The organism is Lysobacter soli, from assembly GCF_003382285.1.
GTDB classification, from domain to species: Bacteria; Pseudomonadota; Gammaproteobacteria; order Xanthomonadales; family Xanthomonadaceae; genus Lysobacter_J; species Lysobacter_J soli.
In genome coordinates this window covers 171,162-228,832 of the sequence record NZ_QTJR01000007.1, presented here as the reverse complement: position 1 = coordinate 228,832, position 57,671 = coordinate 171,162, and the positions used below count along the sequence as shown (strand labels likewise).

General features: G+C 67.9%; 47 protein-coding genes (2 of these 47 cut by a window edge). 22 read left to right on the top strand and 25 right to left on the bottom strand.

Annotated elements, in window-relative coordinates; all coding sequences use genetic code 11:
• The 3 genes from DX912_RS12215 to DX912_RS12205 form a co-directional block, all read right to left on the bottom strand.
• Positions 1-873, bottom strand: partial view of a family 20 glycosylhydrolase gene (locus DX912_RS12215; RefSeq protein WP_115842789.1) — the 5' portion only. The gene continues 1,515 nt to the left of window position 1, outside the view; only the first 873 of its 2,388 coding nucleotides appear in the window; the start codon lies at positions 871-873; its stop codon lies off the left edge, out of view.
• A 104-nt stretch (positions 874-977) separates the two neighbouring features.
• Entirely contained in the window at positions 978-3,653 is a 2,676-nt protein-coding gene (locus DX912_RS12210; protein ID WP_115842788.1) for a TonB-dependent receptor, read from the bottom strand.
• A gap of 160 nt (positions 3,654-3,813) precedes the next feature.
• Complete coding sequence (locus DX912_RS12205) at positions 3,814-4,872, bottom strand: glucokinase (protein ID WP_233433579.1); 1,059 nt, start codon at positions 4,870-4,872, stop codon at positions 3,814-3,816.
• Between the two features lie 323 nt (positions 4,873-5,195).
• Between DX912_RS12205 and DX912_RS12200 the strand changes: the two genes are divergently transcribed.
• The 4 genes from DX912_RS12200 (at position 5,196) to DX912_RS12185 (ending at position 9,686) form a co-directional block, all read left to right on the top strand.
• The gene (locus DX912_RS12200; protein WP_115842786.1) at positions 5,196-6,506 is read left to right on the top strand and encodes a sugar MFS transporter; all 1,311 of its coding nucleotides are present in this window, start codon (positions 5,196-5,198) and stop codon (positions 6,504-6,506) included.
• 125 nt (positions 6,507-6,631) lie between these two features.
• A complete protein-coding gene (locus DX912_RS12195) occupies positions 6,632-7,663 on the top strand; it encodes a LacI family DNA-binding transcriptional regulator (protein ID WP_115842785.1) in 1,032 nt (343 codons plus the stop codon).
• Between the two features lie 147 nt (positions 7,664-7,810).
• Positions 7,811-9,124, top strand: a complete 1,314-nt coding sequence (locus DX912_RS12190) for a peptidase MATCAP family protein (protein WP_115842784.1) — start codon at positions 7,811-7,813, stop codon at positions 9,122-9,124.
• Between the two features lie 196 nt (positions 9,125-9,320).
• Complete coding sequence (locus DX912_RS12185) at positions 9,321-9,686, top strand: cupin domain-containing protein (protein WP_115842783.1); 366 nt, start codon at positions 9,321-9,323, stop codon at positions 9,684-9,686.
• 191 nt (positions 9,687-9,877) lie between these two features.
• Here DX912_RS12185 and eda read toward each other — a convergent pair whose 3' ends face one another.
• Genes eda through zwf form a run of 4 tightly spaced genes read right to left on the bottom strand, consistent with a single transcriptional unit; the run spans position 9,878 to position 14,601 of the window.
• On the bottom strand, positions 9,878-10,504 hold the full coding sequence (gene eda / locus DX912_RS12180; RefSeq protein ID WP_115842782.1) for a bifunctional 4-hydroxy-2-oxoglutarate aldolase/2-dehydro-3-deoxy-phosphogluconate aldolase: 627 nt from the start codon (positions 10,502-10,504) through the stop codon (positions 9,878-9,880).
• Positions 10,505-10,542: 38 nt separating this feature from the next.
• The gene (gene edd / locus DX912_RS12175) at positions 10,543-12,369 is read right to left on the bottom strand and encodes a phosphogluconate dehydratase (RefSeq protein WP_115842781.1); all 1,827 of its coding nucleotides are present in this window, start codon (positions 12,367-12,369) and stop codon (positions 10,543-10,545) included.
• An 8-nt stretch (positions 12,370-12,377) separates the two neighbouring features.
• On the bottom strand, positions 12,378-13,127 hold the full coding sequence (pgl, locus tag DX912_RS12170) for a 6-phosphogluconolactonase (protein WP_115842780.1): 750 nt from the start codon (positions 13,125-13,127) through the stop codon (positions 12,378-12,380).
• A 4-nt stretch (positions 13,128-13,131) separates the two neighbouring features.
• On the bottom strand, positions 13,132-14,601 hold the full coding sequence (gene zwf / locus DX912_RS12165) for a glucose-6-phosphate dehydrogenase (protein ID WP_425477945.1): 1,470 nt from the start codon (positions 14,599-14,601) through the stop codon (positions 13,132-13,134).
• Between the two features lie 297 nt (positions 14,602-14,898).
• Here zwf and DX912_RS12160 point away from each other — a divergent pair, with 297 nt between their 5' ends.
• The 5 genes from DX912_RS12160 (at position 14,899) to DX912_RS12140 (ending at position 22,216) form a co-directional block, all read left to right on the top strand.
• The gene (locus DX912_RS12160) at positions 14,899-15,642 is read left to right on the top strand and encodes a GntR family transcriptional regulator (protein ID WP_115842778.1); all 744 of its coding nucleotides are present in this window, start codon (positions 14,899-14,901) and stop codon (positions 15,640-15,642) included.
• A 49-nt stretch (positions 15,643-15,691) separates the two neighbouring features.
• On the top strand, positions 15,692-16,702 hold the full coding sequence (locus DX912_RS12155; protein ID WP_115842842.1) for an SIS domain-containing protein: 1,011 nt from the start codon (positions 15,692-15,694) through the stop codon (positions 16,700-16,702).
• An 8-nt stretch (positions 16,703-16,710) separates the two neighbouring features.
• Positions 16,711-17,844: an N-acetylglucosamine-6-phosphate deacetylase gene (nagA, locus tag DX912_RS12150; RefSeq protein WP_115842777.1), complete on the top strand. Its 1,134-nt coding sequence runs from the start codon at positions 16,711-16,713 to the stop codon at positions 17,842-17,844.
• Between the two features lie 206 nt (positions 17,845-18,050).
• Entirely contained in the window at positions 18,051-21,737 is a 3,687-nt protein-coding gene (locus DX912_RS12145) for an indolepyruvate ferredoxin oxidoreductase family protein (RefSeq protein WP_115842776.1), read from the top strand.
• 119 nt (positions 21,738-21,856) lie between these two features.
• Positions 21,857-22,216 (top strand): MmcQ/YjbR family DNA-binding protein, encoded by a 360-nt coding sequence (locus tag DX912_RS12140; protein WP_115842775.1) that lies wholly within the window; start codon positions 21,857-21,859, stop codon positions 22,214-22,216.
• 230 nt (positions 22,217-22,446) lie between these two features.
• Here the strand turns inward: DX912_RS12140 and DX912_RS12135 are convergent, their stop codons facing one another.
• Together DX912_RS12135 and DX912_RS12130 are read right to left on the bottom strand one after the other, a co-directional pair.
• Positions 22,447-24,111: an MFS transporter gene (locus DX912_RS12135; RefSeq protein ID WP_425477944.1), complete on the bottom strand. Its 1,665-nt coding sequence runs from the start codon at positions 24,109-24,111 to the stop codon at positions 22,447-22,449.
• Between the two features lie 11 nt (positions 24,112-24,122).
• Entirely contained in the window at positions 24,123-25,592 is a 1,470-nt protein-coding gene (locus tag DX912_RS12130) for a DcaP family trimeric outer membrane transporter (RefSeq protein ID WP_115842773.1), read from the bottom strand.
• Positions 25,593-25,812: 220 nt separating this feature from the next.
• Between DX912_RS12130 and acs the strand changes: the two genes are divergently transcribed.
• The 3 genes from acs (at position 25,813) to DX912_RS12115 (ending at position 30,041) form a co-directional block, all read left to right on the top strand.
• Positions 25,813-27,765 (top strand): acetate--CoA ligase, encoded by a 1,953-nt coding sequence (acs, locus tag DX912_RS12125; RefSeq protein WP_115842772.1) that lies wholly within the window; start codon positions 25,813-25,815, stop codon positions 27,763-27,765.
• Positions 27,766-27,931: 166 nt separating this feature from the next.
• A complete protein-coding gene (locus tag DX912_RS12120; protein WP_115842771.1) occupies positions 27,932-28,600 on the top strand; it encodes a response regulator transcription factor in 669 nt (222 codons plus the stop codon).
• A 112-nt stretch (positions 28,601-28,712) separates the two neighbouring features.
• Positions 28,713-30,041, top strand: a complete 1,329-nt coding sequence (locus DX912_RS12115) for a PQQ-dependent sugar dehydrogenase (protein ID WP_115842770.1) — start codon at positions 28,713-28,715, stop codon at positions 30,039-30,041.
• A gap of 3 nt (positions 30,042-30,044) precedes the next feature.
• On the opposite strand, the gene DX912_RS12110 is transcribed toward DX912_RS12115, so the two are convergent.
• Together DX912_RS12110 and cls are read right to left on the bottom strand one after the other, a co-directional pair.
• Complete coding sequence (locus tag DX912_RS12110; RefSeq protein WP_115842769.1) at positions 30,045-33,515, bottom strand: PAS domain-containing hybrid sensor histidine kinase/response regulator; 3,471 nt, start codon at positions 33,513-33,515, stop codon at positions 30,045-30,047.
• 94 nt (positions 33,516-33,609) lie between these two features.
• Positions 33,610-35,028 carry a cardiolipin synthase gene (gene cls, locus DX912_RS12105; RefSeq protein ID WP_115842768.1) on the bottom strand — a complete coding sequence of 473 codons (1,419 nt, stop codon included), beginning with the start codon at positions 35,026-35,028 and terminating at the stop codon, positions 33,610-33,612.
• A gap of 134 nt (positions 35,029-35,162) precedes the next feature.
• Between cls and DX912_RS12100 the strand changes: the two genes are divergently transcribed.
• Complete coding sequence (locus DX912_RS12100; RefSeq protein ID WP_115842767.1) at positions 35,163-36,146, top strand: AraC family transcriptional regulator; 984 nt, start codon at positions 35,163-35,165, stop codon at positions 36,144-36,146.
• A 30-nt stretch (positions 36,147-36,176) separates the two neighbouring features.
• Positions 36,177-39,074: a TonB-dependent receptor plug domain-containing protein gene (locus DX912_RS12095; protein ID WP_233433578.1), complete on the top strand. Its 2,898-nt coding sequence runs from the start codon at positions 36,177-36,179 to the stop codon at positions 39,072-39,074.
• A 255-nt stretch (positions 39,075-39,329) separates the two neighbouring features.
• Here the strand turns inward: DX912_RS12095 and rpmG are convergent, their stop codons facing one another.
• The 12 genes from rpmG to DX912_RS12035 all read right to left on the bottom strand — a co-directional run bounded on the left by rpmG (position 39,330) and on the right by DX912_RS12035 (position 48,196).
• Positions 39,330-39,494 (bottom strand): 50S ribosomal protein L33, encoded by a 165-nt coding sequence (gene rpmG, locus DX912_RS12090; RefSeq protein WP_115842766.1) that lies wholly within the window; start codon positions 39,492-39,494, stop codon positions 39,330-39,332.
• 13 nt (positions 39,495-39,507) lie between these two features.
• The gene (gene rpmB, locus DX912_RS12085; protein ID WP_115842765.1) at positions 39,508-39,744 is read right to left on the bottom strand and encodes a 50S ribosomal protein L28; all 237 of its coding nucleotides are present in this window, start codon (positions 39,742-39,744) and stop codon (positions 39,508-39,510) included.
• A 274-nt stretch (positions 39,745-40,018) separates the two neighbouring features.
• Positions 40,019-40,294 carry a DUF2845 domain-containing protein gene (locus tag DX912_RS12080; RefSeq protein ID WP_233433577.1) on the bottom strand — a complete coding sequence of 92 codons (276 nt, stop codon included), beginning with the start codon at positions 40,292-40,294 and terminating at the stop codon, positions 40,019-40,021.
• A 47-nt stretch (positions 40,295-40,341) separates the two neighbouring features.
• Positions 40,342-42,108, bottom strand: coding sequence for a DUF885 domain-containing protein (locus tag DX912_RS12075; protein WP_233433584.1), 1,767 nt, complete (start codon positions 42,106-42,108; stop codon positions 40,342-40,344).
• Positions 42,109-42,381: 273 nt separating this feature from the next.
• Positions 42,382-42,708: a lipid-A-disaccharide synthase N-terminal domain-containing protein gene (locus DX912_RS12070; protein ID WP_386839253.1), complete on the bottom strand. Its 327-nt coding sequence runs from the start codon at positions 42,706-42,708 to the stop codon at positions 42,382-42,384.
• 27 nt (positions 42,709-42,735) lie between these two features.
• Positions 42,736-43,476: a glycosyltransferase family 2 protein gene (locus DX912_RS12065; protein ID WP_115842762.1), complete on the bottom strand. Its 741-nt coding sequence runs from the start codon at positions 43,474-43,476 to the stop codon at positions 42,736-42,738.
• 4 nt (positions 43,477-43,480) lie between these two features.
• Positions 43,481-44,464 carry an NAD-dependent epimerase/dehydratase family protein gene (locus DX912_RS12060; protein ID WP_115842761.1) on the bottom strand — a complete coding sequence of 328 codons (984 nt, stop codon included), beginning with the start codon at positions 44,462-44,464 and terminating at the stop codon, positions 43,481-43,483.
• Positions 44,465-44,488: 24 nt separating this feature from the next.
• A complete protein-coding gene (locus tag DX912_RS12055) occupies positions 44,489-44,914 on the bottom strand; it encodes a hypothetical protein (protein ID WP_115842760.1) in 426 nt (141 codons plus the stop codon).
• Between the two features lie 17 nt (positions 44,915-44,931).
• Positions 44,932-45,840 (bottom strand): ParB/RepB/Spo0J family partition protein, encoded by a 909-nt coding sequence (locus DX912_RS12050; protein WP_115842759.1) that lies wholly within the window; start codon positions 45,838-45,840, stop codon positions 44,932-44,934.
• Positions 45,837-46,649: a ParA family protein gene (locus tag DX912_RS12045; RefSeq protein ID WP_115842758.1), complete on the bottom strand. Its 813-nt coding sequence runs from the start codon at positions 46,647-46,649 to the stop codon at positions 45,837-45,839. Before DX912_RS12045 ends, DX912_RS12050 begins: the two co-directional genes overlap by 4 nt.
• A gap of 249 nt (positions 46,650-46,898) precedes the next feature.
• Positions 46,899-47,558: a 16S rRNA (guanine(527)-N(7))-methyltransferase RsmG gene (gene rsmG / locus DX912_RS12040; protein WP_115842839.1), complete on the bottom strand. Its 660-nt coding sequence runs from the start codon at positions 47,556-47,558 to the stop codon at positions 46,899-46,901.
• 47 nt (positions 47,559-47,605) lie between these two features.
• Entirely contained in the window at positions 47,606-48,196 is a 591-nt protein-coding gene (locus DX912_RS12035) for a 4'-phosphopantetheinyl transferase family protein (RefSeq protein ID WP_115842757.1), read from the bottom strand.
• Between the two features lie 85 nt (positions 48,197-48,281).
• Here DX912_RS12035 and DX912_RS12030 point away from each other — a divergent pair, with 85 nt between their 5' ends.
• A complete protein-coding gene (locus tag DX912_RS12030) occupies positions 48,282-49,658 on the top strand; it encodes an AMP-binding protein (protein WP_115842756.1) in 1,377 nt (458 codons plus the stop codon).
• 213 nt (positions 49,659-49,871) lie between these two features.
• Here DX912_RS12030 and xth read toward each other — a convergent pair whose 3' ends face one another.
• Entirely contained in the window at positions 49,872-50,639 is a 768-nt protein-coding gene (gene xth, locus DX912_RS12025; RefSeq protein ID WP_115842755.1) for an exodeoxyribonuclease III, read from the bottom strand.
• Between the two features lie 117 nt (positions 50,640-50,756).
• On the opposite strand from xth, the gene ltaE reads away from it, so the two are divergent.
• Complete coding sequence (gene ltaE / locus DX912_RS12020; RefSeq protein WP_115842754.1) at positions 50,757-51,773, top strand: low-specificity L-threonine aldolase; 1,017 nt, start codon at positions 50,757-50,759, stop codon at positions 51,771-51,773.
• A 4-nt stretch (positions 51,774-51,777) separates the two neighbouring features.
• Here ltaE and DX912_RS12015 read toward each other — a convergent pair whose 3' ends face one another.
• Positions 51,778-53,214 carry a coniferyl aldehyde dehydrogenase gene (locus tag DX912_RS12015; RefSeq protein ID WP_115842753.1) on the bottom strand — a complete coding sequence of 479 codons (1,437 nt, stop codon included), beginning with the start codon at positions 53,212-53,214 and terminating at the stop codon, positions 51,778-51,780.
• A gap of 116 nt (positions 53,215-53,330) precedes the next feature.
• On the opposite strand from DX912_RS12015, the gene DX912_RS12010 reads away from it, so the two are divergent.
• From DX912_RS12010 to DX912_RS11985, 6 genes are all read left to right on the top strand, one after another.
• Positions 53,331-53,870 (top strand): gamma carbonic anhydrase family protein, encoded by a 540-nt coding sequence (locus tag DX912_RS12010; RefSeq protein WP_115842752.1) that lies wholly within the window; start codon positions 53,331-53,333, stop codon positions 53,868-53,870.
• 82 nt (positions 53,871-53,952) lie between these two features.
• Positions 53,953-54,468 carry an RDD family protein gene (locus DX912_RS12005; RefSeq protein ID WP_115842751.1) on the top strand — a complete coding sequence of 172 codons (516 nt, stop codon included), beginning with the start codon at positions 53,953-53,955 and terminating at the stop codon, positions 54,466-54,468.
• Between the two features lie 140 nt (positions 54,469-54,608).
• A complete protein-coding gene (locus DX912_RS12000) occupies positions 54,609-55,115 on the top strand; it encodes an RDD family protein (RefSeq protein WP_181902812.1) in 507 nt (168 codons plus the stop codon).
• Positions 55,115-55,795 (top strand): RDD family protein, encoded by a 681-nt coding sequence (locus DX912_RS11995; RefSeq protein WP_115842749.1) that lies wholly within the window; start codon positions 55,115-55,117, stop codon positions 55,793-55,795. Before DX912_RS12000 ends, DX912_RS11995 begins: the two co-directional genes overlap by 1 nt.
• A gap of 3 nt (positions 55,796-55,798) precedes the next feature.
• Complete coding sequence (locus tag DX912_RS11990) at positions 55,799-56,809, top strand: stage II sporulation protein M (protein ID WP_115842748.1); 1,011 nt, start codon at positions 55,799-55,801, stop codon at positions 56,807-56,809.
• A protein-coding gene (locus DX912_RS11985; protein ID WP_115842747.1) for a DUF4129 domain-containing protein crosses the window boundary here: on the top strand, positions 56,806-57,671 show its 5' end (the start). The gene runs 871 nt beyond the window's last position; only the first 866 of its 1,737 coding nucleotides appear in the window; its start codon is at positions 56,806-56,808; the stop codon falls past the right edge of the window. Before DX912_RS11990 ends, DX912_RS11985 begins: the two co-directional genes overlap by 4 nt.

Genomic DNA, 57,671 nt, shown 5'->3' with positions numbered 1-57,671 from the left:
GAACTCGGGCACGACCGTGATGTAACGCTCTGCGGCGTACTTCACGATGTCGCGGATTTCGTCCTGCGTGTAGAAGCCGCAATACGGCTTCGGCTTGCCCTTCGCATCGCGACCGGCCGCGCCGGCGGGAATGCGGCAGCCGCCCACCTCGGTCAGCCTCGGGTACTGCTTGATCTCCACGCGCCAACCCTGGTCGTCGGTGAGATGCCAGTGGAAGGTGTTGAGCTTGTGCAGCGCCATCTGGTCCAGCAGCGCCTTCACTTCGTCGGGCGTGCGGAAGTGGCGCGCGACGTCGAGCATCAACCCGCGCCAGCCGAAACGCGGCGCGTCCTCGATGCGCTGGTTCGCGATCGACGCCTCGCCCTGCGCGCCGTCGGCCAGCAATTGCCACAGCGTCACCGCGCCGTAGAACAGGCCGGCCGGCTTGCGCGCGCTGATCTTCGCGCCCTGCGGCGTGATGTCGACGACGTAGGCCTCGTCGCCGGCGGGCGCGATGTTCGCGTCGATCGCGAACACGACCGCTGCACCGTCGGCAGCGCCGCCGACCTCAGGCGCGAAACCGCGCGCCTTCTGCACGCGCGAGGCGAAATCCTGCGCGATCCGCGTGGCTTCGGCGTCGATGCCGATCACGGCAACGCGCGACTGCGGGCCGAAGGCGAAGCGGCCATCGCGCAACTCCACCTTCGCCGGGCGCGGAATCACCGGCGTCGCGGCGGCGCTGGCGGAAATGAGCGTGGTCGCGTTTGTCTTTTCCGCCGGCTTTGCGGCGGTGGCGCCTGCTGCGTCCGCCTTGGGCGCGTCCTCGCGCTGGCAGGCCGACAATCCCATCGCCAGCGCCACGGCGGCGATGCTCGTTACGAAATGCCGTTTCATCGTTCCCTCACTCTCCTGTCGCGTGCGCCACCCGGGCGCCGGAAACAAGCGGGCCCGGCATGACCGGGCCCGCTGTCTTGCTTACACCCTGGACCAGCGGCGTATCAGTACTTGAAGCGGAAGTTCAGATAGTACTGGCGACCGTTGTTGTAGAACGCCTGCGGGTGGCCGTCGGCCACGTAGTAGCTGAGCGTCGGGTCGTTGAGGTTGAGCGCGTCGAGCGTGATCGACATCCAGTCCGTCGCCTTCCAGCCGAACGACGCCGACAGCGTGCCGAAGTCGTCCTGGAAGTACTCGTTCGCACGCAGCATGCCGTGGTAGAACGAGGAGCGGTACGTGTAGGCCACGCGCGCGTTGAAGCGGTCGTTCTCGAAGAACGCCGACAGGTTCCAGGTGTCCTTCGACGTGCCCACCAGTGCGTCGGTGGCATCGTTGCCCGCCGGGACGTCGGCCTCGCCATCGGCGTAGGTGTAATTCGCCGAGATGCCGAAGTAGTCGCCGATCGGCTGCTCGTACGTCAGCTCGATGCCGCGCACCTTGCCGTCACTGTTGATCGGCAGCGTGACCTCGTACGGTTCGACCTGGCCGTTCTGGTCGTTCACGTAGTTGCGGGTCTCGGTGGCGTAGCGGACGTAGTTGTCCAGGTCCATCGAGAACAGGCTCGCGGCCAGCAGGCCACGTTCGGTGAAGTACCACTCCAGCGACGCGTCGAAGTTGGTCGAGATGATCGGCTCGAGGTCCGGGTTGCCCGCCGTACCGGTGTGCGTCAGGTTCGACAGCGACACGGCGCCGGCCAGCGCCGAGTAATCCGGCAGCGTCATCGTCTGCGACGCGGCCAGGCGCAGGATCAGGTCGTCGGCGAAGTTGTAGCGGAAGTTGACGCTCGGCAGGACGCGGTCGTGCTTGTTGTTCTGGCGTACGTTGACGAAGTTGCCGAACAGGCTCGACACGTCCGGCGTGATCGTCGCGTCGCTGCCCAGTCCGCGCCAGAACTGGATGTCCTGCTGGATGTCGACGTAACGCAGGCCCGCGTTGCCGCTCCACTTGTCGCCCGAGAAGTTCGCCTGCACGTAGAGCGCGGTGTTCTCCTCGTTGATGTTGAACTCGCTGCCGTAGTTGTGGCGGGCGCCGTCCTTGCGGACGGTGGAGTTGTTCTTGACCGCCTGCTCGAGCGCGCTCTGCGTGAAGTACCACACGCCCGGGCCCGGGAACGAGCCGCCGAGGCCGCTGCCGAAGTCGCCCGGATAGAACCCCGGCGAGGTGCCCTCCAGCGCGCCGGCGATGTCGCCCGGATCGGAACCGTACGGGCTGTTCACTTCGCGGGTGTGGTCGGCGTAGCGCACGCCGAAGTCCACCGACGACAGCACGCCGTTGTTGCTGAACCAGGTCGCGTCGGAGGTGATCCAGGTTTCCTTGTCGATCACGTCGTAGTACTGGATGCCCCACGTGCCGAAGCCGTCGGTGGTCGGGCCGGACGGATTGTTGAGGTACCAGTTGACGGTGTTGTCGGTGCCGCGAACCTGCCAGCCGCCGCCGCTGCGGCCGGTGACGACCTCGGCGATGTTCTGCGTCGGCGTCTCGCCCTGGCCCTTCGTGTAGCCGATCTGGGTCTTCAGCGAAAACGACTCGTTGATGTCCCACGCGGCGTCGAAGGTGGTGTAGCCGGTCTTAGCGGCCGATTCCGGACGCGAGATCATGTCGTAGATGCCGTAGCCCGGCGCCGACGGATCGGCGGCGTAATCGGCCTTCACCAGCGTGCCGTTCTCGATGACATAGCCCGGCAGCGGTGCCTGGTTCGGCACGAAGTTGCCGGTCCACAGCATGTAGTTGCGGTTGTAGTTCTTCGCGTCCATGTCGGAGTAGAACGCGCTCAGGCCCAGCGTCAGATCGTCGCTCGGCTTGGCCTGCAGTTCGATCAGGCCGCCCATGCGCTCGCGCGTCTGGGTGAAGTAGGCCGAACCCGGGAGGTTCGGGTACATCACGCCGGCGAGGTCCGGGTTGGTCGCCACGACCGGCGCGTCCGGCGCGATCGTCGAGAAGCCGCCGACGATTTCCTGGCCGTCGCGACGCAGCTCGCGTTCCTGGTAGAACGCCTGCGCCATGAAGCCGAAGGTGTTGGCGTCGTTCTTGTAGTTGAACAGGCCGCTGACCTGCGGCTTGGTGCTGCTCGGCAGGTCGGAGTAGACGGCGCCGATCGAGCCTTCGGCCGAGATCTGGTTCGCGAAGTCCAGCGGCTTGCGGGTGATCACGTTCACCGAGCCGGCGGCGCCGCCTTCGACGAACTTGGCCTGCGAGGTCTTGTTCACCACCGCCTGGCTGACGATTTCCGACGGCAGCAGCGAATAGCTGACGCTGCGGCCCACGGTTTCGGTCTGGCTGAGGATGAACCAGTCGGCGCTGCCGATGGTGTGGCCGTTGACCAGCGTCTGGGTCAGGCTCGGGCTGGTGCCGCGCAGGCTGACGCGGTCGTTCTCGTCGAAGCCGCCTTCGTTCGCGCTGGAGGAGCTGATGCTCACGCCCGGCAGGCGCTGCAGGGTGTCGGCGACGTTGTGCGCCGGCAGCTTGCCGACGTCTTCGGCCGTGACCACTTCGATGTGCGACTGCGCGTCGCGCTTGGTGTCCAGCGACTTTTCCTGGGCGCCGCGGATGCCGGTGACGATCACCGTGTCCAGGTCGGTCGCTTCCTGGCTGGAAGCCGGCGCGGTCTGCGCGGCCACGTTGCCGCCGATGCTCAGCGCGAAGACGATGCTGGCCGATAGTGCTGTTTTGCGAAGCTTCATTGCTCTCCCTCCCACGGGTTGATGTACGACCCCGCAGTGCCGGTTCTTGCTTGCCGACGTCTGCGGAGCCCGTTTCCTGACCGACGCGCACGGACGCGTGGCCGTATTCCTGCGTGCTTCGCGGTGGCGCTCGCGCGCCGCCGCACATGGACGAATCGCGTTACGACTGGCTGCTTTGAGACAGATGTTCCAGGTACCAGCTGGCGGCGCCGATGACGCCCAGCCGGTCGTTCTCGATCAATCGCACCGGCACGCGTTCCAGCGCGGCGTGCATCACGCCCTTGTCCAGCAAGCGCGCATGGAACTGGCTGTGCGGCAGGAAATCCTTCAGCTGCGGCAGGATGCCGCCGGCGATGAACACCGACTTGGCGCTGCTGACGGTGATGAGGTCGCCGATCGTGCTGCCCAGCAGTGCGCAGAAGGTCAGCACCGCTTCGCGCGCGGGTGCGTCCAGGCGGCGGGCGGCCTCGGTGATGGCGGCGGGTGCGCGCAGCTCCGGCTCGATGCCGTCGATCGCGCAGATCGCCTCGTACAGGTTCACAAGGCCCGGACCCGAGACGAAGCGCTCGGTCGGCACGTGCGAGAAGCCGCGCTGGCGCGTCCATTCGAGGATCGCCGTCTCGCGCGCGTTGCCCGGCGCGAAGGCGATGTGGCCGGCTTCGGTCGGCAGCACGACGGTGCCGCCGCGATGCGGGATGCGCACCGCCGCGCCCAGGCCGGTGCCGGGGCCCACGACCAGCACGGGACCCATCGCCGCCGCGCTCACGCCGGGCGTAAGCAGCAGCGAATCGGCCGGGTCCATGCACTGCGCGGCATGCGCGGCGGCCTGGAAATCGTTGATGTAGTGCAACTCGCTCAGGCGCAGCTGGCTGCGCAGCTCCGAGAGCGAAATGCGCCAGGGCAGGTTGGCGTTGATGACCACGTCGTCCAGCACGACGCCGGCGGAAGCGATCGTGACGCGGTCGATGCCGGCGCACGCGCTGTGGCTGGAAATGAACTCGGCGAGGATCGCGCCCAGGCTCGGGTAATCGGCGCACACGTACTTGTGGTGTGCCAGGACGACGACGTCGGACTCGTCCGCTCCGCCTGGACGGACCAGGCCGACGCGGGTGTGCGTGCCGCCGACATCGGCGGCGAGGAAGCGGGGTTCGACCTGCGTCAGCGGCGGCACGGCGCTCATCCGCGAACGACGCGCAGGCGCTGCGCGTTCGCGTGGCATGACCGGGCTCGTGCTTCCTTCGTATCCCACCGCATGGTTCCTCCGCTCGCACCGGCTCCCAGCCGGCGCGGCCGAGATTGGCGCGGCCCTGACAACGTTGTCAACCGGAAGTTACGAAATTGTCAGAAACACCGGTGTCAGATCCGACGAACGGCCATTTTTGCTGCGCCGCAGCAGGTCAAAACGCCTTGCGCACCGCACCAGCAGGACTTTGTAGGGGTTCTCTGGCTTGCGGACAAAACTTGTGACAACGTTGCGCCACCGGATGTCGTCCAGGTCAACCGGCGCCGTCCTCGAACGCATTCCTTGGGAGGGGAATCCGCATGTCCACGTCCACGCCCACCGCGTCGCGCAGCCACTACGGGTCCATCGCGATCATCGGCGCGCTGTTCTTCATCTTCGGCTTCGTCACCTGGCTCAACGGCCCGCTGATCACCTTCGCCAAGCTCGCGTTCAACGTGAGCGAGTCGGCGGCGTTCCTGATTCCGTTCGCGTTCTACATCTCGTACTTCGTGCTCGCGTTGCCCTCGTCGGTGATCCTGAAATTCACCGGCATGAAGAAGGGCATGGCGCTCGGCCTGTTCCTGATGGCGATCGGCGCGGCGGTGTTCGGCCAGTACACGACGGAGCGCGTCTACGGCGGCGCGATCACCGGCATCTTCGTGATCGGCGCGGGCCTGGCGATCCTGCAGACGGCGTCGAACCCGTACATCAGCATCCTCGGGCCGATCGAAGGCGCGGCGCAGCGCATCGCCGTGATGGGCATCTGCAACAAGGTGGCCGGCATCCTCGCGCCGCTGGTGATCGGCACGCTGGTGATGCACGGCATGGGCGACCTGTCCGCGCAGGTGGCCAATGCCGATGCCGCGACGAAGGAGCAGCTGCTCAACGAGTTCGCCGCGCGCATCCACGATCCGTACATGGTGATGGCGGGCCTGCTCGCGCTGCTGGCCGTGGGCATCGTGTTTTCGCCGCTGCCGGAGATCAGGGCCGAGGACGTCAACGCCGACGGCGACACCGGCGCCACGCGCAAGACGAGCCTGTTCCAGTTCCCGCACGTGTGGCTGGGCGCGCTGTGCATCTTCGTGTACGTGGGCGTGGAAGTGATGGCGGGCGATGCCATCGGCACCTACGGCCAGGGGTTCGGCCTGCCGGTGGACGCGACCAAGTTCTTCACCTCCTTCACCCTGTTCGGCATGTTGCTGGGCTACGTGGTGGGTTTGATCGCGATCCCGCGCTTCGTCTCGCAGGAACGGTATCTCACCTTCTCGGCGGTGCTCGGCGCGCTGCTGGCGATCGGCGCGTTCCTGACGAAGGGCTACGTGTCGGTCGGCTTCGTCGCCGCGCTCGGTTTCGCGCACGCGATGATGTGGCCGGCGATCTTCCCTCTGGCGATCCAGGGCCTGGGCCGCTTCACCGAATACGGTTCGGCGCTGCTGATCATGGGCATCGCCGGCGGCGCGGTGATCCCGCAGCTGTTCGTGCACCTCAAGCAGGCCTACGACTTCCAGCTGGTGTTCGTCGTCCTGATGGTGCCGTGCTACCTGTACATCCTGTACTTCGCACTGCGCGGCCACAAAGCCGGCCAGCGGCACGACGTGGTGAACGGCGCGACGGCCTCGCAGCACGGCTGATCGTTCGATCAACGAACGACGCCGCGTACCAGACGCCACCGCACGTGATTCACATCACCGGTCGCGCTGGTTAGGCTAGTCGTTCTCATTGGACCGCCATGAAGACGGGACCACGCGAGGCTACGGTGCGCAGACCCACGATCAAAGACGTTGCAGAGCGCGCCGAGGTGTCGCTCAAGACGGTCTCTCGCGTCATCAACGACGAACCCAGCGTGCAGGCGCGCACGCGCGAACGCGTGCGGCAGGCCATCGCCGAACTCGGCTACCAGCCCGATCCGTCGGCGCGCAGCCTGCGCAGCGCACAGCCGTACGCGCTGGGCCTGGTGTACGACAACCCCAATCCCTATTACGTCATCGCCGTGCAGAACGGCGTGCTGTCGGTGTGCCGCGAAACCGGCTACGGCTTGCAGATCCATCCCTGCGACTCGTCGTCGCCGAACCTGGCGAACGAACTCATTGAACTGGTGCAGCATTCGCGCTTGGCTGGCCTTGTGCTCGCGCCGCCGATGTCCGAGCGCAACGAGCTGGTGACCGAACTGATCGCGCACGGCGTGAACCTGGTGCGCATCGTGTCGGCCGCCGCCGACCCGCAGGACGGCAGCGCGTGCGTCTACGTCGACGACCGTGACGCGGCGTACGACATCACCGAACACCTGATCCAGCTGGGCCACAGCCGCATCGGCTTCCTGTGGGGCGGCAAGTCGCACGGTTCGTCGTGGGAGCGCTACAAGGGCTACGAGGACGCGCTGCGCGAGTACGGCATTCCACTCGATGCGGAACTGGTGGTCGAAGGCGATTACTCCTTCGACGACGGCTTCCGTGGCGCGCGCCGCCTGCTCGCGCTGCCCGACCGCCCGACCGCGATCTTCGGCAGCAACGACGAAATCGCCGCCGGCGTGCTGGCGGCCGCCAAGTCCAGCGGCATGAACGTACCGTACGACCTGTCCATCGCCGGCTTCGAGGACAGCCCGTTCTCCAAGCAGAGCTGGCCGGCGCTGACGACGGCGAAGCAGGCGACGCAGGACATCGCGCGCCATGCCGCGCACCGGCTGCTGCAGGAAATCCGCGAACACGCGCCCAAGGCGTCGCCGAACGAAGGCTTCAGCCCGGAGCTGGTCGTGCGCGGTTCGACGGCGCCGCCGCGGCCGAAGGCGTAAAACGTCCCCGCAATGCTTGAGCCCCTCTCCCATCGGGAGGGGGGTTGGGGTGCCCCAAAGCCCTAGCCGAAAGATGCCCGAATCTCACGGCCGCGAAACGATCCCGGTGCTCTGCTACGCAGCTGGGCGCATCGATCGGGGTCGACCATGAATGCGAGTCTGAAGCCTTCCGTGCTGGACGAGCCGGGGATTGCCCGGTTGCTGGAACAGGACCGTGCGCTGGTCGCGCTGGGGCGCCAGGTCTGCGTGCTCAAGGCGATCGGCTGGCCGGCCTCGCTGGAGACGAAGTTCCTCGAACAATGGCGCCGCGGCCAGCCCGAACTGCCGCAGCCGCCGACGGTGCCCGTCGACCTGTCCTCCACGATCGAGGGCCTGCGTGCGCTGATGCGCGAGATCGACCGCCGCCATCCCGTCGGCCGCTGGCTCTACAAGACCGCCTGGAGCTACAACGTCGCCGCGCAGATGCTCGGCGCGATCGGCTCGCCGGAATTCACGCGCTGCTCGGCGCTGCTCTACGGGCGGCCGGATTTCCGCTATCGCAGCCAGGACATCACCAACGTCGACAGCGCACGCGAGGTGCTGGCGATCACCGACGAACTCATCGCCGACCGCCTGCTGCCTGACGTACCGGCCGACATCCCGGCCGAGGACTTCGCGCGCCTGCTGCGCGGGCACATCGATCCGTTCTTCCACCACGACAAGGTCGAGGTGGTGCTCGATCCGGAACTGCCGTCGAAGGCGACCGCCGGTAGCCGCCGCATCAAGCTGCGCTCGAGCGCGATGTTCTCCGAACGCGACCTGCACCAGCTGGTCGAGCACGAAGCCTTCATCCACACCGCGACACTGCTCAACGGCATCCACCAGCCGTACGTGCATTCGCTCGGCATCGGCGCGCCGCGCACCACGCGCGTGCAGGAAGGCCTGGCGACGTTCTCCGAGATCATCACCGGCGCGCTCGACATCGCGCGCCTGCGCCGCATCGCGCTGCGCGTGGTGATGGTGAAGCAGGCGCTGGACGGCGCGGATTTCATCGAGGTGTTCAAGGGGTTCCTCGACGCCGGGCAGAGCGAGAAGGAGAGCTTCTGCAGTGCGGCACGCGTGTTCCGCGGCGGCGACGTGCGCGGGCGCGTGGCGTTCACGAAGGACGGCGCGTACCTGGAAGGCGTGATGCTGGTGCACGTGTTCGTGCGCAAAGCGTTGCAGGAAGGTCGCGGCGAACTGCTGCCGATGCTGTTTGCCGGCCGGCTCACGACGGCGGACGTGATCGAACTGGCGCCGTACCGCGAGAACGGCCTGATCGCGCCACCGCTGTACGTGCCGGCCTGGGCGCGCGACCCGCAGCGCGTGCTGGCGACGATGGCGTTCTCCACCGCGACGCAGCGCCTGCGCCTGGACCGGCTGGACCTGCAGCGGTTCGTGGCGTTCGAGGACGAGCTGATCGAGGAATCCGGAATCGAATGATCGACGTGGCCGGTTACGCAGGCCACGCGCGTTTGCATCGAGGCCCGTGCGGCCACCCGACCCGCGCGGGGATCCTTTCGTCGGGCCTTCTGGCGAGCGCCCGACGGCCGAGCTTGCGACCCATGCTCCCCGACATGCCCCGCGACATGCCCTGAAGCCGGACGCCCCCGCTCGCCACGAGCAGGGAGGTTCCAACATGAAACGCCTTACCCCGCCGTGCATCGCGCTGTGCGCGCTGCTGTTGCCGGCTTTCGCCCCCGCGCAGGACCTGGTGCAGTCCGCCGGCAAGCACGCCAAGGTCGTGCTGGACAACGCCGACGTCCGCGTCATCGAGTTGAACATGCCGCCGGGTGCGAGCACCGGCATGCATGAGCACACCACCGATCAGCTGGTCGTCTTCCTCACTGGCGGTACCGCCAAGCAGGTGGGTGCCGACGGCGCGACGAAGGAACTCACGCGCAAGGCGGGCGACGTCGCCTGGAGCGCGCCGGTGAAACACGACACGACGAACGAGAGCAAGACGCCGGTGCGGACGCTCGTGATCGAGTTGAAGAAGAAGTAGGGACGATGTTGTGCGTGAAGCATGAAAAGCCCCTCTCCCGACGGGAGAGGGGTTGGGGTGAGGGGTGACGGAGCGATAGTGGAAAACCCGCAGTGCAGTACCGCACTACGGTTCTGCCTTGCCGCTCCGTTGCCCCTCATCCGCCCTTCGGGCACCTTCTCCCGAAGGGAGAAGGAAGCGCAGCAGAGCACTTACGCCCGAAGCAGCGTCGCCGCGCGCGCCAGCGCTTCGATCGCGCCCCATTCCCCTGCCGCGACCAGGCGCGACGGCGTCAGCCACGAGCCGCCGACGCAGGCGACGTTCGGGGTGGCCAGGTAATCGCGCGCGTTGTGCGCGCCGATACCGCCGGTCGCGCAGAAGCGGATTTCCGGCAGCGGGCCGTGCAGCGAGCGCAGCGCGGGCGCGCCGCCGGCGGCTTCGGCCGGGAAGAATTTCTGGAAGATGAAACCGTGCTCGGACAGCGTCATCGCCTCGCTCGCCGTGCCGGCGCCGGGCAGCCACGGCAGCGCGGAATCCTTCGCGGCGGCGATCAGGTCCGGCGTCGAGCCGGGCGAGACCGCGAAGCGTGCGCCGGCCGCCTCGGCGTCCTTCAGGTCCTGCGGCTTGCGCACGGTACCGACGCCGACGATCGCGCCGTCGACTTCATTGGCGATCGCGCGCACCGCGTCGAGTGCGGCGCGGGTGCGCAGCGTGATCTCGATGGCGGGAATGCCGCCGGCCACGAGTGCGCGCGCAAGCGACACCGCGTGCTTGGCATCTTCGATCACCACCACCGGCATCACCGGCGCAACGTGCAGTACGGATTCGAGCAGGCCCATCTTGTTCTCCGAATGAAACTGTTTCTGTAGCCAGGGCGTCAGGCGACCGGGTTGAAGATCCCGCCGCCCATGTGCGCCGGCGCCGCCGCGTTGCGGAACACCGCGAACAGCTCGCGCCCCATGCCGAAGTGGCTGGGCGTGAGGTCCGTCGTCGCGTTCTCGCGCGTATTCCATTCCTCCGCCGGCACGTGCACCTGCAGCGTTCCCGCCACGGCATCCACGCGCACGATGTCGCCATCGCGCACCTTCGCCAGCGGGCCGCCCACCGCCGCTTCCGGACTGACGTGGATCGCAGCCGGCACCTGGCCCGATGCGCCGGACATGCGACCGTCGGTCACCAGCGCGACGCGGTGGCCGCGCTTCTGCAGCACGGTGAGCGTCGGCGTGAGCTGGTGCAGTTCGGGCATGCCGTTCGCGTGCGGGCCCTGGAAGCGCACCACCACGACGACGTCGCGATCGAGTTCGCCGCGATCGAACGCGCCCTTCACCTGCGTCTGGTCGGAGAACACGCGCGCCGGCGCTTCGATGACCCAGCGATCTTCCGGCACCGCGGAGACCTTGATCGCCGCCGTGCCGAGCGGGCCATGCAGCACGCGCAGGCCGCCGTCGGGGCGGAACGGCTCGGCCACCGGACGCAGGACCGTGGGATCGCCACTGCGTCCGGTAGCCGGCACGTATTCGATGCGCTGTTCCGGCGCCAGGCGCGCTTCGACGCGATAACGCGCAAGGCCCGGGCCGGCGATGGTTTCGACGTCGCCATGCAGCAGGCCCGCATCGAGCAGTTCGCCGATCATGAAACCCAGGCCGCCGGCCGCGTGGAAATGGTTCACGTCGGCGCTGCCGTTCGGATACACGCGCGCCAGCAGCGGGACGATCGACGACAGCGCGTCGAAGTCCTCAAGCCGCAGTTCGATGCCCGCGGCTGCGGCGATCGCGATGAGGTGCAGCAGGTGATTCGTCGAACCGCCGGTCGCATGCAGCCCGACGACGCCGTTGACGATCGCGCGCTCGTCGATGATGCGGCCGACGGGGCGGTAATCGTCGCCCAGTGCGGTGATCTCCGCGGCGCGTCGCGCGGCCTCGGCGGTGAGCGCATCGCGCAGCGGGTTGTCGGGATTGACGAAGCTCGAACCCGGCAGGTGCAGGCCCATCAGCTCCATTAGCATCTGGTTGGAATTGGCCGTGCCGTAGAACGTGCACGTGCCCGGGCCGTGGTAGCTCTGCGCCTCGGCTTCCAGCAGTTCCTCGCGCGTGGCTTCTCCGACGGCATAGCGCTGGCGGACGCGCGACTTCTCGTCGTTCGGCAGCCCCGACGTCATCGGCCCGGCCGGCACGAAGATCGCCGGCAGATGCCCGAAGCTCAGTGCGCCGATGAGCAGGCCCGGCACGATCTTGTCGCACACGCCCAGGTAGAGCGCGGCGTCGAACATGTCGTGCGACAGCGAAACGGCGGTGGACAGCGCGATCACCTCGCGCGAGAACAGCGACAGCTCCATGCCCGCGCGGCCCTGCGTCACGCCGTCGCACATCGCCGGCACGCCGCCGGCGACCTGCGCGGTCGCGCCGACGTTGCGCGCGGCGTTCTTGATCAGGAACGGAAAGCGCTCCAGCGGCTGGTGCGCGGACAGCATGTCGTTGTACGCGTTGACGATCGCGATGTTCGGCGACACGCCGCCGCGCAGCGCGGCCTTGTCGGTACCGCACGCGGCGAAACCGTGGGCGAGGTTGCCGCACGACAGCGTCGCGCGGTGCGGGCCGCGACCGCAGGCGGCGTCGATGCGCGCCAGGTACGCGGCGCGTCGGTCGGCGCTGCGCGAGCGGATGCGCTGCGTGACCTCGGCGAGGACGGGATGCAGGTTCGACATGATCGTGTCTACGGACTCCAGTACAGCATCGGTGCGGCCGGCGCGCCGGACAGCACCGAACGGATCGGCAACGTCGAACGCGGATCGCGCGCGGCGTTGTCGAGGACTTCGCGCTTCTTCGCGCCTTCGATATGCAGGTACAGCGACGGCGCGGTGAAGATGGCGCTGAGCGTGAGCGTCATGCGCGGCTCGGGTTGCGACGCCGTGCGGATGGCGAGCACCGGCGCGCGACCGCGGGGTTGCAGGCCGATGTCGCGACGCACCAGGTCGGGGAACAGCGACGCGACGTGGCCGTCGTCGCCCATGCCGAGCACGACGACGTCGAGCGGCAGCGCTTCGTTCGCCACCTGCGTCAGCACCGGCAGCAGCGCGGCTTCCGGCGTCGCGGTAGGACGACGCAGCGGCAGCAGCGTTGCCTGCGCCGCAGCGCCCTGGAAGAGCGTTTCGCGCAGCAGCCGCTCGTTCGAGCGCGGATGGTCCGGCGCCACCCAGCGATCGTCCACCGGCACCACCGTCACGTGTGCCCAGTCGAGCGTCTGCTTCGACAGTTCGGTCAGGAACGCGCGCGGCGTGGTGCCGCCGGACACGGCCAGTCGCGCCGCGCCACGGCGCGCGATCGCGCCGCGCAGATCGGCGGCGACGGCCTTCGCGAGCGCGGTGGCGAGCTGCGCCTTGTCGTCGAACAGATGCTCGCGCACGGGCAACGGATCGGGTGTCAGCACGGTCAATCGCTCCGTAAGTGCGGATTTGAAGGGCATGGTGTTAGACCGCATCCTCATGCCACGTCCTTCCGTCGCGTTCGATCAGGGCCACGGCCGCGCTGGGACCCCAGCTGCCCGCGGTGTATGCCTTGGGTGATTCGTTGCTCGACTGCCACGCCGCCAGGATCGGATCGATCCACGACCACGCGGCTTCCACTTCGTCGCGACGCATGAACAGCATCGGATTGCCGCGCACGACGTCCATCAGCAGGCGCTCGTACGCTTCGGGCTGACGCCCGCCGAAGGTCTCGGCGAAGCTCAGGTCCATCGGCACGCGGCGCAAGCGCAGCCCGCCGGGGCCGGGGATCTTGTTGACGATCCACAGCTTCACGCCCTCGTCGGGCTGCAGGCGGATCACCAGCTGGTTCTGCGCGACCGGCTCATCGCCGAAGATCGAATGCGGCACCTTGCGGAACGTCAGCACGATCTCCGACATGCGATCGGCCAGCCGCTTGCCCGTGCGCAGGTAGAACGGCACGCCGGCCCAGCGCCAGTTGCTGACTTCGGCCTTCAGCGCGACGAAGGTTTCGGTGCGCGAGGTGTTCGTGCCGAGCTCTTCGAGATAACCCGGCACCGGGCGGCCTTCGACCGCACCGGCGCGGTACTGGCCGCGCACCGTGAGGTGCGAAGTCGCGCCGTCGGCGATGGGCTTGAGCGAATGCAGCACCTTGAGCTTCTCGTCGCGGATCGCGTCGGCGGCGAGCGAGGACGGCGGTTCCATCGCAACCAGGCACAGCAGCTGCAACATGTGGTTCTGCACCATGTCGCGCAGCGCGCCGGACTTGTCGTAGTAGCTCGCGCGGCGTTCCAGTCCGACGGTCTCGGCCACGGTGATCTGCACGTGGTCGATGTGCTCGGCGCGCCACAGCGGCTCGAACAGCGCGTTGCCGAAGCGCAGCGCCGTGAGGTTCTGGACCGTTTCCTTGCCCAGGTAATGGTCGATTCGATAGATCTGCGATTCGGCGAACACTTGGCCGAGCGCGTCGTTGATTGCCGCGGCGCTGGCGCGATCGTGGCCGATGGGCTTTTCGACGACGACGCGCGTGTTGGCGCCGGTCAGCCCGTGCGCCTGCAGCTTCGCGCCGACGCTGCCGAAGAGGTCGGGGCCGACGGCGAGGTAGAACACGCGGACGCGAGATTCATCGGCCAGCTCGGCGGCGAGTTCGCCCCAGCCGTCTTCCGCCTGCAGGTCGATGCGGCGGTACGACAGCAACTGGAGGAAAGGCTCCAGCATCGACGGCGCGCGCATGTCGAAGGCGAGATGCTTCTGCAGCGCCTCGCGGACGCGCTCGCGATAGGCCTCGTCGGTCTGGCTGTCGCGCGCCAGGCCGAAGATGCGCGTGCCGGCGACGATCTGGCCGTCGACGTAGCGATGGAACAGGGCCGGCAGCAGTTTGCGCAGGGCCAGGTCGCCCGTGCCGCCGAAGATGATCAGGTCGAAAGGCGCCATCGGCGCGATGGGGGCGGTCACGGAGCGCTCCAGCGGAATGAGGTTTTGAAGACCACAGGCATACCAGTGAAGATACCAGTCAGATACCACTGGTGCAAACCCGCCCGACAAGGCCGGACGCAGGCCCGGGCGGGCGCCGTTTTCCCGCTCCTGTCCAACAATTTCAGCGACTTGGGGTTATGCGAGCGCGAAATCCCGCGCTTGACCCCGGATTCGGACGGGTGATGCGACTTTCGTCGTAGAGGGGGCGGCCATACCGGGCCATCGCCACCCGTCCCGGTTTGCCCGAACTGGTATCTGACTGGTATTCTCCCCCCGATGCAGGACTATCTGGTCAACGAGTTCCGCCGCCAGGCCGACGCGCGACGCGCCCCGGCCTATCAGCACCTGCGCCGGACGCTCCAGCACGCCATCGAGAACGGCGAACTCACGCCGGGCCAGGCGCTGCCCAGCGAGCGCGAGCTGACCAAGCTGCTGGACCTGTCGCGCGTGACGGTCCGCAAGGCCATTTCCGGCCTCGTCGCCGACGGCCTGCTGATGCAGCGCCAGGGCTCGGGCACGTTCGTCTCCGAACGCATCGTCAAGTCGTTTTCGAAGCTCACCAGCTTCACCGACGACCTGCGCGCGCGCGGGCTGGATCCGAAATCGCGCTTCATCGAGCGCGGCGTCGGCGAGGTCACGCCGGACGAGGCGATGGCGTTGAACCTGTCGCCGGGCGCGCAGGTCGTGCGCTATTACCGCCTGCGCATCGCCGACGACATGGCGCTCGCGCTGGAGCGCACCGTGGTGCCGCAGACCGTGCTGGCCGATCCGTCGCTGGTCGAGAATTCGCTGTACGAAACCTTCCAGAAAATGGGCCTGCGCCCGACGCGCGCGCTGCAGCGATTGCGCGCGATCGCATTCGACGCCGAACAGGCACGGCTGATGAACCTGCCCGAAGGCAGCCCCGGCCTGTTCATCGAACGCCGCACCTTCCTCGACGACGGCCGCGTCGTCGAATACACCCGATCCTTCTACCGCGGCGATGCGTACGACTTCGTCGCCGAACTCCAGAGCGAGTAATCCCTTGAGCGATCCGAACCAGAGCGCACTCGTAGCCACCGACACGCGGATGCACGCCGAAGCGGCCGAAACCGCCGACGCCGTCGCGCGGCAGTTCGAAGCCAACGCGCCGATCATCGACGCGCTGGTGCAGCGCCTGAAGGCGCAGCCACCCGCGTTCATCGTCACCTGCGCGCGCGGCAGTTCCGATCACGCCGCCACTTACGGCAAGTATCTGTTCGAAACCACGCTCGGCCTGGTGACCGCGTCCGCGTCGCCATCGGTCGGCTCGGTGTACGCGGTGCGTCCGCACCTGAAGGGCGCGCTGTTCGTGGCGATCTCGCAGTCGGGCAAGAGCCCGGATCTGGTGCGCAACGCGGAAATCGCGCGTGCCGCCGGTGCGCTGGTCGTCGCGCTGGTGAACGTCGAGGATTCGCCGCTGGCGCAGATCGCCGACACCGTGATCCCGCTGCGCGCCGGCCCGGAAAAGAGCGTCGCGGCGACGAAGAGCTACCTGTGCTCGCTGGCCGCGCTGTTGCAGCTGGCCGCGCGCTGGAGCGGCGACGCGAAGCTGCTCGCCGCCGTCGACGCGCTGCCCGCCGCGCTGCGCGAGGCGTGGAAGATGGACTGGTCGCCGGTCGTCGATGGTTTGAAGGACGCACGCAACCTCTTCGTCGTCGGTCGCGGCCTCGGCCTCGGCGCGGCGCAGGAAGCGGCGCTGAAGTTCAAGGAAACCTGCGGCCTGCACGCCGAGGCGTTTTCCTCGGCCGAGGTGAAGCACGGGCCGATGGCGATCGTGGGGCCGGGCTTCCCGGTACTCGCCTTCGCGCAGGACGACGACACGTGCAGCAGCACGATGTCGGTCGCCGAGGAATTCCGCCAGCGCGGCGCGCCAGTGTGGATCGCGCTGCCCGGCGCGCAGGGTCCGGACGTGCTGCCGATGCCGGCCTCGCCGCATCCGGCGTGCACGCCGTTGCTCACCGTGCAGTGTTTCTACAAGGCGGTGAACGCGCTGGCCGTCGCGCGCGGCCACAACCCGGACGTGCCACCGCATCTGAACAAGGTCACCGAGACGGTTTGACGATCACCATGACCACCATCGCCTTCACCAACGGCCGCATCCTCACCGACAACGGGTTCGAGACGAACGTCAGCGTGCTCGTCGAGGACGGCCACATCGTCGCCGTCGTGCCGGGCGAGCCGCCGAAGGGCGCGCAGGTGGTCGACCTCGCCGGACGTTATCTCGTGCCCGGTTTCATCGACACGCAGGTGAACGGTGGCGGCGACGTGCTGTTCAACGACGAGCCCACGGCCGATGGCCTGCGCCGCATCGCCGCCGCGCATCGCAAGTACGGCACGACCGGCATGCTGCCGACGCTGATCAGCGACGACGTCGACGTGATGCGTCGCGCGATCGACGCCACGCGCGAGGCGATCGCGCAGCGCGTGCCGGGCGTGCTCGGCGTGCATCTGGAAGGTCCGTACCTCAACGCCGCGCGCAAGGGCGTGCACGATCCGTCGAAGTTCCACACGCCCGACGCGGCCGAGCTCGACCTCGTCGCCTCGCTGGGCAAGGACGGCGTGACGCTCGTGACGCTCGCGCCGGAGCGTTTCGAAGCAGCCACGTTGCGCGCGCTGGCCGAACGCGGCGTCATCATCGCCGCCGGTCATACCGCCGCGACGTACGAACAACTGCGCGACGGCTTCGCCAACGGCATCACCGGCATCACGCACCTGTTCAACGCGATGACGCCGATGAATTCGCGCGAGCCCGGCGCGGTCGGCGCGGCGCTGGAGAATCCCGACGCGTGGTGCGGACTCATCGTCGACGGCTACCACGTGCACGACGCATCGCTGCGCGTGGCGATCAACGCACGCCCACGCGGGAAGATGATGCTGGTCACCGACGCCATGCCGCCGGTCGGCGGAGAGCGTGAGGCGTTCTCGCTCTACGGCGTGGAGATGATCTGCCGCGACGGGCAATGCACCACGGCCGACGGCACGCTGGCGGGTTCGGCGCTCGACATGGCCTCGGCCGTGCGGAACACCGTGCAGCGCCTCGGCCTGCCGCTCGACGAAGCCTGCCGCATGGCCTCGCAGTACCCGGCGCAGTTCATCGGCCTGGGCGGCGAGCTCGGGCGCATCGCCCCGGGTTATCGCGCCGACCTCGTCATGCTGGACGACGCCCTGGACGTGCAGGGCACCTGGATCTCCGGGGAATAGGCGAAAGCGGAAGCGGCGTAAGCCTGAACGGGGCGCCCCGCGTCACCTCCGGACCCTTCCCGGCACCCGCCGGGCGGTCGAAGCGTGCCCAACTGCTACAATTCCGAGTCTTTGCTCGGGATTCCGACCTCGCGGCCACGTGCCGTGAGGCGTGATGCCGGGCGTCCGCAGCCACCCCCGCGACCCCCATCGCGCCGGAGCCACGCATGACCAGCACCGCCGAACTCAGCTCGCCGTCCTCGGCGAACACCGCGCTCACCAACTCGGTGCTCGACACCGACTACTCGCTGGAGCACAAGTACAGCCGCGAGAAGGGCCGCATCTACCTGTCCGGCGTGCAGGCGCTGGTGCGCCTGCCGCTGATGCAGCGCCTGCGCGACGAAGCCGCGGGCCTCAACACCGGTGGTTTCATCTCCGGCTATCGCGGCTCGCCGCTGGGCGGTTTCGACCTGGAGCTGTGGCGCGCGCGCAAGTTCCTCGAGAACGCGGGCGTGAAGTTCACTCCGGGCCTCAACGAGGACCTCGGCGCGACGATGGTCTGGGGCACGCAGCAGACCAACCTGTTCCCCGGCGCGAAAGTGCAGGGCGTGTACGGCATGTGGTACGGCAAGGGCCCGGGCGTGGATCGCACCGGCGACGTGTTCAAGCACGCCAATGCCGCCGGCACCTCGCAGTACGGCGGCGTGCTCGCGCTCGCGGCCGACGACCATGCCTGCCGTTCCTCGACGCTGCCGCACGGCTCGGAAGACGAATTCGTCAGCGCGATGATGCCGATCCTCAACCCGGCCGGCGTGCAGGACATCCTCGACATGGGCCTGGTCGGCTGGGCGATGTCGCGTTACACGGGCCGCTGGGTGGGCTTCAAGACGATCGCCGAAACGGTGGAATCGTCGGCCTCCGTCGACGTCGATCCGATGGCCACGCGCATCGTGCTGCCGGAAGACTTCGAGATGCCGGAAGGCGGGCTCAACATCCGCTGGCCCGACCCGCCGATGAACCAGGAAATGCGCCTGCACAAGTACGCGGTGAAGGCCGCGCAGGCGTTCGCGCGCGCCAACGGCATCGATCGCGTCGTGATCGATTCGCCGCGTGCGCGACTGGGCATCGTGACCACCGGCAAGTCCTACCTCGACGTGCTGCAGGCGCTGGAATACCTCGGCCTGGACGAGCAGGCCTGCGCCGACCTCGGCATCCGTGTCTACAAGGTCGGCATGACCTGGCCGCTGGAGCCGGTGGGCATCACGCGTTTCGCGCAGGGCCTGGAGGACATCGTCGTCGTCGAGGAAAAGCGCGCCTTCATTGAGCGCCAGATGAAGGAGTACATGTACAACTGGAGCGGCCAGCGCCCCTCCATCGTCGGCAAGTACGACGAGAACGGCGAATGGATCCTGCCCTCGACCGGCGAACTCACGCCGGCCACCATCGCCGGCGTCATCGGCCGCCGCATCCAGCGCTTCCACGATTCCGAGCACATCCGCAACGTCATGGCGTGGATGGCCGAGAAGGAATCCGAACTCGCCCTGCCGCGCGCCGTGTTCCCGCGCGTGCCGCACTACTGCTCGGGCTGCCCGCACAACACCTCGACCGTCGTGCCGGAAGGTTCGCGCGCGCTGGGCGGCATCGGCTGCCACTACATGGTCACGTGGATGGACCGCAGCACCGACACCTTCACGCACATGGGCGGCGAAGGCGTGACGTGGTCGGGGCAGGCGCCGTTCACCGATACGCCGCACGTGTTCCAGAACCTGGGCGACGGCACGTACTTCCACTCCGGTTCGCTGGCGATCCGCCAGTCGGTCGCCACCGGCGTGAACATCACCTACAAGATCCTCTACAACGACGCCGTCGCGATGACCGGCGGCCAGCCCGTCGACGGCACGCTGTCGGTGCCGCAGATCGCGCACCAGGTGCGCAGCGAAGGCGTGCAGACGATCATCCTGGTGTCCGACGACATCGCGAAGTGGAGCAAGCGCGAGATCTTCCCCGGCGACATGGAATTCCATGACCGCAAGGAACTCGATGCCATCCAGAAGCGCCTGCGCGAGACGAAGGGCACCTCGGTCCTCATCTACGACCAGACCTGCGCGACCGAGAAGCGTCGTCGCCGCAAGCGCGGCAAGATGGTCGATCCGCAGAAGCGCGTGATGGTCAATTCGCTCGTGTGCGAAGGCTGCGGCGACTGCGGCAAGAAGTCGTTCTGCGTCTCGGTGCTGCCGAAGGAAACCGAGTTCGGCCGCAAGCGCGAGATCGACCAGAGCAACTGCAACAAGGACTACAGCTGCGTCAACGGCTTCTGCCCGAGCTTCGTGACGGTGGAAGGCGGCGGCCTGCGCAAGAAGAAGGGCTCATCCGCGAAGGATCGCCTCGCCGATCTTCCGATGCCGAAGATCGCCAGCGACCTCTCGCAGCCCTGGAACATCCTCATCACCGGCGTCGGCGGCACAGGCGTGGTGACGATCGGCGCGCTGCTCGGCATGGCCGGCCACCTGGAAGGCAAGGGCGCGACGGTACTCGACCAGACGGGCCTGGCGCAGAAGGGCGGCGCGGTGACCACGCACATCCGCATCGCTCGCACGCCGGACGACATCCACGCCGTGCGCATCGCCGCGGGCGAAGCCGACCTCGTGCTCGGCTGCGACATGGTGGTCGTCAACGATTACTGGGCGCTGTCGAAGGTGCGCGCGGGCCGCTCGAACGTCGTGCTGAACAGCTACGAAGCGATGCCCGGCACGTTCACCACGCGTCCGGACATGCAGTTCCCGGCGGCCGACATCATCTCGGCGGTGAAGGTCGCGCTCGGCGGCCACGATCCGCATGTCGTCGATGCGACGCAGCTCGCCACCGCGCTGATGGGCGACGCGATCGCGACGAACCTCTTCATCCTCGGCTACGCGTGGCAGCACGGCCTGGTGCCGCTGTCGATGGAGTCGCTGATGCGCGCCATCGAGCTCAATGGCGCGGCCATCGAGATGAACAAGACCGCGTTTGCGTGGGGCCGCCTGGCGGTGATCGATCCGAACGCCGTGATGGAAGCGGCGGGCCTGATCCGCAACGCGCCGACGCTCGCCGAAGCGACGCCGGGCGCGCTGCCGATGCTGTCGCCGGGTGCGTGGGAAGGCAACGAGTGGGGCGCCACCTCGGCACCGCGCACGACGCGTCGCGAGGACGAACTGCGCCACGTGCCGGCCCATGGCGGCGACAACGTGGCCTTCATGCCGCTGGACGACGAGCGCCTGTCGCGTTCGCTGGACGAAATCGTCGAGCGTCGCGTGAAGTTCCTCACCGACTACCAGGACGCGGCCTACGCCAAGCGCTACAACGACCTCGTCGCGCGAGTGCACGCCGCCGAGCGCAACGTCGCTGGCACGACCGACCTGACCGAAGCCGTCGCGCGTTATGCGTTCAAGCTGATGGCCTACAAGGACGAGTACGAAGTCGCGCGCCTGTACACCAGCGGCGAATTCCAGCGCCGCCTGGAGCAGCAGTTCGATGGCGACTACAAGCTGAAGTTCCATCTTGCTCCGCCGCTGCTGGCGAAGAAGGACGCGCAGGGCCGCCTGATCAAGCAGGAATTCGGCCCGTGGGTGTTCACCGCGTTCAAGTGGCTCGCGAAGCTGCGCTTCCTGCGCGGCGGTGCGTTCGACATCTTCGGCAAGACCGAGGAGCGCAGGATGGAGCGCCAGCTGATCGAGGACTACTTCCGCACGGTGGAAGGCCTGCTCGGCAAGCTGGCTCGTTCGAACGTGGACCTCGCGGCGGAAATCGCGAGCATTCCGGAGCACATCCGCGGCTACGGCCACGTCAAGGAAGCGCACCTGCACAAGGCCAAGGAGCGCGAGGCGGAGCTGCTGAAGGAATGGAGCAACCCGTTGCGCATCGTGAAGGTGGCTTGATCGCCCGGCGCGTTCGCGCAATCGCGGTGAATGTGAAGAACCCCGCTCCGGCGGGGTTTTTTCGTGAGTGCGTGCTCTGCTGACAACGCGCTGTCAGCAGCACGCGCGACAATGCGCGGATGGATACCGCGCGCCTCAAACGCTACTGCGCTTCCTTCCCCGCGGCGAAGGAAGTGCTGCATGGCGAACCGTCGAACATCCTCGTCTATTCGGTCGGCGGAAAGACCTTCGCGTACTTCAAGACGAGCGAGCCGGAGCGCTGGCGTTTCAGTATCCGGGTCACGCCCGAACGCTTCGTCGAACTCACCGACCAGCCCGGCATCAAGCCAGCGCGCTGGATGGGCCGCTGGTACTGGGTGACGGTCGTCGACGTACGCCGCATGCCGGAGGATTACCTGCGTGAACTGGTGACGTGGTCGTACGAGCGCGCGCTGGGTTCGTTGAGCGGGAAGCGGCGGCGGGAACTGGTTGGCGAGTGACGCGTGCGGTGCTCAGCGAGTGCAGCGCGTTGTTCCTGCTGTCATTCCCGCGAACGCGGGAATCCAACTGTCCGATGTATCACGCCTTCCGGAAGTTGATGCTTCTGCAAGATGGATTCCCGCCTTCGCGGGAATGACAGCAACAAGCGAAGCATAATCAAGCTGCAATCACCAAAAACAACAACGCCGGCACAAGGCCGGCGTTGTCGCATCACCAGATCACACCTGCATCAGTCGTACTGCGTGATGTCCACGTCCTTCGTCTCGCGCAGGAACAGCGAGCCGATCACGAAGGTCATCAGCGCGATGATGATCGGATACCACAGGCCGTAGTACATGTTGCCCGTGGCCGCAACCAGCGCGAAGGCGATCGTCGGCAGGAAGCCGCCGAACCAGCCGTTGCCGATGTGGTACGGCAGCGACATCGAGGTGTAGCGGATGCGCGTGGGGAACAGCTCGACCAGCCATGCGGCGATCGGGCCGTAGACCATCGTCACGTAGAGCACCAGGATCACCAGGATCAACAGCACCATCGGCTTGTTGATGCGCTCCGGGTCGGCCTTCTCGGGATAGCCGCCAGCCGTCAGCGCCTTCTTCAACTCACCCGTGAATGCCTCGCCCTTGGCCTTGCTGTCGTCCTTCGACAGCCCCGCGCCTTCGAAGCTCTGCACTTCGACGTCGCCCACCGTCACGCGCGCCAGGCTGCCCGCGGGCGCCGCCTGGATCGTGTACGGAATGCCCGCCTTGGCCAGCGCGGCGGTGGCGATGTCGCACGAGTTGGTGAAGACCTTCTTGCCCACCGGGTCGAACTGGAACGAACACGTGCGCGGATCGGCGTGCACAACGGCCGGCGCGTTGGCGCTGGCTTCGGTGATGGCCGGGTTGGCGTAGTGCGTGAGCGCCTTGAACAGCGGGAAGTAGGTGAGCGCCGCGATGAGGCAGCCGGCCATGATGATCTTCTTGCGGCCGATCCTGTCGCTGAGCCAGCCGAACACGATAAAGAACGGCGTGCCGATCGCCAGTGCCGCGGCGATGAGCAGCCAGGTCGTCGTCGCATCGACCTTCAGCGATTGCGTCAGGAAGTACATCGCGTAGAACTGGCCCGCATACCAGACGACGGCCTGGCCGGCGGTGGCGCCCAGCAGCGCGAGCAGCACGATCTTGCCGTTCTTCGTGAAGAAGCTTTCGGTGATCGGCGCCTTGGACTGCTTGCCCTCGGCCTTCATCTGCTGGAACAGCGGCGACTCGTTGAGCTGCATGCGGATCCACACCGACACGCCGAGCAGCACGATCGACAGCAGGAACGGAATGCGCCAGCCCCACGCCTCGAACGCTTCGGTGCCCAGGTACGTGCGCACGCCCAGGATCACCAGCAGCGACAGGAACAGGCCGATCGTCGCGGTGGTCTGGATGAAGCTGGTGTACAGACCGCGCTTTCCGTGCGGTGCATGTTCGGCCACGTACGTCGCCGCGCCGCCGTACTCACCACCCAGCGCCAGGCCCTGCAGCAATCGCAGGATGATCAGGATCGCCGGTGCGGCGAAGCCGATCGACGCGTAGTTGGGCAGGATGCCGACCAGGAACGTCGACAGGCCCATGATCACGATGGTGACCAGGAACGTGTACTTGCGGCCGATCATGTCGCCGAGGCGCCCGAACACGATCGCGCCGAACGGACGCACCGCGAAGCCGGCGGCGAACGCGAGCAGCGCGAAGATGAAGGCGCTGGTTTCGTTCAATCCGCTGAAGAACTGCTTGGCGATGATCGCCGCCAGCGATCCGTACAGATAGAAGTCGTACCACTCGAACACGGTGCCCAGGCTGGAGGCGAAGATGACCTTCTTGTGCCCCTGGCTGAGGGTGCCCTCTTTCGTATTTGCGGTGATGGTGGACACGATCTGGCCCCTTAGAAGTTGTACTTCACATGCGTCTGCAGGCGGTTGAGCTCGCCGCGGTCGCCGTTTTCGAGTTCACGCTGGCCCCATATCAGTTCCGCGCCGAGGTCGAGCTTCGGAAGCGGCGTGTAGATCAGGTTCAAGTGCGCCGACTGCGCGCCCTTGGTGATGCCAAGCCCGGTGAAGTCCGTGTTCTGGTCGTAGTCGGCGCGCGAGTAGAACAGGTTCGTGCGCAGCTTCGGACTGAACACGTGGCGCCAGCCGACGAAGCCGGCGATGACGTCGATGTTGTCCAGGTCGCCCGTCGAATCGAGCACGGCGTCGTTGTTCAACGCCAGGCCGATGTAGCGGCCGATGCCGCTGCCGCCGGTGACCATGTAGCGGATGTCGTCGTTCTTGCCGAGGTTGAACTTGCCCGACACGCTGATGCCGTAACCGGTGGTGTCGTCTTCCACCGCCGGACGCGCCGGCGCGGTCGGCGTCGCCGCGACGCCCGCGGTCTGGTACTTCAGCTGGCGCACCAGGCCGGCGATGCCGAAGTGGCCCCAGTCGCCCTTCATCGTGTAGCGCGCGGTGAGGTCGGGCATCGGGCCGTCGTCGCCGGCGATCTGCGCCATGTTGCCGTTGAACGGCGTGTAGACGGTTTCCGGGTTCTCCATCGAGAACGACCACGGGCCGTTGGTGTAGCGCAACTGCGCCTGGCGCACGAACACCGTGCCTTCGGTCGGGCCGAGGAAGTCGACCGTGTCCGGCAGCGCCGCGGTGTCCTGGAAGTTCGTCCAGGCCTGGCCGGCCAGCCAGTTGTTCCACTGCACGTACGCCTGTCGCAGCGTGAGCGCGTAGGTGTTGGTGGCGATCTCGTTGCCGGTGAAGGCCGTGCTGCCGCCGCCGAACAGGTCGAACTCCAGGTAGGCCTTCAGCTTGTCGCCGTTGTCGGTATCGCTGTCCACGCCGAACCAGAAGCGCGAGAAGTTGGCGCCCATGTCGGTGTCGGTGCCGCCTTCGCGAAGATGGCCCTGGCCGACCGGGATCGCCTTGGGTACGTAGAACAGGCGGCCGACGGTGCCGTCGGGAATGTCGCCGTCGTTGGTCGAAGTGACCGACGCATCGAGCTTGATGAAGCCACCGTAGTAGAACTTCGAGTTCGGATTGGCGGTCGGCGTGATCGTCGTGCCCTGGATCGGCGAGACCTTCGGCGCGCCGGCAGTGGCCGTGGCGGGCGCCGCGGCCGCAGCGGGCGCGGCAGGCGCCGTGGCCTGGGCCGTCTTCACTTCGCTGATCTGGGTCTGTTGCTGCTGCTGTTGAGCCACCAATTGCTGGACCATCGCTTCGAGCTGGGCGACGCGCGCTTCCAGCTCCTTCTCCTTCGCGGTCTGCGCGAAGGCTACCCCCGGCAGCGCGAGCGCGATGAGCAATGCGGCGGCGAGCGGGCGGCGACGCACGGTCGCGGCCTTCGACGTCGAGGCAATGCTTGCGGACATGATTCCCTCCCACGGAAAACGCCGGACCGGATGCCCGACATTTCCCGAGCCTGCGGCGCCATCGCGCTGCACAACCATTCCCCATTGGTCGTAAGCGGACGCGACTACGACCATCGTCTAAACCGGCTCGGATGAGGCCCGACAGCTAATGCGGCACACTGGCGGTTCCGGCCGTCCTCGACGGTCGAACGCCTTCCGCCAAGCCGTTCCGGAGCCCGCCATGAACCACCCCGCCGCCGTCTATCCGATCGATCCGGACTTCGCCGCGAACGCGCGCGTGACGCGCGAGGACTACGAGCGCCAGTACGCCGAATCGGTGAACGATCCGGCGGGTTTCTGGGGCAAGGTCGCCGACCGGCTCGACTGGTTCACCAAGCCGACGAAGATCAAGGACGTCAGCTACGACCTCGCCGATTTCCGCATCCACTGGTACGAGGACGGCGAGCTCAACGCGAGCGTGAACTGCCTCGACCGCCACCTGGACGAGCGCGGCGACAAGACCGCGCTGATCTTCGAGCACGACGATCCGTCGCAGCCGGCCGAACGCATCACCTATCGCGAACTGCATGCGCGCGTGTGCAAGCTCGCCAACGCGCTGCGTTCGCTCGGCGTGCGCAAGGGCGATCGCGTCACGATCTACCTGCCGATGATCCCGGAAGCCGTGGTCGCGATGCTTGCCTGCGCGCGCGTTGGCGCGATCCATTCGGTGGTCTTCGGCGGCTTCGCGCCGCAGTCCATCGCCGATCGCGTGGCCGACTGCCAGAGCAAGCTCATCATCACCGCCGACGAAGGCCTGCGCGGCGGCAAGAAGGTGCCGCTGAAGGCGAACGTCGATGCCGCGCTGAAGCTCGGCGGCACCAACACCGTCGAGACCGTGCTCGTCGTGCGCCACACCGGTTCGGCGGTCGACATGCAGATGCCGCGCGACCGCTGGTACGACGCCGTCGTCGACGAACAGCCGACGCAATGCGCGCCCGAGCGCATGAACGCGGAGGATCCGCTCTTCATCCTCTACACCTCCGGTTCGACCGGCAAACCGAAGGGCGTGCTGCACACGACCGGCGGTTACCTCGTCTACGCGAGCTACACGCACGAAGTCGTGTTCGACCTGCGCGAGGACGACGTCTACTGGTGCACCGCCGACGTCGGCTGGGTCACCGGGCACAGCTACATCGTCTACGGCCCGCTCGCCAACGGCGCGACCGCGCTGGTGTTCGAAGGCGTGCCGAACTACCCGACCGTGTCGCGCTTCTGGGAAGTGATCGACAAGCACCAGGTCACGCTGTTCTACACCGCGCCGACCGCGATCCGCGCGTTGATGCGCGATGGCGACGAACCGGTGAAGAAGACCTCGCGTGCGTCGCTGCGATTGCTGGGTACGGTCGGCGAACCGATCAATCCAGAGGCGTGGCGCTGGTACTACGAGGTCGTCGGCGATTCGCGTTCGCCCATCGTCGACACGTGGTGGCAGACCGAAACAGGCGGCATCCTCATCACGCCGCTGGCCGGCGCGATCGACCTCAAGCCCGGGTCGGCGACCAAGCCGTTCTTCGGCATCCAGCCGGCGCTGGTCGATGCGAACGGCGGCCGGCTCGAAGGCGAGGCTGAAGGCAACCTGGTGCTGCTCGATTCCTGGCCCGGCCAGATGCGCACGGTGTACGGCGACCACGCGCGTTTCATCGACACGTACTTCCGGACGTATCCGGGCACGTACTTCACCGGCGACGGCTGCCGCCGCGACGCCGACGGCTATTACTGGATCACCGGCCGCGTGGACGACGTCATCAACGTCTCCGGCCATCGCATCGGCACGGCGGAAGTCGAAAGCGCGCTGGTCTCGCATCCGAAGGTCGCCGAGGCCGCGGTCGTCGGCTTCCCGCACGACATCAAGGGGCAGGGCATCTATGCCTACGTGACCCTGATTGCCGGCGAGGCGCCTACCGACGAGTTGCACAAGGAACTCGTCGCGCACGTTCGCAAGGAGATCGGGCCGATCGCGACGCCCGACCACCTGCAATGGGCGCCGGGCCTGCCGAAGACGCGTTCGGGCAAGATCATGCGCCGCATCCTGCGCAAGATCGCCGAGAACGCGCCGGACCAGCTCGGCGACACGAGCACGCTCGCGGATCCGGCGGTGGTCGAGTCGCTCGTGCGCGAGCGGCGCGTGCCGTGACGCATCACTCCCTCCCCTGCTCCCGCAGGGGAGGGTTGGGGAGGGTGAAGTCCACAGCGCCACAACGCCACGCTACTAACGCATTACCGGCGCTTGCGCGCCGCCAACCCCCTCCCAACCTCCCCCTGCAGGCAGGGGGAGGAGCAAAAGGCAAGGCAGAGTTCCCATGCCCACGCTCCTCATCGCCGACGACCACCCGCTCTTCCGCGAAGCCCTGCGTGGCGCGGTCGCGCGCGTGCTGCCGGACGCGCAGCTGCGCGAGGCCGACAGCGTCGAGGCGCTGTACACGCTCGTGGAAGCCGAGCCCGACGCCGACCTGCTGCTGCTCGACCTCAACATGCCGGGCGCGCAAGGCTTCAGCGCGCTGGTGCACCTGCGCGCGTTGCATCCGCAGCTGCCCATCGTCGTCGTCTCCGCGCGCGAGGAACCCACGGTGATGCGGCGCGCGCTCGATCACGGCGCGGTCGGCTTCATTCCCAAATCCGCCGACGCCGCGACGCTGGGCGAAGCGATCACGCGCGTGCTCGATGGTGATCGCTGGGCGCCTTCGAGTGCGTTGTCCGCACCGGCCGCGCACGCCGATGAACACGATGCCGCGCAACGCCTGCGCGATCTCACGCCGCAGCAGTTCCGCGTGTTGCAGATGCTCGGCGCCGGACTGCTCAACAAGCAGATCGGCTACGAACTCGGCGTGTCGGAAGCGACGGTGAAGGCGCACGTCACCGCAATCCTGCGCAAGCTCGGCGCGAGCAACCGCACGCAGGCGGTGCTCATCGCCGGGCGCCTCGCGCTGGATCCCGGCGCGATCGTGCCGCCGCCCGAAGAGGCCGACTGACGGCCGCAGACGGACCGTCGAACGCACCGGACTGAACGGTGGGTTCACCGATCACGCCTGTTCCACGCCGCCCGGCGTACTGCTGCCTGCATACCGCAGCGGAGCCGGCCTTGTGAATGTCGCGTCCAGATCGATCGTCATCGCAGTCGCCGTCGCGCTGTGCGCCTGCGGCGGCCAGGCGAAACTGCGCGAGGGACAGGACACCGGCGCGAAGCCCGAGATCGTGCCGCCCGAGACGTCCGCCATTCCCGTCCTGAAGATTGCACCTGCCGTCGGCTGGAACGGCGTCGATACGCCCACGCCGGCCGCCGGGCTCGCGGTGAAGGCATTCGCTACTGGCCTGGATCATCCGCGCTGGCTGTACGTGCTGCCCAACGGCGACGTGCTCGTCGCCGAGAGCAACGCGCCGCCGGGCAAGCGCGGCATCAAGGGCATCAAGGGCAAGATCATGGGCGCGGTGATGAAGAAGGCCGGCTCCGGCGTGCCCAGCGCCAACCGCATCACGCTGCTGCGCGATGCCGACGGCGATGGCGTCGCCGAAGTGCGCAGCGTGTTCGCGCAGAACCTCACCTCGCCCTTCGGCATGGTGCTGGTCGGCGACACGCTGTTCGTCGCGAACGCCGATTCGATCGTGAAATTCCCCTACGTCGCCGGCGAGCTGAAGGCGGGCGCGGCACCGCAGAAAGTCGTCGATCTCCCCGGCGCGGGCGACCAGCTCAACCATCACTGGACGAAGAGCCTGGTCGCATCCCCCGACGGGAAGCGCCTGTTCGTAGGCGTGGGCTCCAACAGCAACATCGCCGACAACGGCATGGAGGCCGAGGTCAATCGCGCCAACATCCTCGAGATCGATCCGGCGACCGGCGCGCAACGCGTGTTCGCGAGCGGATTGCGCAACCCCGTCGGCATCGCGTGGGAACCGGGCAGCGGTTCGCTGTGGGCGGTCGTCAACGAGCGCGACGAACTCGGCAACGACCTGGTGCCGGACTACCTCACTCGCGTGGACGCCGGCGCGTTCTACGGCTGGCCGTACAGCTACTGGGGACAGCACGTCGACACGCGCGTGAAGCCGCAGAAGCCCGAGCTCGTCGCCACCACGCGCGTGCCGGATTTCGCGCTGGGTTCGCACGTCGCGCCGCTCGGGCTGACGTTCGCGACCGGGCAGAAGCTCGGCGACGGTTACGCCGACGGCGCGTTCGTCGGCCTGCACGGTTCGTGGAACCGCGAGCCGCTGTCGGGCTACAAGGTCGTGTTCGTGCCGTTCCGTGGCGGCCGTCCGACGGGTTCGATGGTGGACGTGCTCGGCGGCTTCCTCGACGCCGACCGCAATGCACGCGGCCGACCTGTCGGCGTCACCATCGCGCGCGATGGCGCGTTGCTGGTCGCCGACGACGTCGGCAACACCGTGTGGCGCGTCAGCGCCGCAGCGCCTGCGCCCTGACGTTCACGCGTGCGCGGCCTGCCGCTGCGCCGCGAGGAACGCACGCAGCGAGGCCGGCTTCACCGGTTTGGTGAGCACGCGGCAATCGTGTTCGCGCGCGGCCAGCTTCAGCGCGTCGCTGCCGTCGCCGGTCAACAGGGCGGCCGGCAATGGACGCGCGTAGTGCGCACGCAACTCGTCGATCACGCCGAGACCGTCGAGGCGATCGTGCAGGTGGTAGTCGACCAGCGCGACGTCGGGCATTTCATCCAGCAGCGCGAGTGCTTCATCGGCATTGGCCGCGGTGAGCGGCACCACGCCCCAGCGCTGCAGCAGGCTGCGCATGCCGTCCAGGATCTCGCGATCGTTGTCCACGCACAGCACGCGCAGGCCGGCGAGCGAATCGCCGCCCATCATCAGGTGCGGCGCCGGCAACGGCGCGGCGTACATCGCGCGTCCGAAGGGGACGGTGATCGAGAACACGCTGCCGACGTTGACGCGCGAACGCACGCGTAGCGGATGTTCCAGCGTGCGCGCGATGCGCTGGCAGATCGACAGGCCGAGGCCGAGGCCACGTTCGCCCGCGCTCGCGGACGTATCGAAGCGGCGGAACTCGTCGAAGATCTGCTCGAGGTGGTGTTTCGAAATGCCGGGCCCGGTGTCCCACACCTGCAGTTCGACCGCGCCGTCGCGCACGCGCGCCGCGATCAGCACGCCGCCTTCGCGCGTATAGCGAAGCGCGTTCGCGAGGAAGTTCTGCAACGCGCGACGCAGCAGGCGGCGGTCGCTGCGCACCGGACGCGGCGTGTCGGGCGCGCGCACGCGCAGCTGCAGTCCGCGCGCCGCGGCGACCGGCGCGTACTGCGCGACGAGTTCGCGCAGCAGTTCGTTGACGTCGAAATCGGTGATCGCGATGCGCAGCGCGCCGGCGTCCAGGCGCGAGATGTCGAGCAGTCCGTCGAGCAGGTCTTCGGCGGCGCGAAGCGAGGCGTCGACGCGTTCGGCCAGGCGCGCCTGCTCGGTCGTGTCGCTGGTTTCGCGCAACGCACTCGCGAACAGGCGCGCGGCATTGAGCGGTTGCAGCACGTCGTGGCTGATCGCCGCGAGGAAGCGCGTCTTCGACTGCTGCGCGGCCTCGGCTTCTCGCGTGCGCAGTTCGACGCGCTGCTCCAGCGTTTCGTTGACTTCGCGCAGGCCCTGTTCGGCGCGCTTGTAGTCGGTCACGTCGGAGTACGTGGTGACGTAGCCGCCCGGCAGCGGCCGGCCGCGCATTTCGATCACCTGTCCGTTCGCGCGCACGCGTTCGAACACGTGCGGCGCGCCCGCGCGAAGATGCGCAAGGCGTCGGCTCACCTGCTCCTCGACCTCCGCCTCGCTCAGCGGGCCGGAACCCATCTCACCGCGCTCGGCGTTCCAGCGGATCAGATCGCTTACCGGGCGGCCGACGTAGAGCATGCCGTCGGGGTATTCGAACAGCTCCTGGTAGCGGCGGTTCCACGCGACCAGGCGCATCTCCGCATCGACGACGCTGACGCCCTGGCTGATGTTCTCCAGCGTGGTGGAGAGGATCTGGCGGTTGAAGCGCAGCTCCTGGTTCGCCTCGTCGAGCAGCGCCACCACTTCGCCCAGTTCCATGCCCGAGCCGCGCAGCGCGGTGGTGAGCGTGAGGCGCGCCGATGCCGCGCCGATCGCCGAGGCGAGCAGGCGTTCGGTGAACTGCGCGAGTGCGCGGTCGGCAGGCTGCTCGGGCTGCCACGTACGGCCCTGCTGCTGTGCGTATTCCTCGAAGGCGCGACGGGCATGGCGTTCGCCGACGATGCGTTCGGCCAGCGCCAGCAGTTCGCCGCCGCGCACGCTGCCGGCCCAGCCGCCGGGACCGAGCGCCGGACGCTGCACGTAGGGATCGAGGAACGGCGCGGCGAGCAGTTGTTCCTGCAAACGCGGCCGCTGCCGCACCGAGACGAACAGGAACACGCCGACGTTGAACAGCAGCGCCCAGAAGGTGCCGTGCGTGAGCGGGTCCCAGCCGTGCAGGCCGAACAGCTGTTCCGGTCGCAACCAGTCCACTCCGAGCGGCCCGCGCTCGATCCACCCGGTCGCAAGCCACCCGCCGCGCGCGAGCGCCGGCAGCAGCAAGGTGTAGAGCCACAGCACGGTGCCGGCGAACAGCCCCGCGAACGCGCCGGCGCGGCTCGCGCCACGCCAGTACAGGCCGCCGATCAACGCCGGCGCGAACTGCGCGACCGCCGCGAACGCGAGCAGGCCATGCTGCGCGAGCGTGTCCTCGCCGGCGCCGTAGTACGCCGACCCGCGGTGGTAGCCGTAGGCCATCATCGCCAGCACGAAGATGGTGATGCGGCGCACCCACAGCACCTGCTTGTCGATGCCCTGGCTTTCGTGCAGCGCGCCGCTGCGCAGCAGCAGCGGCATGATGAGGTCGTTGCTGACCATGGTCGACAACGCGACGCTGGCGACGATCACCATGCCCGTCGCGGCGGAGAACCCGCCGATGTACACGATCAGCGCGAGCGTTTCGTGCTGCAACGCGAGCGGCAGCGCGAGCACGTAGGTGTCCGGCGACGCGCCGGTGCCGGCGAGCAGCGACTGCCCCGCGAGCGTGATCGGCACCACGAGCAGCGAAATCAGCACGAGATACCCGCCGAAGAACCAGCGTGCCGATCGCAGGTCGGCTGGGTCCTGGCATTCGACGACGGCGACGTGGAATTGACGAGGCAGGCAGACGATCGCCGTGAACGCCAGCAGCGTCTGCGCGACGAAGCCCGTCGGCACCCCCTGCGCGGTGACCACCGGCGCCGCCTGCACCATGCGTTCGACCAGGTTGCCGGTGCCGGGCAGGTGCGCGAGCGCAAACAGGCCGATCGCGACGAATGCGAGCAGCTTCACCAGCGATTCAAGCGCGATGGCGAGCACCATGCCGCGATGGTGTTCGGTGGCGTCGATCTGGCGCGTGCCGAACAGGATCGCGAACGCCGCCAGCATCATCGCCACGTAGAACGCCGGGTCCGACAGCATTCCCGCATCGCCGCGCACGTCGGCCAACACCTCCACGCTCATCGCCACCGCCTTGAACTGCAGTGCGACGTACGGGACGGCCGCGGTCAGCGCGACCGCCGCCACCAGCGCCGCCAGGCCCGGTGCGCGGCCGTAGCGCGAGGAGAGGAAGTCGGCGATGGAGACGATGCGGTGCTCGCCGGAAATCAGCACCAGGCGTTCGAGGATGCGCCAACCGAAGACGAGCATCAGCAGCGGGCCGAGGTAGATCGGCAGGAAGCCCAGTCCCGTACGCGCCGCCGTGCCGACCGCGCCGTAGAACGTCCACGACGAGCAGTACACGGCCAGCGCCAGCGAATACACCGCCGGGCGCAGCCAGCGCGCGCGGGGCGTGGTTTCGCGCTGGTCGCCGAAATAGGCCACTGCGAACAGCACGCCGACGTAGGCCGCCGACACCAGCAGGAGGATCCAGCCTGGGATCACGTGACGCCTCGCCCTTGGAACATGGGCCGAGTGTAATTCGCGACCGGCCGCGTGGCTCGGCCGGTCCCCCGGTGCGACCGGCTGAACGCGCGGGCTACATCAGCGAATCGGCCAGCCGCGCCATGCCTTCCACGCTCCGGTGCCAGCGCGGCCGGCGGCGCCATTGGTGCAGTTCAAGCTGCTGTGAATCGCGAAGGTAATCGGACTCGACCTCGTGCAGCCGCGCCACCACGGCGGGATCGAAACACACCAGCCCGGCTTCGGCGTTGAGCGCGAAGGAGCGGATGTCGAGATTGATCGAGCCGATCAGCGCGACCTCGTCGTCCACGCTCAGGTGCTTGGCGTGCAGGAAGTGCGGCCGGTACAGCGCGATGCGAACGCCGGCCTTCAGCAGCTCGTCGTAATAGGACCGCTGCGCCCAGCGCGTGAGCCGCTGGTTGTTGCTCATCGACAGCACCAGCTGCACGTCGACGCCCGACAGCGCGGCCACGCGCAGCGCGCCGAGTGTCATGTCGTCGGGAACGAAGTACGGCGTGACCAGCACCACGCGACGCCGCGCCCGCTGCACCAGCGCGACGACGAGGTTGCGCGCGTTCTCGAACGGATACGCCGGCCCGCTGGGCAGCATCTGCGCGGGCGTGCTGCCTTCGGCGTTCGTCGGGAACTCGCCGATGACCAGTCGCTCGCCCGTCTCGATGAGCCAGTCGCTGGCGAACAGCGCGGCGATCTGCCTCACCACTGGGCCGCGCACGCGCGCGACGAGCTCGCGATTGGGATAGCCCGGAACGAACGCGGCATCGGCGAGATTCTGCGAACCGACGTAGCCGATGCGCCGGTCGATCAGCGCGAGCTTGCGGTGGTTGCGAAGGTCCATGCGCGAGAGGCTGCGCCACTTCAAACCGCCGGCGAGCATCGCGTGCACTTCCACGCCGGCGTCGCGGAGTGGTTTGGCGAATGCACGCAATCCGGGCTTCGCGCCGACGGCGTCGAGCAGGAGCCGGCATCGCACGCCACGCGCGCTCGCACGTTGCAGCGCATCGAAGATGGTGCGACCGACCGCGTCGTCGAACATCAGGTAATACAGCAGGTGCACTTCCTCACGCGCGTTGTCGATGTCCGAAACAAGCGCGGCGATGGAGCGGTCGTAATCGTCCAGCAGTTCGACTGCGTTGCCGTGCACCGGCATGAAATCGCCCAGCCGCTCGGCCAGCCGCGTGATGTCGGCGGACATGCCGTGCGCGGTCGGCGTCCAGCGCAGCATCGCGAGGTTCGCCTGGCGATCGCGAATGAGCTGCGACGCCAGTGCCTGCCGCTGCCGGCGCTGCTTCGCGAGCCACGGGTGCCCGAGCAGCAGATACAGCGGCAAGCCGAACAAGGGGACGAACCCGACCAGCAGCAACCAGCTGCGCGCGGCCGCAGGGGGACAACGCACCGGGATCCACGCCAGCGCCGCTAGGCGTATCAGCCAGTCGAACAGGAACAGCAGGTAGCCAAGATGGGTTTCGGCATTCATCGAAACGCTCCTTGCGGATCCCGACACGTGCCGGAGCAACCTCCGGCACGAACAGTCAACGGCGAATCAATCCTATAGAGGCGCACGCGACCGTCCTCATAGCCTGCCTTCACCAGACATTGGAATGAACAATCATGGATAAGGCAAAGTGGGCCGACCGGGGGCAACTATTGCGCATCGGGTCGGCGCAAGGACAGTGGGCACGTTGCATCGGTGCTTCCCGGCTGGGCAGCGTGGAATTCCACGGGCAGGAGCTTTCCATCTGGATCCAGATGCGCGGCGGCGCATGGATCGAGGCCAAGGAGGGGCGGTTCTACCTCCGCGCCGGCGACTGGATCGCCTTCGCCCGCGATTCCGCGCCGCTGGTGCAGGCCGATGCGCAGGGCCTCTGCATCGGCATGGGGATTTCCGACGAAGCGCTGAAGGCCATGACGCGCTTCGGCACCTTCGACCTGCACGTCGGCCTGGGCCGGATCGCACCGGACAAGGCTCGCGACATCGCACGGCAGTGGTATCGCATCGCGCGCCAGCACGATGGCGTCGGCGGCGGCACGGGCCAGCAGGCACGCGTGCGTTCGCTGCTGCTGAAGCTGGAAGACATGCAGGCCGATGACCGCAGCCGCATCCCGCTGTGCCCCGGGGCATCGCTCGCGCGCAAGCGGCAGGTATTCGAACGCATGCAGCGCGCACGGCTGTTCATGGAGGGCAATTGCGATCGGATCATCCGCATCGCCGAACTCGCCGATCGCACGCAGTTCTCGATGTGGTACTTCTCGAAGGTGTTCCACCGCCTCTATGGCGAAAGCCCGCAGGCCGCGTGCGCAAACCTCCGGTTGAAACACGCCGCGAACCTGCTCTCGACGACGCCGATGACCATTGGCGAGGTCGCCATCGCGAGCGGTTTCGACAACAACTGCAGCTTCGCACGAAGCTTCCGCGCGCATTTCGGCATGACCGCGTCCGACTACCGAAGCGGTGCGCCGCGCGATGAAGGACAAAGCGCGCAAATGTGCGCTCCCACTCGCGCAAACCACATTGCCGCAGGCCGCGAATCTCTCCGCATCGACCGGGAAACAGGCTCGGCGCACCCGGGCCATAAGGTTTTGCAGCGCTCTTAACGCGCTCATAACAGATATCTGGAGAGAGAAATGAAGCATCGCAACATGCGCACGGCCGTGCGCGTCGGCCTGCTGCCGGCGGGCATCGCCGTTGCGCTCGCGCCGGCATTCGCCTTCGCGCAGGATTCCGGCAAGGACGCGACCACGCTGGACAAGATCGAGGTGACGGGCTCGCGTATCCGCAGTTCCGACATCGAAACGCAGCAGCCTGTGATCAGCCTGTCCCGCGCGGATATCCAGCGCCAGGGTTTCACGAGCGTCGCCGATATCGTCCAGAACATCAGCGCTGCCGGCTCTCCTGCGATCAGCCGCGCCGACGCGCTGTCGTCGGGTGAGGAAACCGGCGGCCAGTACGTGGATCTGCGCAACCTTGGGCCGGAGCGCACGCTGGTGCTCATCGACGGCAAGCGGATGGGCATCACGTCGGGCGGCTACTCCGACCTGGCCTCGATCCCGACCTCGATCGTCGAGCGCGTCGAAGTGCTGACCGACGGCGCATCGGCCATCTACGGTTCCGATGCGATCGCGGGCGTGATCAACATCATCACCCGCAAGAACTTCGAGGGCGCGGAGGCGAGCGCGTACCTGGGTCAGTACGGCCAGGGCGATGGCACCAAGCAGGTCTACAACTTCCTGCTCGGCAGTGCAGGCGATCGCAGCGCGGTGGCGCTGGGCGTCGAATACAGCAAGGAAGAGCCGGTGTTGGCCAAGGACCGGGCGTTCAGTGCATCCGGGATGGGCCCGAGCCACCCGGTGCCGGACGTCTACCAGGGGCGATACCGCGCCAACGGCTGGAGCGCGACGACGCAGAAGGGTCGGCTGATCGACGGCGATGCCGTCAGCTGGACGGTGAACCCGGATGGCGATCCGAGGAACTTCGCGGACTTCCACGTCACCGATCCGCTCAACGACTACGCCAACACGAACCAGCAGATGTTCGTCCAGACGGGCCTGGAGCGCACATCGCTGTTCGCGAATGGCCGCTTCGACCTGACCGACTCGGTGCACTTCAAGGCCGATGCGCTCTATACGCATCGCGAGACGCTGCAACAGATCGCAGGCTACCCGTTCCAGTCCGCGGCGTACGGCACGCCCCTCGCGGCGGACAGCTACTTCAACCCGATCGGCGAGGAGGCTGACTTCCTGCGTCGCACGTGGGAAGTGCCGCGCCAGACGCTTTCGGAGCTCACTACCTTCCGGTTCACAGGCGGATTCGAAGGCTCCTTCGACATCGCGGACAAGCCGTGGGACTGGGACGTCGGCTATCTCTATAACCAGAACAAGGGCGTGAAGACGGGCACGGGCAACCTGTTCCTTCCTCGCGTCGCCGATGCCGTGGGCCCGTCGTTCCTCGGTTCCGATGGCGTGGTCCATTGCGGCACCCCGGGCGCGGTCATCGATGGCTGCATCCCGTGGAATCCGCTCGCCGCCTACGGCATGAGCGCGCCCGGTTCGCTCAGCTCGGACGCCGCGTTGCGCGACTACCTGTTCCCGACCAGCCATGGCACGTCGGATACGGACACCACGGTGTACTCGGCGAACCTGTCGGGCGTGCTTGCAACGCTGCCGGCCGGCGACCTGAGCCTGGCGACCGGTTTCGAGCATCGTCGCGAACGCGCACTCTACTCACCGGATGCGATGGATCAGTCGGGCCTGACTACCGATCTGGCCGGCGCGTCCACGAGCGGCTCGTACTCGCTGGATGAGGTCTACCTCGAGTTCCTGGTGCCGGTGCTGTCCGATCTTCCGGGTGCGAAGGAGCTGACGTTCGACGTCGCGGGTCGGTATTCGGACTACAGCACCTTCGGCGACACGGTAAACGGCAAGTTCGGCCTGAAGTGGAAGCCCACCGACGACCTGCTGGTCCGTGGCACCTACGCGACCGGCTTCCGCGCACCGACCGTGTCGGATCTGTACGGCGGCACGTCCGACACGTTCGACAACCTGACCGATCCGTGCGACAGCAGCTTCGGTTCGGCGAAGTCGAACGCGGACGTGGCTGCGCGCTGCGCCGCCGATGGCATCCCGTCGACGTTCCGCCAGGAAGCATCCGGCGGCGTTCCGGCGACGGGCCCGGGTACCCAGACGAACTACACGTATCTGTCCGGCTCCAATCCGAACCTCATGCCTGAAACGTCCCAGAGCTACACGTTCGGCGTGGTGTGGAGCCCCAGCTTCGTCGAAGGGCTGAACATGAGCCTGGACTGGTGGAAGATCCGCATCGACGATGTCATCGCTGCTGAAACCGTCACCTCGATCCTCAACCAGTGCTACGTGCTGGGTATCGACGCATCCTGTGATCGATTCGAACGCGCGGGCGGCACGAGCAAGAACGTCCTGAAGCGCTACCAAGTCATCGATGCGACGCGCACGCTGATCAATGGTGGTTATCAGGAAACGGCGGGTTACGACTTCGCCGTCAGCTATCGCCTGCCGGAAACTTCGTTCGGTCAGTTCAAGATCGACTGGAAATCGACGTACGTCGACTACCTCGAGTACAAGCGCGACAACGAGGCGGTGACCCCGGTCGAACAGCTCAATGGCTGGGCCGACGACGACGGTGCGAACTTCCGTCTGCGGTCGAATCTCGGCCTGGCATGGACGTACGGCGATTGGAGTGCGAACTGGAACATGCGCTACTACTCCGGCGTGAAGGAGGCCTGCGCCTATGACGAGTCCTGCGACGAGCCGGATTTCGTCTCGCCGTACACGCGCGCGCTGGAAGTACGCAACGTCGGATCGAACACCTTCCACGACATGCAGGTGGCCTATCGCATGCCGTGGAATGCCACGGTGGCCGTCGGCGCGAACAACGTGTTCGACCATGAAGGCCCGATCATGTACAGCAAGCCGGACAGCAGCTTCGTGTACAACGGTGGTTTCGACATCGGGCGCTTCTGGTACCTGAAGTACCAGCAGAGTTTCTGAGTCCGATTGCGCGTTGCAACTACGGCCCCGAAAGGGGCCGTAGTTTTTTGATGCTGTTCCGAGGGTTGCCGAGCCGCGCGCAAGCGACCGTAGCGCTTGCCACTCGCCTGGTATAGAAGCAGGCAAACAAAAAACCCGCCTTTCGGCGGGGTTTCTGTTTGTTGCTTCGAACAAGCGGAAGGCGCTGGATCCCCGCTTTCGCGGGGATGACGTTCCGGCAAAGCCGATCGCGCGCAGCGCGATCGGGCCGTCACGTCACTTGATCTTGCCTTCCTTGTAGATCACGTGCTTGCGAACGACGGGGTCGTACTTCTTGACCTCCATCTTGTTCGGCGTGTTCTTCTTGTTCTTGTCGGTGGTGTAGAAGTGGCCGGTGCCGGCCGAGGAGATCAGGCGGATCTTGTCGCGCTTGGAAGCCATGGGTCAGTTCTCCTCAGATCTTCTCGCCGCGGGCGCGCAGGTCGGCGAGGACGGCATCGATGCCGTTCTTGTCGATGGTGCGCAGGGCGGCACTGGAAACACGCAGCTTGATCCAACGGTTCTCCGAAGCCACCCAGAAGCGGCGCTCGTGAAGGTTGGGAAGGAAGCGGCGACGGGTCTTGTTCATTGCATGCGAGACGTTGTTGCCGGTCGTCGTTCGCTTGCCGGTTACTTGGCAGATACGGGCCATACGCACCTCGAAAGGTATTGGGGTGTCGCCCTTGGCCAGGGCGGCGGCGGCCCCTCCGCGCCCGGACATCCGGAGGCGGTGCACGATACGGGTAGTGAAATCCTGGCTGCCGGCGGCGGGACGGAATCGTGCTTCCGGACCCCGCCCGGTCGAGTCCTGATGGACAGACCGGACGCAGCGAGCCGCGCATTATGCCGGGGATCGGCGTCCCGGGCAAGCACTTATCCACAGCGGGACCAGGCCGGGAAGGGCCGACCTTGGGCTCTCCGGGGCCTCAGTAGACCTCGTCGATCTGGTAAACCTTGCCGTCCCGGATCGTCACCAGCAGCGTCTTGTCGTCCCGGCGGAACTCCCAGCGCTCCGCCTCGTGGGCGCCGAACTTGTTCTCCACCGGCTCCTTGTGGACCGGAGAGCCGGCCAGCTCGACCAGCTTGCCGGCGGTGTCGCCGACCGTCAGCACCCGGTTCCCGAAGGCATACGATTCGGCGGCCTGCGCGCTCGAGGCGGCGAGCAGGGTGAAGGCGAACATCGTGGCAGTTGCGATACGCATGGATCCCTCCTTGATGACGGCCACTGTCGTAGGTGACCCGTCCCGCGTCAACGCAGGCCCGTGGCACCGGTTGACGTGCCGGCATCGGGCTGGACGGTCGCCGACTTCGCAATGAATGCCCGCACCTGCTGCTCCAGCACCGGCAGCGGCACCGAACCTTCGCTCAGCAGCGCGTCGTGGAACGCCTTTACGTCGAACTTCGGGCCCAGCGCCTTTTCGGCCTCCTCGCGCAGGCGGACGATGGTGATCTCGCCCAGCTTGTAGCTCAGTGCCTGCGCCGGCCAGGAGATGTAGCGGTCGACTTCGGTCGTCACTTCATGCTCGCTCAGTGCGGTGCGGTCGCGCAGGTAGGCGATGGCCTGGTCGCGGGTCCAGCCCTTGTGGTGCACGCCGGTGTCGATGACGAGGCGGCAGGCGCGCCACATCTCGTAGGTCAGGCGCCCGAAATCCTCGTACGGCGTCTGGTAGATGCCCATCTCGACGCCGAGCTTCTCGCTGTACAGGCCCCAGCCTTCGCCATAGGCCGAGATGTAGGTCTCGCGGCGGAACGCCGGCAGCTCGCCCTGTTCCTTCGCGAGCGAACCCTGCAACGCATGGCCCGGCGCGGACTCGTGCAGCGTCAGCGCGGGCAGGTTGTAGAGCGGGCGCGAAGGCAGGTCGTAGGTGTTGACCCAGTACGTGCCCGCACCGCCGCGACCGCTGGTCCAGAACGGCGCGATGTCCGGCGGCACCGGCACGATGGTGAAGCGCCCGCGCGGCAGCGTGCCGATGAACTTGCCGATCTCGCCGTCCACGCGCTTGGAGATCCACGCGGCGCGATCGAGCAGCTCCTGCGGCGTGTTCGCGTAGAACTGCTTGTCAGTGCGAAGGAACTTCAGGAAGTCGGCGAAGCTGCCCTTGAAGCCGACCTGCTGGATGATCGCGTCCATCTCGGCCTGGATGCGCGCGACTTCCTTCAGGCCGATCTGGTGGATTTCCTCCGGACCAAGGTCCAGCGTGGTGTATTCGCGGATCTGCTGGCGGTAGAACGCCTTGCCGTCCGGCATCTGCTCGGCGCCCAGCGTCTTGCGCGCGTGCGGCACGTAGTCGTTGCGGAAGAACGTGAGCAGCTTCGCGTAGGCGGGAACGACCTGCTCGCGAATGGCGGCCGCACCCGCGTCGCGCAGGCGTGCCTGCTCGGCGGGGGAGATGCCCGCCGGCATCTTCTTGAAGGGCTCGTAGAAATTCGACTGCGTCGGATCCTTCACCTCGGCGACGGAGGCGATGGAGACGTCGCGGCCATCGAGCACGGCGCGCGGCACGCTGAAGCCGCGCGCAAGGCCGGCCCGCATGTTGACGATGTTCTGGTCGAAGTAGCGCGGCACGTCGCGCAGGCGACCGATGTAGGCCTCGTAATCGGCGACGGTGCGCATCGGACGACGCGTCATGAAGCCGAGGTTCGACCAGAAAGAAGAGTCGGAGTTGAACGGCATCTCGTACGAACGCAGGCGCACCTCGGCGGCGAGGTTCTCCACCTGGGCGCGGTACACGGCGTAGTTCACCTGGTTCTGCGCGTCGAGCTGGGCGACGTCGATCGCGCCGAGCTGCTTCAGTACGTCGTCCCACACCTTCAGCCGCGCCTTCTGGCTGGCGGCGTCGACGGAGGGAAGGGTGTGGCGGTCGCTGGAGCCGTCGTTGTCCTCGTCGGCGCTTCCGGTCTCCGCCTGCCGCCACTGCCATTCCTTCGCGTAGATGGCCTGGAAGCGGTCGTCGACCGGGCCGGCGAAAGCGGCGGACGAGACGAGGGCGAGATGGGCCGACAGCGCGGCGGTCAGGAGCAGTCGTTTCACGGGATCCCCGGTGCGATCAAAACCGGCCGATCATCGCATCCCGGCGAGGCCTCGCGCGTGGGCCCAAGGGCATGGATTCTGGCGGTTTGCGGGCGGGGCGTGACGCGGGTCGCGGTGCCTTGGCTCCTCTCCCGCCGGGAGAGGGGTTGGGGTGAGCGTCAACGGTCGGGAGGTGAGGTGGCCTGGCGGCGTTGGAGTGCCGTGCGCTACGAACCTGGATCCCGGCCTTCGCCGGCTGCTTTCCCGAATCCCGAAGAATCAGTGCGTCGCCCGGTCCCGTTTCCAGCCGCGGTGCTTGATGTCCAGGTACAGGCTGTACGCGGCGGTAAAGGCCGGGAACAGGTTCTGGATCACGCCGACGGAGTCCTGCTTCTGCGAGAACACGAAGTACGCCAGCGTCATCGCGCTGCCGACGAGGCTCATGTACCAGAACAACCGCGGGATCACCGGCTTGCCGTGCTTGCGCGAGGCCACGAACTGCACCAGCCAGCGGCCGCCGAACATCAGCGCGCCGGTCAGGCCGATGATCTTCCACGGCGACATGTGCAGCCCGGTCCATTCGAGCCACGCGATGGGGGCGTTCATGAAGTCGTATTCCATGGAAACCCCGCTCTACAGTTCTTCGGTGCGCGTGACCTTGCCGCGGCGGATCAGCCACGCGACGCCGCGCAGGTCGGCGATGCCCACCAGTGCGCGGTTGAGGTTGTTGTACTTGGACACGCCGGTCGAACGCGCGCGGTGGTTCACCGGCACGCTCACCGTGCGGTAGCCCGCGCGCTGCATCAGCGCGGGCAGGTAACGGTGCATGTGGTTGAAGTGCGGCAGTTCGAGGAACGCCGCGCGCTCGAACAGCTTGATGCCGCAACCGGTGTCGGGCGTGTCGTCGCGCAGCATGCGCGCGCGGATCGCGTTGGCCCACTTCGACGCCCAGCGCTTGGAGCCGCTGTCCTGCCGGTTCACGCGCCAGCCGGCGAACATCTTCACGTCGCCCGGCGAGCTGCCGCGCATGGCGATCAGCTTCGGGATGTCGGCCGGATCGTTCTGGCCGTCGCCGTCGAGCGTGGCGATCCATTCGCCGCGCGCGGCCTTCACGCCGTTGCGGATCGCGGTGCTCTGGCCGCTCTGGATGACGTGATGTACCACGCGCAGTTCCGGCACCTCCGCCTTCAGCGCCTGCAGCACGGCAAGCGTGTCGTCGCGCGAGTTGTCGTCGACGTAGACGATCTCGAAATCGCCGCCGTCGCGCGGTTCGCGGCCTCGCAGCGCGGCGGTGATCTCGTGCACCAGCGGCGCGACGTTGTCGCGCTCGTTGAACACCGGTACGACGACCGAAAGGTGCGGGGACGTGCTCATGGCGTCAGGCGTTCTCGCCGAAGTAGTCGCGGCACCACGCCACGACCTGGGGCAGACCGGTCTCGATCGACGTCGCCGGTTCGAAGCCGAACGCATCGTGCGCGCGCTGCGTGTCGGCCATGGTTTCGATCATGTCGCCGGGTTGCATCGGTTTGTAGACCTTCTGGGCCGGCTGTCCGGCGGCCTGTTCGATGACCGCGATGAAGCGCTCGAGTTCCACCGGCGTGTGGTTGCCGAGGTTGAAGACGCGGTGCGGCACCTCATCTTCCGGCGGGTTTTCCAGCGCACCGAGCACGCCGGCGACGATGTCGTCGACGAAGGTGAAGTCGCGGCGCATCTTCCCGTGGTTGAACACGTCGATCGGCCGGCCGGCGAGCACCGCGCGCGAGAACAGCAGCGGCGCCATGTCCGGGCGGCCCCACGGGCCGTACACGGTGAAGAAGCGCAGGCCCGTCGAACGCAGGCCGTAGAGGTGCGCGTAGGTGTGCGCCATCAGCTCGTTGGCGGCCTTGGTCGCGGCGTAGAGCGAGCGCGGCTGGTCGATGCGCTGGTCTTCGGAGAACGGCGGCGTCGCCGAATCGCCGTACACCGACGACGAACTCGCGTAAGCCAGGTGCTGCACGCCGCGATGGCGGCACAGCTCGAGGATGTTCACGAAGCCCACGAGGTTGCTGTCGACGTACGCGTGCGGATTGGTCAGCGAATAGCGCACGCCGGCCTGCGCGGCGAGATGGATCACGTGCGTCGGCGCGACCTCGTCGAACAACGCGGCGAGGCCATCGCGGTCGGTCAGGTCGAGCGCGCGGATGTCCGTGTCCGGGCACAGCGCGGCGATGCGGTCGCGCTTGAGTTGCGGATCGTAGTAATCGTTGAAGTTGTCCAGCCCGACGACGCGGGCGCCGCGGGCCTTGAGCGCGCGGCAGGTGTAGGCGCCGATGAAGCCGGCTGCGCCAGTGACGAGGATGGTGCCGGGGGAGGTGTCAGCCATCGGAACTCGCGTTGCAGTGGGAGATCAGTCGGGTTCGGCGTGGAAGTCGAAGCCCAGTGTCAGTTTGAGGTCCGCGAGTCCGGCGCCGAGCGAGGGATCCAGTTCGAATCCGAATCCGCTCTCGCCGCTCAGGCCGATCGACAGGCCGCAGCGTCCGCCGCGGATGTAGAACGTGTGCAGCGTGTCGCGGTGCATCGCCAGTCGCTGCTGGATGCCGCGGAGGTAGTCCTGCAGATCCTCATCTGACCAGTTTCGCGATCCATGTGTCAGATTCGTGTAGGCGTAGCTTTCGCGATACACGCCGTCCAGCGGGATGCCCGCCGGCGAGGTCCGCCGTTCGCCGGCGCGCCACGTGCGTTCCGGCGAGAGGCCAAGCTGGTCGAACAGCGGCCGCAGGTCGTCGCGCGGATGGATCGCGCGAAGGGCGACGCGGTAGCGGTACGGGTTCATGCCGGCCGCTCCGGTGGTTACTCGGTGACGGAACCGCGCAGCTTTTCCAGCACGCCGTCGAGCGAATCGAGGTCGGTGTAGTGGATCACCAGGCGACCCTTGCCGCCGCGGCCGTGCAGCACGTTGACCTTGGTGTTGAGCGACTCGGACAGCTCGCGCTCCAGCGCCACGATGTCGGCCTGCGGCTTGGCCTTGGCGGCCTTCGGCTTCGCGCTGCCGCTGGTCGGGATCTGGCCGGCGGCGAGTTGCTGCACGCGGTGTTCGACCTCGCGCACCGACCAGCCGTGTTCGGCGGCCTGGCGCGCCAGCGCGATCGCCGCCTGCGGCGTCAGTGCGAGCAGTGCGCGGGCATGGCCCATTTCCAGCGCGTGCGTTTCCAGCAGCACGCGGATTTCCGGCGGCAGTTCCAGCAGGCGCAGCAGGTTCGACACGGCGGCGCGCGAACGGCCGACGGCCTCGGCGGCCTGCGCGTGGGTGAGGTCGAATTCGTCGATGAGCCGCTGCAGCGCGTTGGCTTCTTCCAGCGGATTGAGGTCTTCGCGCTGGATGTTCTCGATCAGCGCCATCGCCACGACCGTGCGGTCGTCGACTTCGCGGATGACGACCGGGATCTGGTCCAGCCCCGCGAGCTGCGAGGCGCGCCAGCGGCGTTCGCCGGCGATGATCTCGTAACGCTTGCCGCCCAGGTCGCGCACGACGATGGGCTGGATCACGCCCTGCGCCTTGATCGACTCGGCCAGTTCCTCGAGCTTTTCCTGGTCCCAGTGCTTGCGCGGCTGGTACTTGCCGGGCGTCAGGGCGTCGACCGGAAGGTGCCGCAGCACGTCGCCTTCGACGGCCTCCAGGACTGGCGCCTCGGCGGCCGCCTTGGGTCCCAGCAGGGCTTCGAGGCCGCGGCCCAGGCCGCGCTTCTTGGCTACTGTCATGCCGTGGTCTCCTTCGGTTGCGGAGCACGGGCACGGGCCTGGTCGCGCTCGCGCTGGCGGCGCAGCACTTCGCCCGCCAGCCCCATGTAGGCGATGCCGCCGCGGCTGGCGCGGTCGTAGCCGACGATGCTCTGGCCATGGCTGGGTGCCTCGGCCAGGCGCACGTTGCGCGGCACGATCGTGCGGAACACGCGGTCGCCGAAATGGTTGATCAGTTCGGCCGACACCGCGTTGGCGAGGTTGTTGCGCACGTCGAACATGGTGCGCAGCACGCCCTCGACTTCCAGCTTCGGATTGAGGTTGGCCTTGAGCGCCTCGATGGTGTCGATCAGCGCGCTGATGCCTTCCAGCGCGTAGTACTCGCACTGCATCGGCACGACGATGGAGTCGGCCGCCGTCAGCGCGTTGAGCGTGAGCAGCGACAGCGCCGGCGGGCAGTCGATCAGGATGAAGTCGTAGTTCTCGCGCAGCGGCGCCAGCGCGCGCTTCAGGCGCTGCTCGCGGTCGGATTCGCCCATCAGGGTGATCTCGGCCGCGGTCAGCTCGATGTTCGCCGGCAGCAGGTCGAAGTCTTCGGCGGTGCGCTTGACGATCGAGGCGACGTCGGCCTCGCCCAGCAGGACGTCGCAGATCGTGGTGTCGATCTCGCGCTTGTCCAGGCCGCTGCCCATCGTCGCGTTGCCCTGCGGGTCCAGGTCGACCAGCAGCACGCGCTTGGGCGTCCGCGCGAGCGCGGCGGCCAGGTTGACGGCGGTGGTGGTCTTGCCGACTCCGCCTTTCTGGTTGGCGACGGCGATGATGCGGGCCATGCGGCTCGTCCTGGTCTTGGGTTTAGTGATGGAAGCGCGGAAGTAGGGCCGGCGTGGGGCCGGACCGGGGATTATGCCCGGATGGGAAGACGCGTGCCCCGTCGCCGATAGCTGTATGGGCCATCGGCACGGACCGTCCGGCGGCGGCTGCGCCGGATCAAGCACTTGCGCCGGTTTTGCGCGGACGGGCGGTTCCACCCCGTTTACGCAGTTGCGCGCGGCGTCACGGCTTGGGCGAACGACACCGCCTCACTGGCGGGCGATCACCACCATGTGGCGCTCGGCGTCCAGGCCGGGGACGCGCATCGGATGCGACGCCTCCACCGTCCAGCCGGCCGGCAGCGCGGCGATCTCGTCGGCCGGGTGCACGCCCTTCATCGCCAGCAGGCGGCCGTCGGGCTTGAGCAGGTGGCCGCCCAGTTCGAGGATCAGCGGCAGCGTCGCGAGCGCGCGCGCGGTGATGGCGTCGTACGCGCCCGGCTCGTCGACCGCCTCGATGCGCGACTCGGCGACGCGGGCATCCCGGAGACCGAGCTGGCGGATCGCCTCGCGCATGAAGCGCGCCTTCTTGCCGTTGCTTTCCACCAGCGTGACCTTCAGGCCCGGCTTGACGATCGACAGCGGAATGCCCGGCAGCCCCGGGCCCGTGCCCAGGTCGGCGAGCGAACCGCCGCGCGCGGCGAGGTCGTCCACGTAGGGGTGCATCGCCAGCGAATCGAGCAGGTGCTTGACCACCATCTCGTGCGGGTCGCGCACGGCGGTGAGGTTGTAGGTCTTGTTCCACCGCACCAGCAGGGCGAGGTAGTCCAGCAGCGGCGCGGAGACGGCGGCCGGGTCCAGGTGCAGCGCGACCAGGCCATCGTCCAGCGTGCGGCGAAGCGCGGCGTCGAAGGGGGCGGGGGTGTTCATGCGGCGCGCAGTATCGCCGATGTGGGTGCCCGATTCCGGAGGCGCGGTCAGGTCGAACGCCACGCGAGCGCGCCCAGATACTCCGGCGCGGGCCGCAGCTCCATCAGCGACCAGTCGCCGGCGTGGCCGAGTTCCGCGTCGCATTCGACCAGGCGCAGGCCGTCGGGGCTGTCGGCGAAGCGCAGCCGGTGCAGGCCGAACGAAATGCCATGGCCGTGGGCCTTCAGCACCGCTTCTTTCGCGCACCAAAGGCGCAGGAAACCGTGGTCGCGCACCGCCGCCGACGGGGCGGCGTGCAGCCACGCCAGCTCGGGCGCGGTAAAGAAGCGCCGGGCGAGGTCGAGGGCCCGGCCGCGCGGGCGCACGCGCTCCAGGTCGATGCCGATGCGCACGTCGCGGCCCAGTGCCACCAGCAAACCGTCGCCGCTGTGGCTCCAGTTGCAATCCCAGTCGGCGAAGGCGCCTTCGAGGCGGGGTCGGCCGCGCGAATCGCGGGAGAGCGGCAGGGCGTCTACCCCGGTTCCAAGCTCCGCGGCCAGCCACCGGCGCGCCAGCGGCTCGGCGGGTTGCCGGGGCGCATGCGGCTGCCAGCTCCAGCGCGGGACCGGCTCGGCGGTTGGGGCAGCGGACAGGGACATGAGCCACGATTGGGATCGACGACGGCCGCCAGCGTAAAGTACGGGCAGGGGAAGCGGCGTTCGCCGCAGGAATCACGTGCCATCCATGTCCGCGGTCGTCGAAGTACCCAGTCCCGTTCCGACCTCGCCCGTGCCGCTCATCCACGGCACCGGCGCGCTCGCCATCGCCTTCGACGAAGGCGGGCATGCGATCGACCGTGCGACCTTCGCCCGCCACGTGCGGGCATTGGCGGCCGCGCTGCCGGCCGCACGCTTCGCGCTCAACCTGTGCGAGGACCGCTACCGCTACCTCGTCGCCTTCTGCGCCGCCGCGGCGCGAGGGCAGACCACGCTGATGCCGCCCTCGCGCGCGCCGGGCGTGGTCGAGCAGGTGCTCGCGCAGCATCCGGACGGCTACTGCCTGACCGACATCGACCTCGCCCCGGCGCCGCCGCATTGCATGCGCATCCCGGACCGCCTGGACGAACTCGAAGGCGATGAACTCATCGTCGATGCGAACGCGCGCGTCGCCATCGGCTTCACCTCCGGCAGCACCGGCCAGCCGCGCGCCTACGGCAAGACGTGGACCAGCTTCCGCACGAGCACCGCGCAGAACCTCGCCGCGCTCGACGGCCTGCTTCGCGACGACCTGACGCACGTCATCGCAACCGTGCCGCCGCAGCACATGTACGGCATGGAGATGTCGGTGCTGATGCCGCTGCTCGGGCCGGTGGCGGTGCACGCGGCGCGGCCGCTGTTCCCGGCCGACGTCGCGCGTGCGCTGCACGATTCGCCCACGCCGCCGCTGCTGGTCACCACGCCGGTGCACCTGCGTGCGCTGGTGGCGTCCGGGCTTTCGCTGCCGCCGCTGGCCGGCATCGTCTCGGCGACCGCGCCGATGCCGCCGGAGCTCGCCGCGCAGGCCGAAGCGCGCTTCGGTTGCGAAGTGCGCGAGGTGTTCGGTTCGACCGAAACCTGCGTCTTCGCACGCCGCCGCACCGCGCGCGACGACGCGTGGACGCCGCTGCCCGGCGTTCGCCTGGCGCCGCAGCCCGACGGCACCGCCGTGCACGCGCCGCACCTGGCCGAACCCATCGTGCTGGCGGACCTGATGGAAGTGCATGCCGACGGCCGCTTCGAGCTGCGCGGCCGCAACGCTGATTTGCTCGACATCGCCGGCAAGCGCGCCTCGCTGGGCGATCTCACGCGCAAGCTGCTCGCGGTGCCGGGCGTGGAGGATGGCGTGATGTTCCAGCTCGATGCCGAAGACGCCATCGGCGTGCGCCGCATCGCCGCGCTGGTGGTCGCGCCTACGGTGGACGAGCACGACATCCTGCATGCGTTGCGCCAGCAGCTCGATCCGGTCTTCCTTCCGCGTCCGCTGCGCCGCGTCGATACGCTCCCGCGCAACGAGACGGGCAAGCTGCCGCGGCATGCGCTGGAGGCGCTGCTGCACGGGCATGAGGGTGTGGCGACGGGTTGATGCAACCGGCAGTACGCCGGAGCACCAGGCCAACGTCATCCCGGCGAAAGCCGGGAACCAGGCTGCCACGTCATCCGTAGCCGGAGTTGGCCCAACCTCGTGGCGTCCTGGGACTCGCCGAACGCAAAGGCGTCGCTTCGATCGTCCGTTGAGGCCTGGGTCCCGGCCTTCGCCGGGATGACGGCGACGACGAGGCCTTGCAACGGATAAACCCTACTTCAACTCCACCCACGCCGGCGCATGGTCGCTCGGTCGATCCCACGTGCGCGGTTCGCGATCGATGCCCGACGCCGCCGTGTGCGGGCGCAGGGCTTCCGACACCAGCGTGAGGTCGATGCGCAGGCCGAGGTTCCGGCGGAAGCCGCCTTGGCGGTAATCCCACCAGCTGAACTGCGATTCCTCGGGATTGAGCGCGCGATACGCATCGTGCAGGCCCAGCGAGTACAGCCGCTGCAGCGCATCGCGTTCGGCGCGCGAAGTGAGGATGTGCCCGTCGTTCCACACGACCGGGTCGTGCACGTCGCGGTCGTCCGGCGCGATGTTGAAGTCGCCCAGCACGATCATGCGCGGATGCGTCACCAGCTCCTGCGCGAGCCAGTCGTGCACGGCATCCAGCCAGCGCAGTTTGTAGGCGTACTTGTCGCTGCCGACCGACTGCCCGTTCACCACGTACAGGTTGACGATGCGCAGGTCGCCGACGGTCGCGGCGAGCACGCGCTTCTGCTCGTCCTCGAAGCCCGGCACGCCGATCTGCACGTCGGTGGCGCGCTCGCGCGAGAGCACGGCCACGCCGTTGTAGGTCTTCTGCCCGGCGAACACGCTGCGATAGCCCATCGCGATCAACGGATCGTCGGGGAACTTCTCGTCCTCCAGCTTGGTTTCCTGCAGCGCGACGATGTCCGGCGAGGACGTGGCGAGCCACTGTTCCAGGTGCGGCAGGCGCACGTTGAGCGAGTTGACGTTCCAGCTGGCGATTTTCATGGGGCGCAGTGTAGCGAGCCGATGCGCCCTCCGCAGGCCGCGACCGCACCGCTTGCGCAATGCCGGACGCCGGCGCCGCGCGGCATACTCGGCGTTCATTCCCAGCAAGCCGCCGCCATGCAGTGGATCGACCTTCGCAGCGACACCGTCACCCAGCCCACCGATGCCATGCGCGAGGCGATGATGCGCGCGCCCGTCGGCGATGACGTCTACGGCGAGGACCCGTCCGTCAACGCGCTGCAGGCGCGGCTGGCCGATGAACTCGGCTTCGAGGCGGGCCTGTTCGTGCCCAGCGGCACGCAGTCGAACCTGATCGGCCTGATGGCGCATTGCGCACGCGGCGACGAGTACATCGTCGGCATGGACGCGCACACCTACAAGTACGAAGGTGGCGGCGCGGCGGTGCTCGGCTCGATCCAGCCGCAGCCGATCGTGCATGCGCCCGACGGCACGCTTCCGCTGGATGCGGTGGAACGCGCGATCAAGCCGGTCGATCCGCACTTCGCGCGCACGCGCCTGCTGTGCCTGGAAAACACCTGGCACGGCCGCGTCCTGCCGCTGCAGTACCTCGCCGATGCGCGCGCGCTGTGCGACCGCCGCGGCCTCGCGCTGCACCTGGACGGCGCGCGCATGTTCAACGCGATCGTCGCCCTGGGCGTTGCCCCGCGAGAGGTGACGAAGAATTTCGACAGCGTGTCGGTGTGCCTGTCGAAAGGGCTCGGCGCGCCGGTCGGCTCGGTGCTGCTCGGCACGCGCGAGCTGATCGAAACCGCGAAGCGCTGGCGCAAGGTCGTCGGCGGCGGCATGCGACAGGCCGGCATGCTCGCGGCCGCGGCGTCGTTCGCGCTGGACCATCACGTCGCGAGGCTCGCCGACGACCACGCGCGCGCCACGCGTCTGGCCGACGGATTGCAGGGACTGGACGACGTGAAGGTCGTCGCGCAGCACACCAACATGGTGTTCATCGACGTGCCGGTGGAGCGCCTGGACGCGCTGCGCCGCACGCTCGACGACGCGCGCATCCGCATGTCGATCGGCTATACGCCGTCGATCCGCATGGTCACGCACCTGGATGTCGACGACGAAGCCGTCGCGCGCACCGTGCAGGTGCTGCGCGCGTTCGCTTCGTGCTGACGCGTCACTTCGACAGCATGCGCACCATGCGATCGACGAAGCCGCGATAGGGCGGCTTGAGCAGGTCGCTGCCGGCGAAGCTGCGCTGGCGGAACACCGGCAGCAGCTTGCTGAAGGTGTCGAAGCCGGTGCGGCCGTGGATCGCGCCGATGCCGCTGGGGCCGATGCCGCCGAACGGCAGGTCGTGCGCGCCGAAATGCAGCAGCGTGTCGTTCACGGTGACGCCGCCGGCCAGCGTGCCCGACACGATCCTGTCGATGCTGCGCGCATCGTTGCTGAAGGGATACAGCGCGAGCGGGCGATCCATCGAGCGGATGCGTTCGATCGCATCATCGAGCGTGCGATACGTCAGGACCGGAAGAATCGGCCCGAAGATCTCGTTGCGCATCACCTCGCTGTCGAGCGGCGGTTCGGCCAGCAGCGTGGGCGGAAAGAGGCGTTCGCGCTGGAGACGCTCGCGCGCCGCCGCATCGAGCGTGTCGGTCAATGGTTCGACAACGATCGTGCCGCGCGCACGCGCGTCGTCGACATAGCCGCGAAGGCGCGCGTACTGCGCATCGTTGATGATGCGGGTGTAGTCGGTGGTGGTATCGAAGCCGGGATAACGCGCGAGCAATTCGTCGCGGATCGCCTCGACGAACGCGCCACCGCGGGCTTCGTCGACCAGCACGTAATCCACGCCGATGCAGGTCTGCCCGGCGTTGAACCATTTGCCGGTGGCGATGCGCGCGGCGGCCTTGCGCAGGTCGAAATCCGCGCACACCACCGCCGGCGCCTTGCCGCCCAGTTCGAGCGTGACCGGCGTGAGGTTCGGCGCGGCCGCGGCCATCACCTTGCGGCCGACGGCGGTCGAACCGGTGAACAGCAGGTGGTCGAACGGCAGCGCGGCGAAGGCCGCGCCCAGCTCCGGCCCGCCCAGCGCGACGGCGACGCGGTCGGCCGGGAACACCTCCGACAGCAGCTCGCGCAGCCACTGGCTCGTGCGCGGCGTGTGTTCGGACGGCTTGAGGTAGACGTGGTTGCCCGCGGCGACCGCCGACACCAGCGGCACCAGCGCGAGGTTCACCGGGTAATTCCACGGCGACAGGATGCCGACCACGCCGACCGGTTCGGGCACGATGCGCGCGCTCGCCGGCCAGAAGCGCCAGCCCACCGCCGCGCGGCGCGGCTTCATCCAGCGGCGCAGGTGCTTGAGCGCGTGGTCGAGTTCGGCCAGCACGATCATCGCTTCCGACAGCAGGTTCTCGTGCTGGCTGCGATGGCCGAAGTCGGCGCGGATCGCCGCGTCCATCGAATCGATGCGCGAACGGAACACGCCGCGCAGCCGCACGAGGTCGGCGCGCCGCTGCGTGTAGTCGGGCTTGCGCGCCTGCCACGCGGCGCGCAGGCGCTCGCGGGTGGCGGCCAGTTCGTTCAGCGGCGTATCGGCGGTGATGTCCATGCGGTCGAGTGTAGTCCGCGTCCGTGGCGGTCCGGAGGGGCGAAAGCGGCGCGCGCCGGGGGGCGACGCGGCCGACTGAATGGGGCAGCGGGCGCCGCGCGCGCTAGACTCGGCGGATGAGCCTGCGTCCTTACCTCGACACCTTTCCCGCCCTAGGCGAACGCGTCTACGTCGATCCGGCCGCCACGATCATCGGCGATGTCACGCTGGGCGACGACGTGTCCGTCTGGCCGGGCTGCGTGATCCGCGGCGACGTCAATTCGATCCACATCGGCGCGCGTACGAACGTGCAGGACGGGACCATCGTCCACGTCACGCACGAGGGGCCGTACACGCGTCCGGGCGGCGTGCCGACGACCGTCGGCAACGACGTCACCATCGGCCACGGCGTGATCCTGCATGCCTGCACGCTCGACGATTTCTGCCTGATCGGCATGGGCGCGCGCATCCTCGACGGCGCGCGCGTGCACCGGCACGGCTTCGTCGGCGCCGGGGCGGTGGTCGCGCCGGGCAAGCAGGTCGGCGAGGGCGAGCTGTGGCTGGGCAATCCGGCGCGGCTGGTCCGCCGGCTCGACGACCGCGAGATCGAACAGTTGCACTACAGCGCCGCGCACTATGTACGATTGAAGGACCGCTACCTCGGCACGACCGGGTAGCGGGCGGCAGGACGCGGCAGGGGGCCGCGGCCACCGCATCAACCGACGCCCGGGATGGCGTCGCGAACGCAATGGGGATCACATGGAAGGTTTCGAGTATCGCAATCCCTACGCGGCGCCCGCCGCGCAGGTCGTCGCCGCACCCGTGGATCACGACGACGGCCTGGAGCCGGCCGATCGTGGCCGCCGCCTGCTGGCCTATCTGATCGACTGCGGCATCTACTTTGCCGCGATGTTGCCGGCGGTGATCGGTGCGCTGCGGTTCAAGCCCGAACGCGGCATCGGCGCGCTCGGCGGTTCGCTGATCCTGTTCTCGCTGGTGTGCATCATCGCGCTGTTCGTCTACTGGTGCGTGCTGATGCATCGCGACGGCCAGAGCATCGGCAAGCGCGTGATGGGCATGCGCATCGTGCGCACCGACGGCAGCCGCGCGAGCCTGCGCCGCATGCTCGTGCTGCGCTACTTCGTGCCCGGACTGGTCGGCGCGATCCCGTACGTGGGGTGGGCGTTCTCGCTCGCCAATCCGCTGTGGATCTTCGGCGAGGAACGCCGCTGCCTGCACGACCTGTTCTGCGACACGATGGTCGTCAACGCCTGACCGCGGCGTGCGCCGGCGCGCGGAGCGTCTTCCGGACGCGCCGGCCGAATGCGGATCATCCGAAGCAGCATCCCGTTGAAGCACGCCTCTGGCGCGCCCGGAGCCCGGGCGTGCCGCAACCGAAGGTAATGGAGCCGAACGTGAGCGAAGTCAGCAACAATCCGTACGCCGCACCGAGCGCAACCCTCGTCGAGACCACCGTCGACAACCCCGCCCGCAAGGCCGAACGCACCACGCGCCTGCTCGCGGCACTGGCCGACGGCTTCATCGGCGTCCCGCTGTGGCTTCCGCTCGCCTTCGGCGCCGCGATGGCGTCCGCGCCGGACGGCAACCGCATGGCCGGCATCGTGCTGATCGCCATCGGCGTCATCGGCCTGATCGCGCTGGTCGTGGTTCAGCTGGTGATGCTGGCCCGCCACGGCCAGACCATCGGCAAGCGCTGGCAGGGCATCCGCATCGTGCGCAGCAACGGCGAGCGCATCGGCTTCGGCCGCATCCTCGGCCTGCGCATGATCGCGCCGGCGGTGGTGGGCGCGATTCCGTTCCTCGGCGCGATCTTCTCCCTCGCGAACATCCTGTGGATCTTCGGCGAGGAGCGCCGCTGCCTGCACGACTACTTCGCCGACACGATCGTCGTGAACGCCTGATGCTCGACACGTACCGGGAAGTCGTGACGCCGGAGGGCGTGGCCCTCCACCTGCCCGCCGCCGGCCCCGTGCCGCGCGCGCTGGCATGGCTGATCGACTTCCTGGTGCGCGCCGGCGTGATGATGGCGATGGGGACGTTCCTCGGCGCCTTCGGCCGCGGTGGCGCGGGCTTCTATGCCGTGGCGATGTTCCTGGTGTACTGGTTCTACCCGATCGTCTTCGAGGCGATGTGGAACGGGCGCACGCCGGGCAAGCGCTCGATGGGCCTGCGCGTGATCGCCGCCAACGGCGCGCCGGTCGGCTGGCTCGCGGCGTTCACCCGCAACCTGTTGCGCGTGGTCGACATGCTGCCGCTGGCCTACGCGGCCGGCTTGGTGTCGAGCCTGGTCGATCCCTGGGGCCGGCGACTGGGCGACATGGTCGCCGGCACGCTGGTCGTGCACGACGCCCGCCCGCGCGATCCGCAACCGGCCGCCGTCGACACCGCGCTGGCGCCGTCGATCGCGTTGCGTCCGTACGAACAGGTCGCGCTGGTCGCCTTCGCCGAGCGCGCCCCGCGTCTGAGCGAAGCGCGCCAGGCCGAACTCGCCGACCTCGCCGAACCGCTGACCGGCGCACGCGGCACGGCCGCGGTGACGCGCCTGTACCGCATGGCGAACTGGCTGCTGGGGCGGCGCTGACGCATGAAGCAGGAACACTTCGTCCAGCGCCACCAGCCCGAATGGATCGCGTTCGAGCACTGGCTCGACGCGCGTGGCGAAAGCGCGCGCAAGGCCCGCGCGGAACGTCGCAACTGGCAAGGGCTGTCCGATGCCGACATGCCCTCGCGCTATCGCCGGCTGTGCCAGCAGCTCGCGCTGGCGCGCCGCCGCGGCTACAGCCCGGTGGTGACCGATCGCCTGCAGGCGCTGATGCATCGCGGCCACGGCCTGCTGTACCGCACGCCGGTGCCGCACTGGCGGCGCGCGGCGCAGTTCCTGATCGCCGGCTTCCCGCGCCTGGTGCGCGCCGAGCGCGGCTGCATGCTCGCGTCCTTCGCGCTGTTCTGGATCCCGCTGGTGGTGATCTTCGCCGCGATCCAGTGGCAGCCGGAACTGTCGTCGTCGTTGTTCGATCCCGCGCAGCTGATGCAGTTCGAACGCATGTACGACCCCGCCGATCCCGCGCGAAAACTCGGCCGCGACAGCGGCACCGACGTCGCGATGTTCGGCCACTACGTGTGGAACAACGTCAGCATCGGCTTTCGCACCTTCGCCAGTGGACTGATCGCCGGCATCGGTTCGATCGTCGTGCTGATCGTCAACGGCGTGATGATCGGCGGCGTCGCGGGCCATCTGCAGGCGGTGGGGCATGGCGATCCGTTCTGGCGCTTCGTGGCCGCGCATTCGGCGCCGGAACTGACCGCGATAGTCATCGCCGGCGGCGCCGGCCTGCGTCTGGGCCTGTCGTTGATCGCGCCCGGCCAGCGGCGTCGCGCCGATGCGCTGGTGGAAGGCGGTCGTCGCGGCGCGCTGCTGTGCGTCGGCGTGCTGGCGATGCTGGTTTTCGCCGCGTTCGTCGAGGCGTTCTGGTCGTCGATCGCGTGGATGCCGGCGTGGATCAAGTACACCGTCGGCGCCGTGCTGTGGACGCTGACGGCGGCGTGGCTGCTGCTCGGCGGACGCAACCTGCCGCCGGAGGACGCGGCGCCATGAAGATCGAATCGCTCACCGTCGCACTGCGTCCGCGCACGGCGTGGGAAGCGGTCGAGCTCGGCACCGCGCTCGTGCGTCGCCATGCGGGTGCGATCTGGAAACCGTGGCTGCTACTCACGTTGCCCGTGTTCGTGCTGTTCAATGCGCTGGCGTGGACGATCGACGCGCTGTGGCTCGCGGGCCTGCTGATGTGGTGGCTCAAGCCGGTGTTCGACCGCATCCCGCTGTTCGTGCTCTCGCGCGCGGTGTTCGGCGACGTGCCGACGACACGGCAGACGATCGCGGCGCAGCGGAACTGGGGGCTGTCGTGGCTGCCGGGCTATCTGCTCTGGCGCCGGTTGAGCCCGTTGCGTTCGTTGAATCTTCCCGTCGACTTCCTCGAAGGCGCGCGCGGCAGCGATGCGCGTGAACGCCGTCGCGCGCTCGGTGCGCCGGTGCACGGCGTCGGCGTGCTGGTCACCACGGTGTGCCTGCATTTCGAACTGGCCGTGCACCTGGGCCTGGCGTCGATGGCGATCGTGTTCGTGCCGGACGAATACCTGCGGGAAGTGTTCGAACGCGCGTGGGCGACGCTGAAGGAAGCGCCGGCCTGGCTCAGCCTGCTGTCGAATGCCCTCGCATGGATCGCCTCGGGCCTGATCGAACCGTTCTACGTCGGTGCGGGCTTCGGCCTGTACCTCAACCGTCGTACCGAAGTGGAGGCGTGGGACATCGAACTCGCGTTCCGCCGCCTGCGCGATCGCCTGCTGCGCGGCGCGACGCCGCTGCTGCTCCTGTGCGCACTGGGCATCGCATTCGCGCCGGGTACGGTGCGTGCGCAGGACGCGGACGACTCGCAGGACACCGAAAGCGTCGCCGATCA

What these genes read in the sequence shown, in the direction of transcription:
- DX912_RS12210 (WP_115842788.1), bottom strand. Translation starts at nt 3,653, where the DNA reads ATGAAGCTTCGCAAAACAGCACTATCGGCCAGCATCGTCTTCGCGCTG.
- DX912_RS12205 (WP_233433579.1), bottom strand. Translation starts at nt 4,872, where the DNA reads ATGCCACGCGAACGCGCAGCGCCTGCGCGTCGTTCGCGGATGAGCGCC.
- DX912_RS12200 (WP_115842786.1), top strand. Translation starts at nt 5,196, where the DNA reads ATGTCCACGTCCACGCCCACCGCGTCGCGCAGCCACTACGGGTCCATC.
- DX912_RS12190 (WP_115842784.1), top strand. Translation starts at nt 7,811, where the DNA reads ATGAATGCGAGTCTGAAGCCTTCCGTGCTGGACGAGCCGGGGATTGCC.
- DX912_RS12185 (WP_115842783.1), top strand. Translation starts at nt 9,321, where the DNA reads ATGAAACGCCTTACCCCGCCGTGCATCGCGCTGTGCGCGCTGCTGTTG.
- eda (WP_115842782.1), bottom strand. Translation starts at nt 10,504, where the DNA reads ATGGGCCTGCTCGAATCCGTACTGCACGTTGCGCCGGTGATGCCGGTG.
- edd (WP_115842781.1), bottom strand. Translation starts at nt 12,369, where the DNA reads ATGTCGAACCTGCATCCCGTCCTCGCCGAGGTCACGCAGCGCATCCGC.
- pgl (WP_115842780.1), bottom strand. Translation starts at nt 13,127, where the DNA reads ATGCCCTTCAAATCCGCACTTACGGAGCGATTGACCGTGCTGACACCC.
- DX912_RS12160 (WP_115842778.1), top strand. Translation starts at nt 14,899, where the DNA reads ATGCAGGACTATCTGGTCAACGAGTTCCGCCGCCAGGCCGACGCGCGA.
- DX912_RS12155 (WP_115842842.1), top strand. Translation starts at nt 15,692, where the DNA reads ATGCACGCCGAAGCGGCCGAAACCGCCGACGCCGTCGCGCGGCAGTTC.
- nagA (WP_115842777.1), top strand. Translation starts at nt 16,711, where the DNA reads ATGACCACCATCGCCTTCACCAACGGCCGCATCCTCACCGACAACGGG.
- DX912_RS12145 (WP_115842776.1), top strand. Translation starts at nt 18,051, where the DNA reads ATGACCAGCACCGCCGAACTCAGCTCGCCGTCCTCGGCGAACACCGCG.
- DX912_RS12140 (WP_115842775.1), top strand. Translation starts at nt 21,857, where the DNA reads ATGGATACCGCGCGCCTCAAACGCTACTGCGCTTCCTTCCCCGCGGCG.
- DX912_RS12130 (WP_115842773.1), bottom strand. Translation starts at nt 25,592, where the DNA reads ATGTCCGCAAGCATTGCCTCGACGTCGAAGGCCGCGACCGTGCGTCGC.
- acs (WP_115842772.1), top strand. Translation starts at nt 25,813, where the DNA reads ATGAACCACCCCGCCGCCGTCTATCCGATCGATCCGGACTTCGCCGCG.
- DX912_RS12120 (WP_115842771.1), top strand. Translation starts at nt 27,932, where the DNA reads ATGCCCACGCTCCTCATCGCCGACGACCACCCGCTCTTCCGCGAAGCC.
- cls (WP_115842768.1), bottom strand. Translation starts at nt 35,028, where the DNA reads ATGAATGCCGAAACCCATCTTGGCTACCTGCTGTTCCTGTTCGACTGG.
- DX912_RS12100 (WP_115842767.1), top strand. Translation starts at nt 35,163, where the DNA reads ATGGATAAGGCAAAGTGGGCCGACCGGGGGCAACTATTGCGCATCGGG.
- DX912_RS12095 (WP_233433578.1), top strand. Translation starts at nt 36,177, where the DNA reads ATGAAGCATCGCAACATGCGCACGGCCGTGCGCGTCGGCCTGCTGCCG.
- rpmG (WP_115842766.1), bottom strand. Translation starts at nt 39,494, where the DNA reads ATGGCTTCCAAGCGCGACAAGATCCGCCTGATCTCCTCGGCCGGCACC.
- rpmB (WP_115842765.1), bottom strand. Translation starts at nt 39,744, where the DNA reads ATGGCCCGTATCTGCCAAGTAACCGGCAAGCGAACGACGACCGGCAAC.
- DX912_RS12080 (WP_233433577.1), bottom strand. Translation starts at nt 40,294, where the DNA reads ATGCGTATCGCAACTGCCACGATGTTCGCCTTCACCCTGCTCGCCGCC.
- DX912_RS12070 (WP_386839253.1), bottom strand. Translation starts at nt 42,708, where the DNA reads ATGAACGCCCCCATCGCGTGGCTCGAATGGACCGGGCTGCACATGTCG.
- DX912_RS12065 (WP_115842762.1), bottom strand. Translation starts at nt 43,476, where the DNA reads ATGAGCACGTCCCCGCACCTTTCGGTCGTCGTACCGGTGTTCAACGAG.
- DX912_RS12060 (WP_115842761.1), bottom strand. Translation starts at nt 44,464, where the DNA reads ATGGCTGACACCTCCCCCGGCACCATCCTCGTCACTGGCGCAGCCGGC.
- DX912_RS12055 (WP_115842760.1), bottom strand. Translation starts at nt 44,914, where the DNA reads ATGAACCCGTACCGCTACCGCGTCGCCCTTCGCGCGATCCATCCGCGC.
- DX912_RS12050 (WP_115842759.1), bottom strand. Translation starts at nt 45,840, where the DNA reads ATGACAGTAGCCAAGAAGCGCGGCCTGGGCCGCGGCCTCGAAGCCCTG.
- DX912_RS12045 (WP_115842758.1), bottom strand. Translation starts at nt 46,649, where the DNA reads ATGGCCCGCATCATCGCCGTCGCCAACCAGAAAGGCGGAGTCGGCAAG.
- rsmG (WP_115842839.1), bottom strand. Translation starts at nt 47,558, where the DNA reads ATGAACACCCCCGCCCCCTTCGACGCCGCGCTTCGCCGCACGCTGGAC.
- DX912_RS12035 (WP_115842757.1), bottom strand. Translation starts at nt 48,196, where the DNA reads ATGTCCCTGTCCGCTGCCCCAACCGCCGAGCCGGTCCCGCGCTGGAGC.
- DX912_RS12030 (WP_115842756.1), top strand. Translation starts at nt 48,282, where the DNA reads ATGTCCGCGGTCGTCGAAGTACCCAGTCCCGTTCCGACCTCGCCCGTG.
- xth (WP_115842755.1), bottom strand. Translation starts at nt 50,639, where the DNA reads ATGAAAATCGCCAGCTGGAACGTCAACTCGCTCAACGTGCGCCTGCCG.
- ltaE (WP_115842754.1), top strand. Translation starts at nt 50,757, where the DNA reads ATGCAGTGGATCGACCTTCGCAGCGACACCGTCACCCAGCCCACCGAT.
- DX912_RS12015 (WP_115842753.1), bottom strand. Translation starts at nt 53,214, where the DNA reads ATGGACATCACCGCCGATACGCCGCTGAACGAACTGGCCGCCACCCGC.
- DX912_RS12010 (WP_115842752.1), top strand. Translation starts at nt 53,331, where the DNA reads ATGAGCCTGCGTCCTTACCTCGACACCTTTCCCGCCCTAGGCGAACGC.
- DX912_RS12005 (WP_115842751.1), top strand. Translation starts at nt 53,953, where the DNA reads ATGGAAGGTTTCGAGTATCGCAATCCCTACGCGGCGCCCGCCGCGCAG.
- DX912_RS11995 (WP_115842749.1), top strand. Translation starts at nt 55,115, where the DNA reads ATGCTCGACACGTACCGGGAAGTCGTGACGCCGGAGGGCGTGGCCCTC.
- DX912_RS11990 (WP_115842748.1), top strand. Translation starts at nt 55,799, where the DNA reads ATGAAGCAGGAACACTTCGTCCAGCGCCACCAGCCCGAATGGATCGCG.